This is a genomic window from Bordetella genomosp. 7 (assembly GCF_002261415.1).
Lineage (GTDB): Bacteria > Pseudomonadota > Gammaproteobacteria > Burkholderiales > Burkholderiaceae_B > Bordetella_A.
The window spans coordinates 446,935-500,516 of the sequence record NZ_NEVI01000017.1 but is presented as its reverse complement, the minus strand read 5'-3'; the positions used below and the strand labels follow the sequence as shown (position 1 = coordinate 500,516).

General features: G+C 66.5%; 59 protein-coding genes (2 of these 59 only partly in view). 31 read left to right on the top strand and 28 right to left on the bottom strand.

Annotated elements, in window-relative coordinates:
* The 8 genes from kdgD to CAL18_RS14095 all read left to right on the top strand — a co-directional run.
* Positions 1-720, top strand: the 3' portion of a protein-coding gene (gene kdgD, locus CAL18_RS14130; RefSeq protein WP_026638685.1) for a 5-dehydro-4-deoxyglucarate dehydratase. The gene continues 186 nt to the left of window position 1, outside the view; 720 of the gene's 906 nt are visible here — the last part of the coding sequence; the start codon falls outside the window, past its left edge; its stop codon occupies positions 718-720.
* A 103-nt stretch (positions 721-823) separates the two neighbouring features.
* Positions 824-2,332 carry an ABC transporter substrate-binding protein gene (locus CAL18_RS14125; RefSeq protein ID WP_094818095.1) on the top strand — a complete coding sequence of 503 codons (1,509 nt, stop codon included), beginning with the start codon at positions 824-826 and terminating at the stop codon, positions 2,330-2,332.
* A gap of 68 nt (positions 2,333-2,400) precedes the next feature.
* Positions 2,401-3,315, top strand: coding sequence for an ABC transporter permease (locus CAL18_RS14120; RefSeq protein ID WP_094797123.1), 915 nt, complete (start codon positions 2,401-2,403; stop codon positions 3,313-3,315).
* A 2-nt stretch (positions 3,316-3,317) separates the two neighbouring features.
* Positions 3,318-4,247, top strand: a complete 930-nt coding sequence (locus CAL18_RS14115; RefSeq protein WP_038852039.1) for an ABC transporter permease — start codon at positions 3,318-3,320, stop codon at positions 4,245-4,247.
* Positions 4,244-5,923 (top strand): ABC transporter ATP-binding protein, encoded by a 1,680-nt coding sequence (locus tag CAL18_RS14110; RefSeq protein ID WP_094818094.1) that lies wholly within the window; start codon positions 4,244-4,246, stop codon positions 5,921-5,923. Before CAL18_RS14115 ends, CAL18_RS14110 begins: the two co-directional genes overlap by 4 nt.
* Entirely contained in the window at positions 5,920-6,993 is a 1,074-nt protein-coding gene (locus tag CAL18_RS14105) for an Ldh family oxidoreductase (RefSeq protein ID WP_094797121.1), read from the top strand. The genes CAL18_RS14110 and CAL18_RS14105 overlap by 4 nt, the downstream gene beginning before the upstream one ends.
* A 25-nt stretch (positions 6,994-7,018) precedes the next feature.
* Positions 7,019-7,993 (top strand): 2-hydroxyacid dehydrogenase, encoded by a 975-nt coding sequence (locus tag CAL18_RS14100; RefSeq protein ID WP_094797120.1) that lies wholly within the window; start codon positions 7,019-7,021, stop codon positions 7,991-7,993.
* A gap of 94 nt (positions 7,994-8,087) precedes the next feature.
* Entirely contained in the window at positions 8,088-8,588 is a 501-nt protein-coding gene (locus CAL18_RS14095; protein WP_051423661.1) for a MarR family winged helix-turn-helix transcriptional regulator, read from the top strand.
* A gap of 30 nt (positions 8,589-8,618) precedes the next feature.
* Here CAL18_RS14095 and CAL18_RS14090 read toward each other — a convergent pair whose 3' ends face one another.
* The 3 genes from CAL18_RS14090 to CAL18_RS14080 all read right to left on the bottom strand — a co-directional run bounded on the left by CAL18_RS14090 (position 8,619) and on the right by CAL18_RS14080 (position 12,015).
* The gene (locus tag CAL18_RS14090) at positions 8,619-10,220 is read right to left on the bottom strand and encodes a gamma-glutamyltransferase family protein (protein WP_094818093.1); all 1,602 of its coding nucleotides are present in this window, start codon (positions 10,218-10,220) and stop codon (positions 8,619-8,621) included.
* 24 nt (positions 10,221-10,244) lie between these two features.
* The gene (locus CAL18_RS14085) at positions 10,245-11,186 is read right to left on the bottom strand and encodes a Bug family tripartite tricarboxylate transporter substrate binding protein (protein WP_170940350.1); all 942 of its coding nucleotides are present in this window, start codon (positions 11,184-11,186) and stop codon (positions 10,245-10,247) included.
* Positions 11,187-11,400: 214 nt separating this feature from the next.
* On the bottom strand, positions 11,401-12,015 hold the full coding sequence (locus CAL18_RS14080) for a TetR/AcrR family transcriptional regulator (RefSeq protein WP_094818091.1): 615 nt from the start codon (positions 12,013-12,015) through the stop codon (positions 11,401-11,403).
* Positions 12,016-12,146: 131 nt separating this feature from the next.
* On the opposite strand from CAL18_RS14080, the gene CAL18_RS14075 reads away from it, so the two are divergent.
* The 3 genes from CAL18_RS14075 (at position 12,147) to CAL18_RS14065 (ending at position 14,789) form a co-directional block, all read left to right on the top strand.
* On the top strand, positions 12,147-12,758 hold the full coding sequence (locus tag CAL18_RS14075; RefSeq protein WP_094818090.1) for an NAD(P)H-dependent oxidoreductase: 612 nt from the start codon (positions 12,147-12,149) through the stop codon (positions 12,756-12,758).
* 132 nt (positions 12,759-12,890) lie between these two features.
* Positions 12,891-14,108, top strand: a complete 1,218-nt coding sequence (locus tag CAL18_RS14070; RefSeq protein WP_094818089.1) for a helix-turn-helix domain-containing protein — start codon at positions 12,891-12,893, stop codon at positions 14,106-14,108.
* A gap of 48 nt (positions 14,109-14,156) precedes the next feature.
* A complete protein-coding gene (locus CAL18_RS14065; protein WP_094818088.1) occupies positions 14,157-14,789 on the top strand; it encodes a Vgb family protein in 633 nt (210 codons plus the stop codon).
* A gap of 9 nt (positions 14,790-14,798) precedes the next feature.
* Here CAL18_RS14065 and CAL18_RS14060 read toward each other — a convergent pair whose 3' ends face one another.
* Genes CAL18_RS14060 through CAL18_RS14045 form a run of 4 tightly spaced genes read right to left on the bottom strand, consistent with a single transcriptional unit; the run spans position 14,799 to position 19,185 of the window.
* Complete coding sequence (locus CAL18_RS14060) at positions 14,799-15,479, bottom strand: DUF2894 domain-containing protein (RefSeq protein WP_249278409.1); 681 nt, start codon at positions 15,477-15,479, stop codon at positions 14,799-14,801.
* Complete coding sequence (locus CAL18_RS14055) at positions 15,472-16,119, bottom strand: OmpA family protein (RefSeq protein WP_094818086.1); 648 nt, start codon at positions 16,117-16,119, stop codon at positions 15,472-15,474. The genes CAL18_RS14060 and CAL18_RS14055 overlap by 8 nt, the downstream gene beginning before the upstream one ends.
* Positions 16,116-18,443, bottom strand: coding sequence for a DUF802 domain-containing protein (locus CAL18_RS14050; RefSeq protein ID WP_094818138.1), 2,328 nt, complete (start codon positions 18,441-18,443; stop codon positions 16,116-16,118). Before CAL18_RS14050 ends, CAL18_RS14055 begins: the two co-directional genes overlap by 4 nt.
* Before the next feature lie 10 nt (positions 18,444-18,453).
* On the bottom strand, positions 18,454-19,185 hold the full coding sequence (locus tag CAL18_RS14045) for a DUF3348 domain-containing protein (protein ID WP_026638669.1): 732 nt from the start codon (positions 19,183-19,185) through the stop codon (positions 18,454-18,456).
* A 136-nt stretch (positions 19,186-19,321) separates the two neighbouring features.
* Here CAL18_RS14045 and CAL18_RS14040 point away from each other — a divergent pair, with 136 nt between their 5' ends.
* The gene (locus tag CAL18_RS14040; RefSeq protein ID WP_026638668.1) at positions 19,322-19,810 is read left to right on the top strand and encodes an RrF2 family transcriptional regulator; all 489 of its coding nucleotides are present in this window, start codon (positions 19,322-19,324) and stop codon (positions 19,808-19,810) included.
* A gap of 27 nt (positions 19,811-19,837) precedes the next feature.
* Here CAL18_RS14040 and CAL18_RS14035 read toward each other — a convergent pair whose 3' ends face one another.
* A complete protein-coding gene (locus tag CAL18_RS14035; RefSeq protein WP_026638667.1) occupies positions 19,838-20,317 on the bottom strand; it encodes a carboxymuconolactone decarboxylase family protein in 480 nt (159 codons plus the stop codon).
* Between the two features lie 240 nt (positions 20,318-20,557).
* Here CAL18_RS14035 and CAL18_RS14030 point away from each other — a divergent pair, with 240 nt between their 5' ends.
* Positions 20,558-20,809, top strand: a complete 252-nt coding sequence (locus tag CAL18_RS14030; RefSeq protein ID WP_026638666.1) for a hypothetical protein — start codon at positions 20,558-20,560, stop codon at positions 20,807-20,809.
* A 54-nt stretch (positions 20,810-20,863) separates the two neighbouring features.
* On the opposite strand, the gene CAL18_RS14025 is transcribed toward CAL18_RS14030, so the two are convergent.
* The 3 genes from CAL18_RS14025 to CAL18_RS14015 form a co-directional block, all read right to left on the bottom strand.
* The gene (locus CAL18_RS14025; protein ID WP_094818085.1) at positions 20,864-21,826 is read right to left on the bottom strand and encodes an NAD(P)-dependent oxidoreductase; all 963 of its coding nucleotides are present in this window, start codon (positions 21,824-21,826) and stop codon (positions 20,864-20,866) included.
* Entirely contained in the window at positions 21,823-22,782 is a 960-nt protein-coding gene (locus CAL18_RS14020) for a Bug family tripartite tricarboxylate transporter substrate binding protein (protein ID WP_026638664.1), read from the bottom strand. The genes CAL18_RS14025 and CAL18_RS14020 overlap by 4 nt, the downstream gene beginning before the upstream one ends.
* A 112-nt stretch (positions 22,783-22,894) precedes the next feature.
* Complete coding sequence (locus CAL18_RS14015) at positions 22,895-23,683, bottom strand: class II aldolase/adducin family protein (protein WP_026638663.1); 789 nt, start codon at positions 23,681-23,683, stop codon at positions 22,895-22,897.
* A gap of 218 nt (positions 23,684-23,901) precedes the next feature.
* Between CAL18_RS14015 and CAL18_RS14010 the strand changes: the two genes are divergently transcribed.
* The 3 genes from CAL18_RS14010 (at position 23,902) to lon (ending at position 27,845) form a co-directional block, all read left to right on the top strand.
* Positions 23,902-24,924 (top strand): aldo/keto reductase, encoded by a 1,023-nt coding sequence (locus tag CAL18_RS14010; protein WP_094818084.1) that lies wholly within the window; start codon positions 23,902-23,904, stop codon positions 24,922-24,924.
* 177 nt (positions 24,925-25,101) lie between these two features.
* Complete coding sequence (locus CAL18_RS14005; RefSeq protein ID WP_026638661.1) at positions 25,102-25,509, top strand: Hsp20/alpha crystallin family protein; 408 nt, start codon at positions 25,102-25,104, stop codon at positions 25,507-25,509.
* Positions 25,506-27,845: an endopeptidase La gene (lon, locus tag CAL18_RS14000; protein WP_094818083.1), complete on the top strand. Its 2,340-nt coding sequence runs from the start codon at positions 25,506-25,508 to the stop codon at positions 27,843-27,845. Before CAL18_RS14005 ends, lon begins: the two co-directional genes overlap by 4 nt.
* A gap of 77 nt (positions 27,846-27,922) precedes the next feature.
* Here the strand turns inward: lon and sodC are convergent, their stop codons facing one another.
* Positions 27,923-28,453, bottom strand: coding sequence for a superoxide dismutase family protein (gene sodC, locus CAL18_RS13995; RefSeq protein WP_094818082.1), 531 nt, complete (start codon positions 28,451-28,453; stop codon positions 27,923-27,925).
* 318 nt (positions 28,454-28,771) lie between these two features.
* Between sodC and CAL18_RS13990 the strand changes: the two genes are divergently transcribed.
* Positions 28,772-30,247 carry a SulP family inorganic anion transporter gene (locus tag CAL18_RS13990; RefSeq protein WP_094818081.1) on the top strand — a complete coding sequence of 492 codons (1,476 nt, stop codon included), beginning with the start codon at positions 28,772-28,774 and terminating at the stop codon, positions 30,245-30,247.
* 72 nt (positions 30,248-30,319) lie between these two features.
* On the opposite strand, the gene CAL18_RS19950 is transcribed toward CAL18_RS13990, so the two are convergent.
* Positions 30,320-30,445 carry a hypothetical protein gene (locus CAL18_RS19950; protein ID WP_283163502.1) on the bottom strand — a complete coding sequence of 42 codons (126 nt, stop codon included), beginning with the start codon at positions 30,443-30,445 and terminating at the stop codon, positions 30,320-30,322.
* 170 nt (positions 30,446-30,615) lie between these two features.
* Between CAL18_RS19950 and CAL18_RS13985 the strand changes: the two genes are divergently transcribed.
* From CAL18_RS13985 to CAL18_RS13940, 10 genes are all read left to right on the top strand, one after another.
* The gene (locus CAL18_RS13985) at positions 30,616-30,843 is read left to right on the top strand and encodes a DUF3079 domain-containing protein (protein ID WP_094797192.1); all 228 of its coding nucleotides are present in this window, start codon (positions 30,616-30,618) and stop codon (positions 30,841-30,843) included.
* A gap of 77 nt (positions 30,844-30,920) precedes the next feature.
* Positions 30,921-32,384, top strand: a complete 1,464-nt coding sequence (locus tag CAL18_RS13980) for an amidase (RefSeq protein ID WP_094818137.1) — start codon at positions 30,921-30,923, stop codon at positions 32,382-32,384.
* A 112-nt stretch (positions 32,385-32,496) separates the two neighbouring features.
* Positions 32,497-33,075, top strand: coding sequence for a YceI family protein (locus CAL18_RS13975; RefSeq protein ID WP_094818080.1), 579 nt, complete (start codon positions 32,497-32,499; stop codon positions 33,073-33,075).
* Between the two features lie 61 nt (positions 33,076-33,136).
* Positions 33,137-33,526: a phage holin family protein gene (locus tag CAL18_RS13970; protein ID WP_026638653.1), complete on the top strand. Its 390-nt coding sequence runs from the start codon at positions 33,137-33,139 to the stop codon at positions 33,524-33,526.
* The gene (locus tag CAL18_RS13965; RefSeq protein WP_026638652.1) at positions 33,504-33,980 is read left to right on the top strand and encodes a hypothetical protein; all 477 of its coding nucleotides are present in this window, start codon (positions 33,504-33,506) and stop codon (positions 33,978-33,980) included. Before CAL18_RS13970 ends, CAL18_RS13965 begins: the two co-directional genes overlap by 23 nt.
* Positions 33,981-34,167: 187 nt before the next feature.
* On the top strand, positions 34,168-34,830 hold the full coding sequence (locus CAL18_RS13960; protein ID WP_094797108.1) for a thiopurine S-methyltransferase: 663 nt from the start codon (positions 34,168-34,170) through the stop codon (positions 34,828-34,830).
* A gap of 43 nt (positions 34,831-34,873) precedes the next feature.
* Positions 34,874-35,260, top strand: coding sequence for a DUF488 domain-containing protein (locus tag CAL18_RS13955; protein ID WP_094797107.1), 387 nt, complete (start codon positions 34,874-34,876; stop codon positions 35,258-35,260).
* 89 nt (positions 35,261-35,349) lie between these two features.
* Positions 35,350-35,643, top strand: coding sequence for a hypothetical protein (locus tag CAL18_RS13950; protein WP_094818079.1), 294 nt, complete (start codon positions 35,350-35,352; stop codon positions 35,641-35,643).
* A 107-nt stretch (positions 35,644-35,750) separates the two neighbouring features.
* The gene (locus CAL18_RS13945; RefSeq protein WP_026638648.1) at positions 35,751-36,320 is read left to right on the top strand and encodes a helix-turn-helix domain-containing protein; all 570 of its coding nucleotides are present in this window, start codon (positions 35,751-35,753) and stop codon (positions 36,318-36,320) included.
* A gap of 16 nt (positions 36,321-36,336) precedes the next feature.
* Complete coding sequence (locus CAL18_RS13940) at positions 36,337-36,861, top strand: GNAT family N-acetyltransferase (RefSeq protein ID WP_094818136.1); 525 nt, start codon at positions 36,337-36,339, stop codon at positions 36,859-36,861.
* Between the two features lie 4 nt (positions 36,862-36,865).
* Here the strand turns inward: CAL18_RS13940 and CAL18_RS13935 are convergent, their stop codons facing one another.
* Genes CAL18_RS13935 through CAL18_RS13925 form a run of 3 tightly spaced genes read right to left on the bottom strand, consistent with a single transcriptional unit; the run spans position 36,866 to position 40,255 of the window.
* Complete coding sequence (locus CAL18_RS13935) at positions 36,866-37,744, bottom strand: c-type cytochrome (RefSeq protein WP_094818078.1); 879 nt, start codon at positions 37,742-37,744, stop codon at positions 36,866-36,868.
* On the bottom strand, positions 37,741-39,513 hold the full coding sequence (locus CAL18_RS13930) for a GMC family oxidoreductase (protein WP_094818077.1): 1,773 nt from the start codon (positions 39,511-39,513) through the stop codon (positions 37,741-37,743). Before CAL18_RS13930 ends, CAL18_RS13935 begins: the two co-directional genes overlap by 4 nt.
* A complete protein-coding gene (locus CAL18_RS13925) occupies positions 39,506-40,255 on the bottom strand; it encodes a gluconate 2-dehydrogenase subunit 3 family protein (protein ID WP_094818076.1) in 750 nt (249 codons plus the stop codon). Before CAL18_RS13925 ends, CAL18_RS13930 begins: the two co-directional genes overlap by 8 nt.
* Before the next feature lie 124 nt (positions 40,256-40,379).
* Here CAL18_RS13925 and CAL18_RS13920 point away from each other — a divergent pair, with 124 nt between their 5' ends.
* Positions 40,380-40,766 carry a hypothetical protein gene (locus CAL18_RS13920; protein ID WP_094818075.1) on the top strand — a complete coding sequence of 129 codons (387 nt, stop codon included), beginning with the start codon at positions 40,380-40,382 and terminating at the stop codon, positions 40,764-40,766.
* An 11-nt stretch (positions 40,767-40,777) separates the two neighbouring features.
* Here CAL18_RS13920 and CAL18_RS13915 read toward each other — a convergent pair whose 3' ends face one another.
* The 4 genes from CAL18_RS13915 to CAL18_RS13900 all read right to left on the bottom strand — a co-directional run bounded on the left by CAL18_RS13915 (position 40,778) and on the right by CAL18_RS13900 (position 44,506).
* The gene (locus CAL18_RS13915) at positions 40,778-40,909 is read right to left on the bottom strand and encodes a DUF2474 family protein (RefSeq protein ID WP_081745634.1); all 132 of its coding nucleotides are present in this window, start codon (positions 40,907-40,909) and stop codon (positions 40,778-40,780) included.
* Entirely contained in the window at positions 40,909-41,916 is a 1,008-nt protein-coding gene (cydB, locus tag CAL18_RS13910; RefSeq protein WP_026638647.1) for a cytochrome d ubiquinol oxidase subunit II, read from the bottom strand. The genes CAL18_RS13915 and cydB overlap by 1 nt, the downstream gene beginning before the upstream one ends.
* Entirely contained in the window at positions 41,906-43,312 is a 1,407-nt protein-coding gene (locus CAL18_RS13905; protein ID WP_094818074.1) for a cytochrome ubiquinol oxidase subunit I, read from the bottom strand. Before CAL18_RS13905 ends, cydB begins: the two co-directional genes overlap by 11 nt.
* A 93-nt stretch (positions 43,313-43,405) precedes the next feature.
* Positions 43,406-44,506, bottom strand: coding sequence for an NAD(P)H-dependent flavin oxidoreductase (locus tag CAL18_RS13900; protein ID WP_094818073.1), 1,101 nt, complete (start codon positions 44,504-44,506; stop codon positions 43,406-43,408).
* Positions 44,507-44,691: 185 nt separating this feature from the next.
* On the opposite strand from CAL18_RS13900, the gene CAL18_RS13895 reads away from it, so the two are divergent.
* Positions 44,692-45,933: an MFS transporter gene (locus tag CAL18_RS13895; RefSeq protein ID WP_038852037.1), complete on the top strand. Its 1,242-nt coding sequence runs from the start codon at positions 44,692-44,694 to the stop codon at positions 45,931-45,933.
* Between the two features lie 37 nt (positions 45,934-45,970).
* On the opposite strand, the gene CAL18_RS13890 is transcribed toward CAL18_RS13895, so the two are convergent.
* Together CAL18_RS13890 and CAL18_RS13885 are read right to left on the bottom strand one after the other, a co-directional pair.
* Positions 45,971-47,038: an NADH:flavin oxidoreductase/NADH oxidase gene (locus CAL18_RS13890; RefSeq protein ID WP_094797104.1), complete on the bottom strand. Its 1,068-nt coding sequence runs from the start codon at positions 47,036-47,038 to the stop codon at positions 45,971-45,973.
* 32 nt (positions 47,039-47,070) lie between these two features.
* Complete coding sequence (locus CAL18_RS13885) at positions 47,071-47,727, bottom strand: HD domain-containing protein (protein WP_051423658.1); 657 nt, start codon at positions 47,725-47,727, stop codon at positions 47,071-47,073.
* Between the two features lie 141 nt (positions 47,728-47,868).
* Here CAL18_RS13885 and CAL18_RS13880 point away from each other — a divergent pair, with 141 nt between their 5' ends.
* Complete coding sequence (locus tag CAL18_RS13880) at positions 47,869-48,444, top strand: TetR/AcrR family transcriptional regulator (protein WP_026638642.1); 576 nt, start codon at positions 47,869-47,871, stop codon at positions 48,442-48,444.
* Positions 48,445-48,519: 75 nt separating this feature from the next.
* Here the strand turns inward: CAL18_RS13880 and CAL18_RS13875 are convergent, their stop codons facing one another.
* From CAL18_RS13875 to CAL18_RS13860, 4 genes are all read right to left on the bottom strand, one after another.
* The gene (locus tag CAL18_RS13875) at positions 48,520-49,092 is read right to left on the bottom strand and encodes a TetR/AcrR family transcriptional regulator (RefSeq protein ID WP_094797101.1); all 573 of its coding nucleotides are present in this window, start codon (positions 49,090-49,092) and stop codon (positions 48,520-48,522) included.
* Between the two features lie 117 nt (positions 49,093-49,209).
* Positions 49,210-49,545 (bottom strand): DUF4148 domain-containing protein, encoded by a 336-nt coding sequence (locus tag CAL18_RS13870; protein WP_094818072.1) that lies wholly within the window; start codon positions 49,543-49,545, stop codon positions 49,210-49,212.
* A gap of 79 nt (positions 49,546-49,624) precedes the next feature.
* Positions 49,625-49,939 (bottom strand): DUF4148 domain-containing protein, encoded by a 315-nt coding sequence (locus tag CAL18_RS13865; protein WP_094797100.1) that lies wholly within the window; start codon positions 49,937-49,939, stop codon positions 49,625-49,627.
* Between the two features lie 80 nt (positions 49,940-50,019).
* Positions 50,020-50,334: a DUF4148 domain-containing protein gene (locus CAL18_RS13860; RefSeq protein ID WP_026638639.1), complete on the bottom strand. Its 315-nt coding sequence runs from the start codon at positions 50,332-50,334 to the stop codon at positions 50,020-50,022.
* 228 nt (positions 50,335-50,562) lie between these two features.
* On the opposite strand from CAL18_RS13860, the gene CAL18_RS13855 reads away from it, so the two are divergent.
* A complete protein-coding gene (locus tag CAL18_RS13855; protein ID WP_249278412.1) occupies positions 50,563-51,267 on the top strand; it encodes a TetR/AcrR family transcriptional regulator in 705 nt (234 codons plus the stop codon).
* Positions 51,268-51,294: 27 nt separating this feature from the next.
* Here the strand turns inward: CAL18_RS13855 and CAL18_RS13850 are convergent, their stop codons facing one another.
* Both CAL18_RS13850 and CAL18_RS13845 read right to left on the bottom strand, forming a co-directional pair.
* Positions 51,295-51,984, bottom strand: a complete 690-nt coding sequence (locus CAL18_RS13850; RefSeq protein WP_026638638.1) for a GntR family transcriptional regulator — start codon at positions 51,982-51,984, stop codon at positions 51,295-51,297.
* A 378-nt stretch (positions 51,985-52,362) separates the two neighbouring features.
* Positions 52,363-53,582, bottom strand: partial view of a thiamine pyrophosphate-binding protein gene (locus CAL18_RS13845; RefSeq protein ID WP_026638637.1) — the 3' portion only. It continues 442 nt past the right edge of the window; 1,220 of the gene's 1,662 nt are visible here — the last part of the coding sequence; its start codon lies beyond the right edge, outside the window; it ends in the stop codon at positions 52,363-52,365.

The window sequence follows — 53,582 nt, the reverse complement described above, 5'->3', positions numbered from 1 at the left end:
CAGGAAATCGGCGACCTGACCCGCGCCGCGAAAGAGGCGGCCGGCAATATGCCGATTATTGCGGGCTGCGGCTACGGCACCGAGCTGGCCAAGGATATCGCCCGCCGCGCCGAACAGGCCGGCGCGGATGGCCTGTTGCTGTTGCCGCACTACCTGATGGACGTTCCGCAGGAAGGCATCTTCCAGCACGTAAAAGCGGTGTGCGATTCCACGGGGTTGGGCGTCATCGTCTACAACCGCTCCAATTCTGTGGCAAACGCGGACACCATTGCGCGGCTGGCCGACGCCTGCCCCAACCTGATCGGCTTCAAGGACGGCACCGGCCAGACGGCCCTGGTGCGCCACATCACCGCGCGCCTGGGCGAGCGGCTGAGCTATATCGGCGGCATGCCGACTCACGAACTGTATGCGCAGGGCTTCAACGGCCTGGGCCTGAGCACGTATTCGTCGGCCGTCTTCAACTTCGTGCCGGAACTGGCGCTGCGTTTCTATCGCGCCCTGAACGCCGGCGACGAGGCGACCATGGCGCAGATCCTGGACAGCTTCTTTTTCCCGTTCGCCGAAATCCGCGACCGCCAGAAGGGTTACGCCGTTTCCATCATCAAGGCCGGTGTGCAGCTGGTGGGCCATACCCCCGGCCCCGTGCGCGCGCCGCTGACCAACCTGACGCCGCAAGAAATAGACATGCTGAAGGCGCTGATCGACCGCGCCGGCGGCTGAAGCGGGTCTGCGCCAGGCGAGGGGCGGGCCGCAGGCCCGGCCCTCGCGCCGGCCGGGCCATCACAGCGCAAGACTGTGGCACACAACCCCCAAGGAGGAAGACATGAACCGAGCAGGCATCGCTACACTTGCCTCGGCGGCCATCCTGGCCGCGCTGGCTGGCCCGGCCGCGGCACAGGGCAACCGCGAGGTGCGCATCGTTTTGCCGGAACAACCGGCCAACCTGGAACCCTGCGGCAGCATCATGACCAACGTGGGCCAGGTGCTGAACCAGAACATCACCGAATCCCTTACCGTCATCGATGCAAAGACGGGCAAGGCGATGCCCAGGCTGGCCGAGAGCTGGGAACAGATCGATCCGCATACCTGGCGCTTCAAGGTGCGCCAGGGCGTGAAGTTTCATGACGGCGCCGACCTCGACGCGCAGGCGGTGGTGTATTCCATCGAGCGTATGACGGGCGGCAAGCTCACTTGCAACAACATGGCCAAGTTCGGCAATGCCAAGCTGCAAGTCAAGGCATTGGATAAGCATACCGTCGAGATCAAGTCCGACCAGCCATCGCCCATTCTTCCCACGCTGCTGAGCGTGGTGATGGTCGTGTCGCCCAATACGCCTGTCGACAAGGCGGTGAACGATCCCGTTGGCACTGGGCCCTTCAAATTGGTGACCTTCAATCCGCAGACGGTGGTGGTGGAGGCTTTCGACGGCTATTGGGGCAAGAAGCCGGCGGTAACCAAGGCCACCTACGTGTGGCGGCAGGAGTCATCGATACGCGCGGCCATGGTGGAAACCGGCGAGGCCGACCTGACGCCTTCCATCGCGATCCAGGACGCGACGAATCCGGACTCGGATTTCGCGTACCTGAATTCCGAAACGACCGCCATCCGCATCGACCTGACTCAGCCGCCGCTGGACGACGTGCGCATCCGCAAGGCGCTGAACCTGGCGATCGACTGGGAAGGCCTGGCCCAGTTGTTCGGCGATGACATACAGCGCGCTTCGCAAATGGTGGTGCCCGGCATCATCGGCCACAATGACAAGCTGGCGGCCTGGAAGTACGACGCCGACCAGGCGCGCGAGCTCGTCGAGCAAGCCAAGGCCGACGGCACGAAGGTCGATACCGAAATCAAGCTGATCGGCCGCAACGGCATCTATCCCAATGGCGCCGAGGCGATGGAGGCCATGATGGCGATGTGGCAGGCCGTGGGGCTGAACGTCAAGCTGGTGATGCTGGACGTGGCCGACTGGACACGCTATTTGCAGAAGCCGTTTCCGGCGGAGCGCGGCGCCAACCTGGTGCAGATGATGCACGACAACAACAAGGGCGATGCGGCCTTCACCATACCCATCTTCTATCGGTCGAGCGGGCAGTATTCCGCGCTGAGCGATCCCGCGCTGGACCAGCAGATAGACGCGGCCATGGCGGCCACCGGGCAGGCGCGCGAAGACGGCTTCAAGGCGATCTTCCGCGAGATGCGCACGGAAGTCGTGCCCGACATTCCCATGTTCCACATGCTCGGCTATACCCGCGTAGGCAATCGCCTGGATTGGAAGCCCGACATCACCACCAACAGCGAGATCCCGCTGGCCAATATCCAGTTCAGGCAGTAGTTCGCTGTGCCGGCGCGCTGCCGCGGCGGCGCGCCGATCCGCCTTACCCGCAAGCCAAGGACCCGACCATGCTGCATTACCTGGGACGACGGGCGTCCTATAGCATTGTTTCGCTGCTGGGGCTGCTTACCCTGGTGTTTTTCCTGACGCGCCTGACCGGCGACCCGTCGGCGCTGTACCTGCCGCTGGACTCCACCGCCGAAGCGCGCGCGGCATTCGCACGGCTCAACGGACTGGACCAGCCGCTGTATGTGCAGTTCGGACACTATCTGGCCGATTTGCTGCGGCTCGACTTCGGCGAATCGATGCGCCAGCATCGCTCGGCCATGCAGGTGGCGCTGGAGGCCTTTCCGCAGACGCTGAAACTGGCCGCCGTGGCCATGCTGCTGTCGGTGACGCTGGCCATTGTGGTGGGCGCGCTGGCGGCCGCGCGTCCCCGCGGCGTGTTCGACCGGGTGGCCAGCGTCGTCTCGCTGGCAGGCGCCAGCGCGCCCGACTTCTGGGTGGCCATTGTCGCCATCCTGGTGTTTGCGGTGGGGCTGGGCATACTGCCCACGTCGGGCACGGGCGGCTGGGAATTCTGGGTGATGCCGATTTTCGTGCTGATGCTGCGCCCGTTCGGGCTGCTGGTACAGGTGGTGCGCGGCACCATGCTGGCGTCGCTGGCTTCGCCCTACATCAAGACGGCGCGCGCCAAGGGGCTGGCGCCGCGATCGATCGTGTTCGGCCATGCCCTGCGCAACTCGCTGCTGCCCGTCATCACCGTGGCGGGTGACCTGGCCACCGGGCTGGTCAATGGTGCGGTCATTGTGGAGTCGGTGTTCGGCTGGCCCGGCATCGGCAAGCTGATGATCGACTCGATCATCCAGCGCGATTTCGCCGTGGTGCAGTCCACCATTCTGGTAACAGCCACCGCCATCTTCATCCTGAACATCTTGATCGACCTGCTGTATGCGGTGCTCGATCCCCGAGTCCGGTACTGAGCATGCCTGCCATTTCGTCTGCCGTTTCTGTTGCTTCCGAAAGCGCCGGGGCGCGCGCCCGGATATTGCTGAACTACCTGCGGCGCGACAGGCTGGCGCTGGCTGCCGCCGTGTTTCTTGTGCTGCTGGCCGCGGCCGCCGTGCTGGGGCCCTGGCTGATGGGCGATGCCGCCACCCGGCTGGGGCTGCGCCAACGCAACCTGGCGCCCTTCGACCTGGACGCCGGATGGCTGTATCTGCTGGGCGCCGACACGCTGGGGCGCCCCATACTTGCACGACTGGTCGTGGGGGCGAGCAATACGCTGGCCATCGCGGCGGCCGCCGTTCTTATATCGATGCTGGCAGGGGGCCTGCTGGGGCTGGTGGCCGGGTACTCCGAAAGCTGGTACAGCCACGTCATCCAGCGCGGCGCCGACATCATCATGAGCTTTCCGTCGCTGCTGCTGGCGCTGATCGTTCTGTACACGCTGGGACCCAGCGTAACCAATCTGGTGATCGTGCTGGCCATTACACGCATGCCCGTGTACTTGCGCACCGCGCGCGCCGAAGTGCTGGAGCTGCGCGAGCGCATGTTCGTCAGCGCGGCGCGGTCGATGGGCGCGAGTTCGGCGCGCATTCTGCTGCGCCATATCGCGCCGCTGGTCGTGCCCACACTGATGACGATATCGGCCATTGATTTCGCCACCGTCATCCTGGCGGAATCGGCGCTGAGCTTCCTGGGCCTGGGCATACAGCCGCCGGACTTCACCTGGGGCGCGATGGTGGCCAATGGCCGCGGGTACCTGGGCAGCGCCTGGTGGATTGCGTTCTGGCCGGGCCTGGCCATCATGCTGACCACGCTGGCGCTGAACATTCTGTCGAGCTGGGCCCGCGTCGCGGCCGACCCGCAGCAGCGTTGGCGGCTGCAGAAACTGAAGAGGGCGAGCCGATGAACAACGTTGAGCGCGAACACCCCATCCTGTGCATTGACGGCCTGACGGTGGATTTCCTGTCCGACGACGACCCGGTGCGCGCGGTGGACGATGTGTCGTTTCATGTGCGTGCCGGAGAGACGCTGGTTATTCTTGGGGAAAGCGGTTCCGGCAAGAGCGTCAGCACCAGCACCGTGATGGGACTGGTGGACTGTCCGCCGGGCGACATCGTGACGGGCAGCATCCTGTTCCAGGGGCAGGATCTGGCGCGCCTGTCCGCCGAGGCGCGCCGGCAGATCAATGGCCGCCGCATTGCAATGATCTTCCAGGACCCGCTGGCCTACCTGAATCCGGTATATACCGTGGGCCGGCAGATTGCCGAGGTGTTCCAGTGCCACGGCGTCGCGCACGGCGGGCAGGCGCGCGCCAGGGCGATTGAATTGCTCGGGCGGGTGGGCATACGGGAGCCGGAACTGAGAGTGGACTTTTATCCGCACCAGTTCTCGGGCGGACAGCGTCAGCGCGTGATGATCGCCATGGCGATTGCGCTTTCGCCGCAGGTGCTGATCGCCGACGAGCCGACCACGGCGCTGGATGTCAGCGTGCAGGCGCAGATCCTGGACTTGCTGCGCGACCTGCAACACGAGCAGGGCATGGCCCTGATACTGATTACGCACGACCTGGAAGTCGCGGCGTCGATGGCCGACCGGGTGATCGTCATGAAGGGCGGCAAGGTGGTCGAGGCAGGCGACGCGCGCCAGGTATTCACGCATCCGCAGCACGACTATACGCGTACGCTTACGTCGGCGCTGCCCCACGGCGCGCCGGACGGCGCGGGCCGGCGCCGCCTGCATAGCCTGGCGCAGGAGCCGGTGTTGCGGGTGGAGCACCTGGTGAAGGACTACCCGCTGCCCACGGGCATGTTTGGCGCCAGGCGTTCGCTGCGGGCCGTGGACGATGTCAGCTTCCATGTGTGCCGCGGCGAAACGGTGGGCATCGTCGGCGAGTCGGGGTCCGGAAAATCGAGCGTGGCGCGCATGCTGTTGCGCCTGTTCGACGCGACCTCGGGCGCCGCTTATTTCAATGGCGTGGATATTTTCCGCATGGATGCCCGCCAGATGAAGCAGTTTCGCCGCAAGGTGCAGATGGTGTTCCAGGACCCGTTCGGGTCGATGAACCCGCGCATGGCGGTGCAGGACATCATCGCGGAACCCTGGGCGATACACGGCGACATTCTGCCCAGGCAGCGCTGGCGCGACCGCGTGGTCGAACTGCTGGAACTAGTGGGGTTGCGGCCCGAGCATGCGCTTCGGTATCCGCACCAGTTTTCCGGAGGGCAGCGGCAACGCATCGCGATCGCGCGGGCCCTGGCCAGCGAACCCGACCTGGTGGTGTGCGACGAAGCGGTCTCGGCGCTGGACGTATCGATCCAGGCGCAGATTATCGAGCTGCTTGCCGGCCTGCAAACGCGCCTGGGGTTGTCGTACGTGTTCATTACCCATGATCTGCCGGTGGTGCGCCACTTTGCCGATCGCATCATCGTGATGCAGCAGGGCCGCATCGTCGAGCAGGGGCCCACGTCAGGCATCTTCAACCAGCCGCGCCACGCATACACGCAGAGCCTGCTGGCGGCCACGCCGCAGCCCAAGTGGTTGCGCGCAGCGTCCGCAGAAACTTGCGGCGAGTGCGTGGCATGACCTCTTTCCGAGCCGCCATGCCCGACGCACGCCATGCTTATTCTGAGCTGATCGATTTTGCCCGCGGGTGCCTGCTGGCGCTGGACGTGGACAGCGAGATCGCCGCCGTGGTGGCGCGCCGCGTCGTGGACGCGGACTTGTACGGCCACAGCACGCACGGCCTGGCGCTGCTGCCGCGCTATCTGCAAGAGATCTCGCAGGGTGCGACCGCGCGCCGCGGACAGATCCGGCAATTGTCGGAGAAGGGCGGCTGCCTGCTGTGGGATGCCGGCATGCTGCCCGGCCACTGGGTGATGGACCAGGCCATCCGCGCGGCCCTGCGGCGCGCGCCTCAGCAAGGCATTGTCAGTGTCGCCGTGCGCCACAGCCAGCATATTGGCGCCCTGCAGGTGTACCTGCCCGACCTGACCGAAGCGGGCTATATGGGCGTGTTGTGGGCCACCGATACCAAGGTGCGTTCGGTGGCGCCGTTCGGCGGGCTTGATCCGGTGGTCACCAGCGAGCCGATCGCGGCGGGCATCCCCACGCGCGGCACGCCTATCCTGATCGACACCACCACGTCGCTCACCAGCAATAGCCAGGTAAAGCAAGTGCAGGCCAGGGGCGAGCGCCTGCCGTGGCCCGTCCTGCTGGATGCGCACGGCTGCGCCACGGATGATCCTGGCGCGCTGGCCGGCGACGCGCCGGGCAGCATCCTGCCCCTGGGCGGCGTCACCCATGGCTACAAGGGCTATGCGCTGGCGATGCTGGTGGGCGCCATGTCGCTGGGCCTGCCGGGCCTGGGCCGCCTGTCGGGCGAGAAAGCCCAGGGTTTTCTGCTGCAAGTGATCGACCCGGATGCGTTCGCAGGCAAAGAGGCCTTCCTGGACGAAATGCAGGCGCTGGCCGATGCCACGCGAGCGTCGCGCCCCATCGATCCGTCGCGTCCGGTGCGCGCGCCCGGCGATGCGGCGTGGGCGCGCGCGGCGCGCCAGCGGCGCGAGGGGGTGCTCATCGGCCCGGACATCAAGGCAGGGCTGGCGGGCTGGGCGCGGCAGCTGGGCATGGCGTTTCCGCCCCCGCTGCCGTGATCGCGCCGCAGCACAGGAAACCAAAATGATGGATATCGTTTTTCATGGGCAGACCGCTCGGCAGTATGTACAGGTGTTCGGCGCGGCGTTGCGCAGCCCGGCGCGCATCCGCTGCGTGCCGGACATGCTGGAGGCCGACGACGATGTGCAGGCCTACCGGCACGCCGACGTAATTGTCGGCAACCGGCTGGACGCCGCCATGCCGCGGCCGCTGCGGACGCGGCTGTACCAGGTATGCGCCACGGGCTACGACCGGGTCGACTTTGCGCTGCTGCCGCCGGGTGCGACCGTGTGCAATTGTTATGGGCACGAGCCGGCCATTGCCGAATACGTCATGGCGGCCATGCTGGGGCGGTGCGTGCCGCTGGCCGAGGCCCATGCCCGCCTGGCGCGCGGTGACTGGCATTACCGCGCCGGGCAGCCATCGTCGCTGCGCGGCGAGCTGGGGGGCGCTACGCTGGGGTTGCTGGGCTACGGGCGTATCGCGCAGGTGGTGGCCCGGCGGGCGCGGGCCTTCGGCATGCATATCCTGGCGGCCAACCGCAGCCGGGTTGCCGTGCCGGATCAAGCCGACGCCTGGTTCGACCTGGGCGAGCTCGACGAATTCTATGCGCGGGCGGATTTTGTTGTGGTGTCGCTGCCGCTCTTGCGCGCAACCGAGGGCCTGGTGGATGCGGCCGCCTTTGCCTGCATGCGCTCGCACGCGGTGCTGATCAATGTGGGACGCGGGCCGGTGGTCGACGAGCGGGCGCTATACGATGCCCTGGCCGAACGCCGTATCGGCGGGGCCGTCATCGATACCTGGTACCAGTATCCCGCGCGCGCAGGCCAGGCCTTGCCGCCATCGAACCTGCCGTTCGAACGACTGGACAACGTCGTCATGACCTCGCACATGTCGGCATGGACTCACGGAACCATCGATCGTCGCGCCCGCATGATGGCGGCCAACGTCGACGCTTGCGCCGAGGGCAGGGCGCCGCAACACCAGCTACCCCGGTAACAAGGGCCGGGCCGCCTGCAGGCCATACGGCGACTGGTACGGATGCAGGCGCGAATGCCTGTATTATCGTCGCGTCTTCATTGTTGGAATTGCCATGCCGCCATCTCGCAAAAAGAAGGCCGGGCCAGGTGTCGAGCCGACGGAGCTCCTGGCGTACCGCGTGCTTACGCTGAGCCAACTACTGAATCGCGGTATCGAGGTCATCCTGGATACCCACCTGGGGCTGTCGGTGCGGCAGTGGCGCGTGTTGCTGTGCATTGCCACGCGCGGGGCGCAGTCGGTGCAGGACATCGCGGACTTCTGCCGGTACGACAAAAGCCAGGTCAGCCGGGCGGTATCGGAGATGCTGGAAAAGCAGTTGGTCGTCACCCGGCCCAGCCCCACCGACGGCCGCCGCGTGCTGGTCGACATGACAGCCGCCGGATACGAGAAGTACGAGCAGGGCATGCCCCTGAGCCTGGCGCGCCAGGAACGCCTGGCCAGCTGTCTCAGTCCGCGCGAATTGCAGACCTTCGACAAGGCCATGCAGACTCTTATTCGCCAGGCCGAGACGCTGCTGCAAGAAGCCCACCAGGAGCGGGCGCGTACCCGCTGAGCCTGGTGCAGGCAACCGGGCGAGCCGGCATTACCAGCCGCCGGCGTGCCCGTCCTTGCGGTGATCGGATGCGCCCACGTAGCCGTCGTGCAGCTTCGCGATGGCTTGCGCCCCGCCGAACTCGTCAGAGAATCGCGGCGCCACTTCGATCTTGTGGCCCTTGGCGCGCAGCGCGGCCACGACATCGGCCGGGAAGTTCCATTCCACCAGCACCGTGACGTTGTCTTCCAGGATGCGCCAGCGCGGCGCGTCGACCACGGCCTGCGGGTTCTGTCCGTGGGCGATGCGCGAGGCCACTTGCATGTGGCCCTGCGCCTGCAGCGATCCGCCCATGACGCCGAAGCTCATCAGGGGCTTGCCGCCGCGCATCAGGAACCCCGGAATAATGGTGTGGAAAGGCCGCTTGCGCGGACCGACCTGGTTGGGGTGGCCTGGCAGCAGGTTGAAGCCCCAGCCGCGATTGTGCAGGGCGATGCCGGTGTCGGGCACGACCAGGCCCGAACCGAAGCCCTTGAAGTTCGATTGGATGAACGACACCATCATTCCGCCCGCATCCGCGGTGGTCAGGTATGTGGTGCCGCCCTTGAGCGGCAGGCCGGGGCCTGGATAGCGCGCCTGGGCGGGGTCGATTTCTGTGGCGCGCGCGGCCAGGTAACCGGGGTCGAGCAAGGCCTGGGCGTTGACTTCGTGCATGTAGCGGCTGTCGGCCACGTAGCGATGCATGTCGGCCAGGGCCAGCTTCATGGCCTCGATCTGCGCGTGGAAGTACTCGGTGGAATCTACCGGCAGCCTGGGCGCGCCGAACGCATCCAGCATGCCCAGCGCCATCAGGGCGCCGATGCCCTGACCGTTGGGGCCGATTTCGTGTAGCGCGATGTCCTGGTATTGCTGCGAAATGGGCTCTACCCAGTCGGCCTCGTGCGCTTCCAGGTCGTCGCGGGTGAGCGCGCCGCCCGTGGCCCGGGCATAGGCCGCGATCCGGTCGGCCAGCGCGCCGCGATAGAACGATTCGCCCGCGGTGCGCGCGATTTCTTCCAGCGTCGCGGCCTGGCCCTTGCATATGAAGCGCTGGCCGGGCGCCGGCGCGTGCCCGCCCGGCGCAAATGCTTCAACAAAACCGGGGGTGTGCTTGATATCGGCGATCTGCGTTTCCCATTGACGGCTGACAATGGGCGTGACGATGTAGCCGTCGCGCGCGTAGCGGATGGCAGCCTGGAACAAGTCGGCGAACGGCAGTTTGCCGAATCGCCTGGACAGCGCCACCCAGCCCGACACCGCGCCGGGCACCGTTACCGAATCCCAGCCGCGCGCGGGCATGGCGTCGTACTTGGAAAAGTATTCCGGCGTCCATGCCTCGGGCGAACGTCCGGATGCGTTCAGGCCATGCAGTTGCTTGCCATCCCACACGATGGCGAACACGTCGCCGCCGATGCCGTTCATGCAGGGCGCCACCACCGTCAGTGCGATGCCCGCGGCGATGGCCGCATCCACGGCATTGCCGCCCGCGGCCATGGCCTGCAGCGCGGCCTGGGTGGCCAGGGGCTGCTCGGTGCACGCCACGTTCTCTGCCAGGACGGGCATGCGTTGCGACGTATAAGGGAAGTCCCACTGCGAGCCGTTGAAAGATGCCATTTGTGTTCCTGTGTCGACCAGTGCTTAGTTCGTTTCCGCCAGTTTCTTGGCCAACGCCGGCCACAACGCGAATTCCTTGGCGAGCACGGGACGCAGATCATCGGGTGCCGTGTAGCGGGCAACGATGCCGCTGTTTTCCAGTGTGGCGATGACTTCCGCATCGCCAACGGCCTTGCGCACCGCTTCGGAAAGTACCTGCAGGTTCGCGGGCGGCGTGCCGGCCGGCGCGAGCAGTACGAAGGCGTTGTCGGCCTTCAAGTCGTAGCCGAGTTCTGCCATGGTGGGCACGTCGGGCAGTTGCGGCACGCGGTTGCTGGCCGCGGTGGCCAGCGGCACCAGCTTGTTTGCGCGCACATGCGGCAGCACCGACGAAACACTGTCGAACATCATGCTGGTTGCGCCCGTGATCAGGCCGGGAACGGCCTCTGAGCTGCCCTTGTACGGCACGTGAGTGGCCGACGCGCCCGCGCCTGCCAGGAACACCGCGGACTCGATGTGCGACAGTGAGCCGGAGCCTTGCGAGGCATAGTTGTAGTGGCCGGGGCGGCTTTTCAGCAGCGCGACCAGCTCGTCCACGTTCGTTACCCCAAGTGACGCGGGCACCACCAGCATATGGGGCGCGTCCGCGATGCCGGCGACGGCGGCGAAATCGCGTTCGATGTCGGGCAGGTCTTTATAGGTGACGCTGGCAATGGCGATCCCCGCCAGGGGCACCAACCCTATGGTGTATCCGTCCGGCGCGGCGTTGGCCAGGCTTTTGTAGCCGATAGTGGTGGCCGCGCCCGGCTTGTTTTCGACCACGACTTGCTGGTCGAGCGTTTGCGACATGTGGCGGGCGATGGCGCGCGCCGAGGTGTCGCCCGCGCCGCCCGGCGGCGCCGGCACGACCAGTTTTACCGGCTTGGCCGGAAAGGCCGGTTGCGCCAGCGACGGCGCGGCGCCGGCGGCCAGACCGAGCCCCAGCATGCATTGAAGGATTTTCCGCAAAACATGAGTACTGCCGGTCAGCTTGTACATCGATTCGCTCCTGGGCGACATGAAAAAAAGACGGCTGCGCGCCGCTTCCGCAGGCGGGGCGCCGTTCATCATATCGGGCATATAGTTGCTACGTCAACCAGATGCGTAACGCAGGCAGTCCGCATGCGGCGGCATGCCTGCGCGAGTGGCGGACGGGGGATGTTCAGGCGTTGCGAGCCACCATCGCGGCGATGGTTTCGTAGAGTTCCTGCTGTGCCTGCGCCGCAGTGATCGCGCCCGTGGCCGCGGCATAGGACAGCGACTCGGCCGCCCCCAGCAGCGCCCACAGGCCGGCCGCCTCGATTCTGCCCGAAGGGGCATAAGGCGCCAGCGCTTCGCGGCAGGTCTGCATGAAGGCGGCTTCGTAATCGCGCTTGATTTTTTCCAGTTCGGGCGAGCCGGCCAGAGCCGCGCTGACACCCGGTATTTCCGTGCCCTGGCTCAGTACGCACTGTACATAGGACGACGCAATAACCGCTGCGCGACTGGCGAGGGTGTTTTCGCTCGCGCGCAACGCGGCCGCCATCAGCGAGGTCTGGTTGGCGTCGTACTCGCGATACAGCGCCGCCAGCAGGCCTGCCCGGCTGCCGAAATGGTCATACGTCACGGGCTTGGTCACACCCGCCTCGTCCGCCAGCCGGCCAAGAGTCAGCGCCTCGGTGCCTCCTTCGCGCACCAGGCGCCAGGCGGTGTCGAGCAGTTGTCGGTGGCGCTCGGACCTGGACAGGCGCCGGCGCGGCGCGGGGGTGGCAGAAAGGGGAGCGGCGCTGGTTGACATGACTATGTACTATCGGTAACTTACCAATCGTAAGTTACTAGTGGTAGATTACTGGCTGTAAGTTACCTAGCGTAGGTCGGTCGACTATATCAGGCGGTGACTGGTCTGCGACATTTCTCCGAGGTTTATCCATGCACACCCTTATCGTTGTTTCGCATCCCGACCCCGCTTCCTTGAGCCATGCCGCCGCGCACTGCATTGGATCGGGCATTGTCCAGGCCAGCCCCAGTCACTCATATGAAGTGGCCGACCTGTACGCAGAGGGTTTCGATCCGCGTTTCAATGCGGCCGACCACGCGGCGCACCGCCGGACGCAGGCCGCGCCGGCCGATGTGGCCGCCGAACAGGCGCGCATCGACCGCGCCGATGCGCTGGCGCTGGTGTTTCCGGTGTACTGGTGGTCGATGCCGGCCCTGATGAAGGGGTGGATAGACCGCGTGTTTTCCAACGGCTGGGCGTATGACGATACGGGCGGCCGGCCGGAGAAGAAGCTCGGGCATCTGCCCATCTACCTGGCGGGCGTGGGCGGCGCGGACGCCCGCACCTATGCGCGGCATGGCTACGCCAGCGCCATGCGCACGCAGATCGACCACGGGATATTCGATTACTGCGGGGCTCGCGTCATGGCTTCGGAATTGTTGCTGCAGTCCCACGATGAGCCCGATGCGGTGCTGTCGGCCGCCCGGCGGCTGGGCCGCCGGATGGCCGAGGCCCCGGAGGTGCATGTACCGGCGGCGGCGTGAATCGGGTCGGTCAGGTGGCCAAAGGCGCATGCCACAGGGCCATCGAACAGTTCCGCAGCGTGGCCGTGCTCTGAGCGATAGGTTAGGATCGCAGCTCCCTCAGCCAAGAGTGACAGATCTGGCGTGATTTCCATGGACGCTTCGATTGCCGCCGCCGCCCGGGCGCTTGCCGCGGGTGATGCGCTGGGGGCGCTGAACCGCGTGGCCCTGCGCGACGATGCGCCGGCGCTGGCGGTGCGCGGCTGCGCCATGGCGCAGTTGGGCGACCTGGAACGCGCGCGCCGGCTGATGCGCGACGCCGCCCGTGGCTTCGGGCCGCAAGCCGCGCTGGCGCGCGCCCGGTGCATGGTGGCCGAAGCCGAGATCGCCCTGGCCATGCGTGACCTGGCATGGCCCGCGCGATCGCTGGATGCGGCGCGCGCTGTGCTGCAGCGCGAAGGCGACGCCATCAACGTCGTTCATGCGCGCTATATCGATGCAAGGCGGCTGCTGCTGCTGGGTCGGCTCGAACAGGCCGAAAGCGCATTGGGCGGGCCGCCTGGCCCGTCGCTGCCGGCGGCGCTGCGAGCCGTGCATGCGCTGGTGACGGCGGGCATTGCGATGCGACGCATGCAGGCGCACGCCGCGCGGGCTGCCCTGGCGCAGGCGCGCCACATCGCGCAGCAGGCGCGCATCGGCGCGTTGCTGGCAGAGGTCGGCAATGCCGAACGCACGCTGGACGCGCCCATGGCCCGGCTGAGCCTGTCTGGCGCGCGTCGCGCGGCAGGGCTCGACGAGATCGAGACCTTGCTGGCTTCCGAAACGCTGGTGGTCGACGCGTGCCGGCATGCGGTGCGCCAGGGTGGATCTGTGGTGGGCCTGGCGCGCCGCCCCGTTTTGTTCATGCTGGCGCGCATGCTGGCCGACGCATGGCCCGCCGACGCGCCGCGCGATGCCCTGATCGCCGGCGTGTTCCGCATGCGGCACGGCGACGAGTCGCACCGTGCGCGGCTGCGCGTAGAAATGGGCCGCCTGCGCAGCGCGTTGCGCGGGCTGGCCGGCATACAGGCCACGGCGCGGGGCTATGTGCTGTCGCCCCGCGGCGCAACGGTGGTGGTGCTGGCCTGGCCTGACGAAACGCCGCACGCGCCGGTACTGGCCCTGCTGTCCGATGGCGAGTCGTGGTCCAGTTCGGCACTGGCCCTGGCGCTGGCAACCAGCCAGCGTACGGTACAGCGTTCGCTGGAGGCTTTGGTGCGCTTGGGCCGCGTGCGTCCGGTGGGGCAGGGGCGAGCGCGGCGCTGGATGGCCGTGGCCATCCCGGAATTCGCGACAAGCTTGTTACTTCCCGGGCCGTGGTACGGCGACTAGCATGCAGGCGTGGTGAGTATTTTTTTCAATCTACCAACCAGGTGCCGCATGAGCAAGACAGCCGAAGTCATTCACGAACATGGCCCTTTCCCGCAGGTGAAGGAGATTAATGGAGTCACTTACGACGGCCGGCATGTCTGGCTGGCCACCGGTGACCGCTTGCAGGCCATTGATCCGGACACGGGCGCGCCGGGACGCGCCGTTGCAGCAGCATGCCCCGCGGGCACGGCGTTCGACGGCAAGGCGTTCTACCAGATCGATGGCAACGAGATACGCAAGATCGACCCGCAGACGGGCAAGGTGCTGGCCACGCTGCCCACGCCCGACGGCGATGGCCATTCCGGCCTGGCGTGGGCCGAAGGCATGCTGTGGGTGGCACATTTCAGGCACCGCAAGATCTACCAGGTAGACCCGGGAACGGGCAAGGTGCTCAACACGCTGGAGTCGAACCGGTATGTGACCGGTGTGACGTGGGTCGGCGGCGAGTTGTGGCATGCCACCTGGGAAGATGACACGAGTGAGTTGCGCCGCGTCGATCCGCGCACCGGCAAGGTGCTGGCCAGTGCCGCGATGCCGCAAGGAATGTATGTGTCGGGCTTGGAGTCCGACGGGGCCGACCGCCTGTTCTGCGGCGGGGCCGAAAGCGGCATGCTCAGGGTGGTGCGGCGGCCCGGTTCGTGACGCCGCCCGCTAGCGCGCGGCGCGGCCGGGCTTTTTGCCCCGCGCGGCGGGCCTGGCCGCCAGCCCGCCATTGTTGACGAGCTGGTCCACCCAGCCCAGGCCATCCAGGTATGCCAGGAACTGATGCAGATAGCCCGGCGATTGCGCGCGCATGAGCGACAGCGCGCGGTGCACCAGGTGGTTGGAATTCAACGGGCCCGCGTTTTCGTGAACCTGTTCTTCGGATTGGAGCAGCTGCCGGTCGGTGCTCAGGCGGGCCCAGGTGGCCTGGAAATAATCCAGCAAGTCCAGCTCGGGGTAGCGCTGGCGCAACCGCGCCCGGTCTTGCGCGGCCTCGCCGTCGTGCGCGGCGGCGGGGTGATCCTGCATGTAGCCCAGGAGCTCGCAAAGACTCTGCGGCGCGCCCGGGGGGGCAGGTTCTGCGCCCTGGGGCGCTGTTGACACGGCCGCCGCGGCGGCGTCGTCGGCTTGCGCCTCGGGCGGCGTATTCGCGCCGAGCGCCTGCCGGAACTCGCCCACCAGGACGTCAAGCCGCGCCTGCAGTACCTGGCGCGCCTGGCCGTCGACGCGTTGCGCGCGGGCGGCCAGCGCCTCGATCAGGCAAAAGCGCGCGGGATGCGTGCGATGCACGCCTTGGTCGCGCCAGGCAGCCAGCGTGGCCTGAATGGTGGCGTCGCGCGGGTCAGTCACCGTCCTGCGCCTTGTGGTTCGGCACGCGGGCAATCGGCGCGATTTCCACGCGGCGATTGTGGGCGCGCCCGGCCGGGTCGTCATTCGACGCCACCGGCTGTTGTTCGCCGAATGCGGCGGCGAATATGGCGTCCTGCGCGATGCCCTGTTCGATCAGGGCGCGGGTGACGGTAAGCGCGCGCTGGGCCGATAGTTCCCAGTTGTCGTCAAAGCGGCGGTTGTTGCCGTGCACCGGCTGGTTGTCGGTAAAGCCGCTGACCATCAGGATTTCGTCGCGTGACCGCAGGTATTCCGACAACGGGCCCACCAGGCTCTTGAGTACTTCCAGGCCTTCGGGCTGCAACTGGTCGGAGTTCAGCGCAAACAGCACGCTGCCGCTGATGCCGATGCGGCCGTCGACCAGCGTGACGCTGCCCGCGGCCAGGGGGCCGGCCAGCGCCTGTTCGAGTTCCATGCGCCGCTGGGTTTCCTGCTGGCGTTGCCTGACTTCATCCTCCAGGCGGGCAGACAGCTCTGCCTGCACGCCCACGACGCCCACCAGCACCAGGACGAAGGCGCCCATCAACACGGACATCAGGTCGCCGAAGACCGCCCAGGCGGGCGCGGTGGGCTCGACGCCGGCTTCGATGTCGTCGCTCATGCCGTTTCGCCGCTTTCGGACGGTTGCTGCCGGCTGGCCAGTTGCTGCAGGTCCTGCAGGATCTGCTTCTGCGACAGTACGCTGAGATCGACCACTTCGCGGGCCTGGGCGACGTAGTACGCCAGCTGCTCATCGCTGCGCGCCATGGATTTGTCGAGCGCGGCCTCAATGCGCTGCAGATGTTCGGCCAACTTGTCGCCGGATTCGCCGAAGGCCTGCACCGCTGCGCCGAACGCTTCGCCCAGGCTGGCGACTTCCGCGGCGCTGCCGGTCACCTGCGCGGCGATGCCGCCGAGTTTATCGGTCTCGGCCTCGACCTTGGCGGTGAACTGGCTGCCCACCCTTTCGAGCAGCCCCGCCGATGTGGTGATGAGCTCGTCGACTGCCGTGCGCTGCTGGGTCGATGCGTGGTTGACGGCGTCCAGCAGCGTGCCCAGCGTTTGCATCAGGCGGCTGCGTTCTTCGAGCATGGCGTTGTCGCGCGCCATGCTGTCGGTCAGTTTCTGGCGCAGCTCGGCGATGACATCGGCGGCGGCCCTGGGCGCTTCGGCGGCCGTCTGCACCAGCTGCGTGACCTGGGCGATCGTCTGCTGCGCATGCGCCTGCGTCTGGGCGGCAAGGTCTTGCGCGGTGCGTTCGAGTGTGTCGCAGATCTGCTGCTGGCGCTCGGCAGCCAGTGTGCTGGCGTAGTCCCATTGTTCGCGCAGGGCGGCCGACATGTCGTCCAGCGTGCTGTTCCAGCCTGCGATGGCCTGGGCTGCGGCGTGCGGCGCCTGCGCGGCCGCATCCACCAGCCGCGCCACTTCGGCGATGGTCTCGCGCGCCTGGGTGTGGGTTTGTGTAGACAGTTCCCGCGCGGTTTGCGCCAGCGCATCACATGCCTGCTGTTGCTGCGCGGCCGCCTGGGTGGCGGCCTGTTCCCACTGCAGCCGAAGCGTGTCGGCCACCTCGCCCAGCGAGGCTTGCCAGGCGGCCAGGCGCTGCTCGTCGCGGGCGGCCAGTTCGGCCTGCAGGCCGGCATGCGATTGGTTCAGGCTCTGCACCAGCGCCGCCGATTGTTCCTGCAGGCTGGCGGTGGCGGCCGCCAGTGCGCGCTGGTGCTGTTCGGCCAGTTCGCTGCCGGTGGCGGATTGCCGGGCCAAGGCGCCGTCCCAGGCGGCCTGCAGGGCGGCGGCCGTCGTATCCAGGCGCACGCCTACGTTATCCAGCAGGCCGGCCGAGCGCTGTTCGAAGGTGTCGGTGAAACGCTGCAGCGTGACGCCCAGATCCTGCGCCAGGCTCGCGCCGGCGTGCCGATGCTGCGCCAGCGCATCGGTCCAGAGTTCGGCCACCTTGCCGGTGGTGGCTTCGAAGCGGCCGGTCACGTCGTCCAGTTGCTGGCGCACCGCGTGCGCCAGGGTGTCCTGCCAGGCGGAAGTCTCGCGGGCCAGGCCGGCCAGCGTCGCTTCCACCGCCGGCCGGATGGCGGCGCCGGCAGCCTCGGCGTTGTCGGCCACGCTTTGCTTGAGCGCCTGCTCCATGGCGGCGGCCAGGCGTGTATAGGCGGCATCCGCCTTGCCGTGAAACGCGTCCTGGCTGGCCGCCAGCCGTTCGTGCAGCGCCAGGTTCTGCCGTTCCAGCGTCGCCATCATTTCCTGCAGGCGGTCGACCACCAAAGGCATGGCGTCGGCCTGTTTCTGCAGCAATTGCAAAGTCTGTTCGCGCTGGTGGCTTTGCGAGTATTCGCGCAACGTGGTGGCGCTGGCGGCGTCCAGTTGCTGTACGGCGCGCAGGCGCTCGCGCCGCGTCAATGCGGCCAGCAGACCCAGCGCGGCCGAGGATGCCACGCCCGCCACCGAGGTGCCGAAAGCGAAGCCCAGGCCGTGCACCGGAGCGGCCAGCGACGAGCGGATCGCGTGCAGGTCGACCGCGCCTTCCAGCGCGGCGCCCGTGCCGCGCAAGGTGGCCACCATGCCCAGGAAGGTGCCCAGCATGCCCAGCAGCACCAGCATGCCGGCAAGGTAGGGCGCCAGCGCGGGGCCGGGAAAGGCCGTGCGCTGGCCCTCGACGCGCAGTTGCGCAATATGGCGCAGCCCGGCCGGCACCTGCGCCAGCCAGTCATCCAGACGGGCTGGCGGTGTGTTCAGTGATGCCGTGGCGCGCGCCAGCCCGGCGGTGCCCAGTTGGTAGCGCCGCAGCTCGAGGGCGCCGGCCAGGTAGACGACACCGATCAGGCCCGTGACGGCCAGCGCCAGGGTGTTCGAGCCGACATAGCCGGCGCCGACCCAGCCCACAACGGCCAGGCCCGCCAGGAAAATAACAAGGGCAACGAGATTTCGTGTCATGGTGTCCGGGTCAATGGGCGCGCAGGGCGGCAAGCAGGCCCTCGATGGGTTGTAGGCGGATGTCCAGTTCGGCGCGCAGCACGCTGCGCATGTCGGCGCGGAACGCGGCCACCCAGGAGTGCGGCGCTGAGGCGGCGCCGGCGGCGTCTGCCGCGTCTTCGGCCGCTTGGCGCATCCGGTTGAAATGGCCTTCGAGCATGCCCGGAATGGTGGCGAGCAGGCGCCGTTCGTGCGCGCTCAGCGAGCGCTCCATGATGGCGTCGACCACCGCCAGGCGCGCCATGGCAGGTGTTTGCGTGGCCAACAGCGACCGCAGGCGCGCCCGCAACTTGGCAATGCTGGTTTCCATGGTCTGCTGTATGGCCTGGTAACGCTGGCGGTAGATGATGTAGGCCGGTTCCGCGGCGGCCGGCGCCGGCGCGGGCGTGGCCGCGGCTCGTGACACACGTATCGGCGGCGCGGTAAACGGCGTGTCGTCGTCGATAGCCCGGGCGATAGACTCCCTGACGCGCTGCACCTCGCGAGCCTCTGCTGCGTCGAACGCGCGCGGAGGGGCTGCCGGAGCGGGCGCCGCGCCGTCGAGCACTGCCGACAGCGCGATGGCATCGGTCCAGCTCAGCCACTGGCTGAGCCGTTCGGCCAGCGGTTGCCGCGACGCGGGAATGTCGGCGTCTATCAGGCGAGCAAGCAGGCGTACCAGCGTAGGGCCGCTGACACCTGCGCGCCGGGGTACTTGCACCATGTGCCAGAGTCAAAAATCCGGCAGTTTACAGGCTGTCGCGCCCCGCTACACGCGAGGGGCGCCATTCGAGGATATCTAGTATCCTTAATCCATCGCGCGGCGCCGGGCGCGCCGGCTTTCTGACAACGGGTAAACGATGAATCTGAAAAGCCAGGTCGAATGGGCGTTGCATTGCTGTGTCGCCTTGGCGGGCCTGCCGCCTGGCCGGTATCTGTCTACCAAGGCCCTGGCCGAATTGCACGGCGTGCCCAAAGAATACCTGTCCAAGGCGCTGCAGGCCGTGTCGCAGGCGGGGCTGGTGGAAACGACGCTGGGCCCGTCGGGCGGCTACCGGCTGGCCCGCGCGCCGGCCGACATCAGCTTCCTGGATATTGTCGAGGCCGTCGAGGGCCCGGCCAGTACCTTTGCATGCAAGGAAATACGGACCAACAACCCGTGCTGGCCCGAGGGGTACAAGGCTGAGGCGCCCTGCATCATTGCCCGCCTGATGTGGCGCGCCGACGAAGCGTGGCGCAATTCGCTGCGCGAGACGCGGATTTCCGACGTACTGGACACGCTGACGGCCGAGGTGTCTCCTGCACTGCTGCAGCGCACGCAAGAATGGGTGCTGCGGCGCGCCGGGTAACCGGCGCAATCGACACACCGCCTGCCGTCAGCCCAGGCCTGCCTTGTCCAGGCCGAATGCCTTGTCCGCCGAGCCCGGCTCATTGCGGAACGCTACGTTGATGCGGTTCCAGGCGTTGATGGCCATCACCAGGTACGTCAGGTCGGTGATTTCTTTTTCCGAAAACTCGCTGCGCGCGAGTTCGTAAATATCGTCGGGCACGCCGCCTTCGGGCAGGCGGGTGAGCGCCTCGGCCCAGGCCAGCGCGGCGCGCTCGCGCGGCGAATACAGGGGGGACTCGTGCCAGATGGCCACGTGGTGCAGGCGCAATTCGCTCTCGCCATGGATCTTGGCCTGCTTGATATGCATATCCAGGCAGAACGCGCAGCCATTGATCTGCGAGGCGCGGATCTGCACCAGGTCATGCGTCTTTTCTTCGATGCTGCCCCCGCTCAGGGCATTGCTGAACTGCACGAATTTCTTGAAAAACTCAGGGGACTGCTCGACGTAGTTCAGGCGCGCGCTCATGGCTTTCTCCTATTGCGGATATAACTTGTCCTTAAGGATAAATAATATCCGTATTTGGGAGGGGGCGCCACGCACAATCGAAACAATTCGTAAAAAATACCGGCATGCGACCGGGCAGGCAGTCGGGCACACCATTTGCTGACATCCCGTTACGTGGCGTTCCCGCTTGAAGCGCATAGAACCGGGATACAGGCGCCACGCGTGAATTGGGCTGGTTCAGCATTTAGAGGAACAACGCATATGAACATCGCTACAGGTGTCTCGCTGAATGGCTATCGGGTGTTCTGCGACGTGGTGGTCGCAAATGAAGGCGGCTTTGCCATACGGGTGGCAACGCGTCCGGAAGGCGACGGGGTGCCGCTAGCCGAACGGGTCTGGGAGCCTCCCCAGTCGTCGCCGTACTTCGAGCAGGACGAGGCCGAGCGCGCGGCGTATCGCATCCTGCGCCGGGTGAAGGGGGTGGGCAAGGACGGGGAGCCGCTATACGCGTAAGCGGCCGCGTCGGCGCATGGCCGGGCGTGCGGGGGCCCGGCCGCACGCCCGCGGTTACAGGCTGCCGTCCAGCCAGCGCCGCAGATTGTCCAGGAAAATGCGGCGCACCCGCTCGGCATTGCCGTCCGAAAAGCCGGCGCTGTGGGGGGACACGATCACATTTTCCATGTCCCACAGCGGCGAGTCGGCCGGCAGGGGCTCGTGCTGGAACACGTCCAGAAATGCGCCGCGCAGGGCTTGCGCCCGCAGCGCCTGAATCAACGCGGCTTCGTCGATGACGTGGCCGCGCGCGACGTTGACCACCTGCGCATGCGGCGGCAGCGCGGCCAGCGTGCGCGCATCTACCAGGTTGCGGGTCGCGTCGCTGAGCGGGCAGGCCAGCACCAGCCACGCGGCGTCGGGCAGCAACTCTGCCAGGCCGCTGTACGGCACCGTGCGGATGCCCGGCGCGGCGGGCCGGCCGCTGTGGCGCGCCACCGAAATGCGCAGACCCAGGGCCTGCAGCAGCTGGCCGATGCGTTGGCCGATGCCGCCCCACCCCACAATGACGGCGTGCTGCCCGTCGAGATCGCGGGGCATCCACTCGTCGAACAAGGGCGCCCATAGTCGGCGCTGCTGGGCGCGCAACAGGTGGGGCAGATGGCGCGCCAGCGCCAGCAACCCGGCCACTGCCGCCTGCGCCACCACCGCGTCCGAGGCGCCATGCGATGCGGTGACGCGCGCGCCGCGTGCGCGCACTTCCTGGTAAATGTCGCGATCCAGGCCGATGGAATGCACATGCAGCCACTGCAGACGGCGGGCCGCCCGCAGGGCCGAATAAAAGCGCTCGGTGTCGGGATGGATCTCGAACTTGGTGGAACGCCCCGTGATGTCACGCGAAACAAAGGCGACATCGGCCAGCTCGGCCTGGGGGTCGCCCGGATGGCACAGCGTGATGTCGCGGGCCAGCGTTCGCAGCGGCTCGGCCAGCCGGGGCGCTTCCTGTGCGGAGCAAAGAATGCGGACGGGAGCCGTCATTGCGCCTTCACGTCCGCCTGTTGCAGGATTTTCTTCCACTTTTCGTATTCCGCGCGGGTGAAGCGGCCGAAGTCCTCGGGCGAGCCGCCGACCGGGTTGGCGCCTTCGGCCAGCAGCTGTTCGTGCAGGTCGGGTAGCGCCGTGTTCACGCCTTTGTTGATGGTGGCGATCACTTCGGCCGGGGTATTCTTCGGGGCGAAAAAGCCGAACCACGACCCGGCGTCAAAGCCGGCGAAGCCGGATTCCGCCACGGTGGGCAGTTCTGGCAGCGAAGGCGAGCGCGCGCTCGTGCTGACGGCCAGCGCGCGCAACTTGCCGGAACGGATCTGCCCCATGACGGACGGCGCCGTGGCGAACATGAAGTCCAGCCGGCCCGCCATCAAGTCGTTGATCGCGTCGGCGCCTTTATAAGGAATGTGCGTGGCGTCCGGCACGCCCACCTCTTGCATCAGCAGGAAGCTGGACAAATGCGACGACGTGCCTACCCCGGTCGAGCCATAGTTGAGGCTTTTCTTGGACTTGGCATATTCCAGAAAGCCGGCAAAATCCTTGACGGGCAGAGTGGGCGGCACGACCAGCACGTTGGGCACCGTGGCGATCTGCACAATGGGCACCAGATCGGTCAGCGGGTCGTAGCTGAGCTTGCCCAGCGACGGGTTCACCGCGATAGGGCCCACCGAGTCGACGATCAGCGTGTAGCCGTCGGGATCGGACCGCACGACATATTCGGTGCCGATATTGCCGCCGGCGCCGGGCCGGTTTTCGACGATGAACGATTCCGACAGCTGTTGGCCAAGCTTGTCGCTGACGCTGCGCGTGAGCTTGTCGGTCGTGCCGCCCGCCGTAAACGCGACGACGACTTTCACGGGCCGCTCGGGGTAGGCGGCCTGTGCGGGCAGCGCCGCGGCCAGCCCCAGGATGCCGCACGCCAATAGGGAACTGCAGGTCGGGTTCATGATGGTGTCTCTCCGTTGGTTATGCTTATGTTGCGCACGGGCACGCGCGGCGCTGCCGGCGCCGGCGTCACGTGCTGTTGCGGTAATGCGGGCCGTTGCAGCGCCCGCGGCGTCAATCGCGGTAGCTGCTGTCGATACGGTCGAGCTTGCGCAGCAGGGCGGGCCACTCCATTACGCCGTAGGGTCGCCGCGTGCCCGGCTGATAGTTGTTCCAGGTTTCTTCCAGCACGTCGGGCGGCACCTGCTGCAGCGGTTGCTGAGTCGCCTGCGCCGCTAGCTGGGCGCGGCATGCCAGCTCGAGCCGGTGCATCCAGTTGAATGCTTCACCCACTGTGCGGCCCACGGTCAGGGCGCCGTGGTTGCGCAGGATGAGCGCTTCGCCCTGGCCCAGGTCGGCGATCAGCGACGCCTGTTCTTTGGTATCCAGCACCACGCCCTGATAGTCGTGGTAGCCGATCTTCAGGAAGCGCATGGCGGTTTGCGTGGCGGGCACCAGGCCGCAGGCCAGCGACGACACCGCCATCGATGCCCAGCTATGCGTATGGATTACGCAGTTGGCATCGTGGCGGGCGCCGTGGATGGCGCTGTGGATGACATAGCCGGCCTTGTTGATGCCGTAGCCCAGCTCGCCGAAATCCGGCCGGGACAGGATGTTGCCGTCGAGGTCGACCTTGATCAGGCTGGACGCCGTGATTTCTTCGTACATCATGCCGTAGGCATTGATAAGGAACGCGTTGTCCTCGTCGGGCACCCGCAGCGATATGTGGTTGGCCATCATGTCGGCCATGCCGTACAGCTCTACCAGCCGATAACAGGCTGCGAGATCTACGCGCGCCTTCCATTCCGCGTCCGAGCACTTGTCTCGCATGGACGGGATCTGCAGTACGCCGCTCTTGGTCATTGCTTTCCCTTGTTGGATGAATGATATGGCCGGTCCGGCGCCATCGGGATGCAGTGACTGTAAAAGTGATGGGCGCGCCGCGGTAGTCCGCAATCGTAAAGGGCACTTCACGGATCGTGAAGGTGGACGGGACGGCGGCCCAGCAGTGCTGCGTGCCCGCGTCAATCGCGGTACGCTTGGCGCTACCTTCAACTGCATCCGTACAGGAAGTTCACGCCATGAAATACCGCCGTCTTGGTACCAGCAACCTGCGTGTGTCGCCGTTGTGCCTGGGCACGATGATGTTCGGCGAGCAGACGCCCTTTGAGGAAGCGCAGCGTATTGTTGCCTCGGCGCGCGAGGCGGGCGTGAACTTCATCGACACGGCCGATGTGTACAACCAGGGCCGCTCGGAAGAAGTGGTGGGCAAGCTGCTGGGCGGACAGCGCTACGACTGGGTGCTGGCCACCAAAATCGGCAACAGGGTTTCGTCGGCGCCCAACCATTCGCATTATTCGCGTCAGTGGCTCATGCAGGGCGTGCATGCCAGCCTGGCCCGCATGGGCACCGATTACATCGACATCCTGTATTTGCACCGCGACTTTCACGAAGAAAACCTGGAAGAGGCGGTGTACGCGCTGGGCGACCTGATCCGCGCAGGCAAGCTGCGCAGTTTCGGATTGTCGAACTTCCGGGGCTGGCGCATTGCCGAGGTGATACGACTGTGCCGGGAGCTGGGCGTACCCCAGCCAGTGGTGTGCCAGCCGTACTACAACATGCTGAACCGCGGGCCCGAGGTCGAGATCCTGCCCGCTTGCGGCCACTACGGCCTGGGCGTGGTGCCCTACAGTCCCATTGCGCGAGGCGTGCTTACGGGCAAGTACGCGCCGGGCCAGCCGCCTGCTTCGGACACGCGCGCCGGGCGCGGCGACAAGCGCATTCTCGACACCGAATTCCGTCCCGAATCGTTGCAGATCGCGGCGCAGCTTACCGAGTACTGCAAGCAGCGCGGGGTTCTGCCGGGGCATTTCGCCACCGCATGGGTGCTGGCCAACCCGCTGATTTCCGCGGTGATCGCCGGGCCGCGCACACTGGCGCAGATGCAGGACTACTACGGGGCGCTGGAACTCGGCATCACGCCCGAAGAAGAAGCCATGGTCAATGGCTGGGTCGTGCCCGGGCATGCGTCCAGCCCCGGCTACAACGACCCGAGCTACCCGTTTTACGGCCGGCCCACGGCCGTGGCCGAGTCGGCCTCGTAGCTCCTGCCGCCCGGTTGCGTTCGGCGCGCCCGGCGCGCATCATGACATGAGACGGCGCGGGCCCGGCCGCTCAGGCCCCGCGCGCCGGCGCGGCGCTGTGCGCGTGCGCCAGGTGTGCATGGCTTGAAATTTGCTGGCCCGCCGCCAGATACGAACTATGGCCACGAGGGCAAGTTCATGAGATCGCGAGATTTTTCATCCTGGATCTGGGGCGATGCGCTGGCGCTGCTCGAACACGCCGAGCGCCTCAAGCGCCAGGTGCTGCGCGCCGGGTCCGGCGATGCGCCGCACTGGGAACCCCCGGTCGATGTCATCGAGACCGCCACGTCGGTCCTGGTGTATGTGGCGCTGCCGGGGGTGCCCGCCGACACGCTGGTGGTGGCGTTCGACCCGGGCGGCATCACGGTGGCGGGGGTGCGTCCCATGCCCTGCGCGGCCAACGCCCGCATCCACCGCTTCGAGATCCCCTACGGCCGCTTCCGCCGCCGCATCGCGCTGCCGCTGCACGCCCTGGAACCCGCATCGTCCGAATTCGTGGACGGCTGCCTGGTCTTGACCCTGCATAAACTAAGGGAGGCTCCATGAGCGATACCCGCACTTTGCCCGACGACGCGCGCATCATCATTCCGCTGCGCGACGCGGTATTGTTCCCCGGCGTGCTGTCACCGGTGACGGTGCGGCGCGAGTCGTCCGTGGCGGCGGCGCAAGAGGCTGTCAAAACCGAACGTCCGGTGGGCTTCCTGTTGCAGCGCGACCCGGGCAAGGCCGACGTCGGCCCCGACGACCTGCGCTGGGTGGGCACCGAAGGCCCCATCGCCCGCTATATCACCGGGCAGGAAGGCGCGCATCATCTGCTGGTTCAGGGGCAGTCGCGGTTCCGTGTGCTTGAATTCCTGGAAGGCTGGCCCTTCATGGTGGCGCGCGTGGCCGAAATACCCGAAGCACAGGAGCAAGACAGCCAGACCGAGGCGCGCTTCCTGCAACTGAAAGAACAGGCCATCAGCGCCATTGCGTTGCTGCCCAATGTGCCCGATGAACTCATCGGCGTGGTGCGCGGCATTGATTCGCCCGGTTTGCTTGCCGACATGGTCACGCACATGATCGACATCAAGCCGGAACAGAAGCAAGACATCCTGGAAACGTTCGGCCTGACGCGGCGCCTGGATCTCGTCATCGAGCTCTTGGCCGGGCGCGTCGAAGTGCTGCGCCTGTCCAAAGAAATCGGCGAGCGCACGCGCGCCCAATTTGATGAGCGCCAGCGCGAGACCGTGCTGCGCGAGCAATTGCGGCAAATCCAGAAAGAACTGGGCGAAATCGACGACAACGCCGCCGAGGTCGCGCGCCTGAAAGACGCCATCGACGCGGCCGGCATGCCCGAAGAAGTGCTGAGCCACGCGCTCAAAGAACTCGGGCGGCTGCAGCGCATGGGCGAATCCAGCGGCGAATCGGCGATGCTGCGCACGTATCTCGAATGGCTGACCGAACTGCCCTGGAAGCACGAGCCCCCGCCGCCCATCGACCTGGCCGAAGCGCGCAAGGTGCTGGACGAAGACCACTTCGGCCTGGACAAGATCAAGCGGCGCATCCTGGAATACCTGGCGGTGCGCAAGCTCAACCCGCAAGGCCGCAGCCCCATTCTGTGCTTCTCCGGCCCGCCCGGGGTGGGCAAGACTTCGCTGGGGCAATCCATTGCGCGCGCCACGGGGCGTGCCTTCCAGCGCGTGGCGCTGGGCGGCGTGCACGACGAGGCCGAAATTCGCGGCCACCGTCGCACTTATCTGGGCGCATTGCCGGGCAACATCATCCAGGCCATGCGCCGCGCGGGCACCAGTAACGCGGTGATCATGCTGGACGAGATCGACAAACTCGGCGCCGGCGGTTTTCATGGCGACCCGGGCAGCGCGCTGCTCGAAGTGCTGGATCCGGAGCAGAACAGCAAATTCCGCGACAACTACCTGGGCGTGGATTTCGACTTGTCGCGCGTGATGTTCATCTGCACGGCCAATGTGCTCGACACCATACCCGGCCCGCTGCGCGACCGCATGGAGATCATCCAGTTGCCCGGCTATACCCAGGATGAAAAGCTGCAGATCGCCCGGCGTTACCTGGTTCCGCGCCAGCTTGAAGCCAACGGGCTGGCCGCGGGGCAGGCCGAGCTGACTGACGCCGCGCTGGCGTCGATCGTGGGCGATTACACGCGCGAGGCCGGCGTGCGCCAGCTCGAGCGCGAGATCGGGGCGGCCTTGCGCCACGCCGCCATGCAGGTGGCCGAAGGCAAGACTGCGCAGGTGCGCATCGATGCCGCCGACCTGCCGCCCATTCTGGGCGCACAGCGCTTCGAAAACGAAGTGGCATTGCGCACCGGGCTGCCCGGGGTGGCCACCGGCCTGGCATGGACGCCCGTGGGCGGCGACATTCTCTTTATCGAGGCTTCAAAGACGCCGGGCTCCGGCAAACTGATACTGACCGGGCAGCTGGGCGATGTAATGAAGGAATCCGCCCAGACCGCGCTGACGTTGGCCAAGATATGGACGGGCGAATCACTCGAAAAAACCGATGTGCACATCCACGTGCCGGCTGGCGCAACGCCCAAGGATGGCCCCAGCGCCGGCGTTGCGATGTTCCTGGCGCTGGCGTCGTTGCTGTCGGGGCGGCCGGTGCGTTCTGACGTGGCCATGACCGGCGAGGTCAGCCTGCGCGGGCTGGTGCTGCCGATAGGCGGGGTCAAGGAAAAAACGCTGGCGGCTTTGCGCGCGGGGATATCCACCGTGATGTTGCCGCGCCGCAATGCCAAAGACCTGGACGACGTGCCAACTGAAGCGCGCGGCAAGCTGAAGTTCGTCTTGCTGGATCGGATCGAGGATGCGATCCGGTATGCGATCGATGGCCAGGAAGCGCCGCAGGAGGCCGAGACGGTCTGACCATGCGTGCCCGCCCGCGCAGGGGCCGGGCAGGGCGGTGCAGGCGCAACCCGGGGCGGCCGCGCCGCCCCGGCCGATTATTTCGGGATGACGCCGCAGGCGATGCGCCCCCCGCCCCCGCCCAGGGGTTGCGGGTGGTCGCTGTGGTTGTCGCCGCCCGCGTGCACCATCAGGGCGCGGCCCTGCACGTCGGCCAGCTTCAGGCGCGGCGCGAGTACGGGCGTGGTGGCGGTGCCGTCGGCGGATACGTATAGCGCCGGCAAGTCTCCCCGGTGGCCGTCGTCCGACCACGGCGTGCCGTGCTTTTTCGTGCCGTCGGGATCGTAGTGGCCGCCTGCCGCCCCGGCGGGCACGGGCTTGCCGGCCTGTTCCTTGGCGTCGCAGCTGCCGTTCTCGTGTACGTGGAAACCGTGAACGCCGGGAGGCAGGTCTTTCAGGTCGGGCGTGAGCACCAGACCGTATTTGCTGTCGGCCAGCGACACCGTGCCGACTTCGGCGCCCGGGCCCTGGGGGGTGGCTTGGTGTACCGGCACAGTGACCTCGGCGCGCGCAACGGCCGTCATGCCGATAGCGCCGGCCAGCAGCGCGAACTTCAGATAAGACTGCATTGTTGTCTCCCTGGTCGATTGGACAGAAGCAATAGCAAGCAATAGCGTCGCCCCGGGGGGTTGGTATCCAGGGCGACGCATTTCGTAAATGGTAGCGGCAATCCTTCACCGACATCGCTACTGAACGGAGCGATTTGTGACAACGGTACAATGCCGGGCGTCCTGCCGCCTTTGGTACCCCTCCGATGTGACCCCCTACGTCAGTTTTGCCTGATGTCCGCCCGGTAACGGCGCGGGCGATGCGCCTGTTGCGGCAATCCCGCAGTCTTTCCCCTGATGCCCCCGCGTGCTGGCACGCGGCTTCCTGTTTTTGATTTCATGACAATATCGACATTGCGCCGAGACTGGCTCGGTAATGTCCGCGGCGACCTGCTGGCCGGCGTGGTTGTGGCCCTGGCGTTGATCCCCGAAGCGCTGGCTTTTTCGATCATCGCGGGTGTGGACCCCCAGGTGGGCCTGTACGCCGCTTTCAGCATTGCGGTGGTATGCGCCATCGCGGGCGGCCGGCCGGGCATGATTTCGGCGGCCACGGGCGCGGTTGCCCTGGTGATCGCGTCGCTGGTGCGGGACCATGGCGTGCAGTATGTATTTGCCACGGCGGTGCTGGCCGGCCTGTTGCAGATAGGCGCAGGCTGGCTGAAGCTGGGCGCCCTGATGCGGTTCGTGTCGCGCTCGGTGATCACCGGCTTCGTCAATGCGCTGGCCATTCTGATCTTCCTGGCGCAGCTTCCCGAGCTTACCGACATGCCCTGGACGGTGTACGCCATGACGGCCGGCGGGCTGGCGATCATTTATCTGTTTCCGCTCATCAACAAGACCATCCCTTCGCCCCTGGTCTGCATTGTGGTGCTGACAGGGCTGGCGATGTGGCTGGACTTGCCCATACGCACCGTGGGCGACATGGGCGCGTTCCCCGACCAGCTGCCTGCCTTTGCGCTGCCCGCGGTGCCGCTGACGTTGCAGACGCTGAACATCATTTTTCCCTATGCCGTCGCGGTGGCCGCCGTGGGCCTGCTGGAATCGTTGATGACGGCCTCCATCATCGATGACTACACGGACACGCCCAGCTACAAGAACCGCGAATGCAAGGGCCAGGGGCTGGCCAACATCGTGGCCGGCCTGCTGGGGGGCATGCCGGGCTGCGCGATGATCGGCCAGTCGGTCATCAACGTAAAGTCGGGGGGGCGTGGCCGCCTGTCCACCTTTACGGCTGGCGCCGTGTTGCTGGTGCTGGTGGTCTTTCTTGGGCCGTGGGCCAAGCAGATCCCCATGGCGGCGCTGGTCGCGGTGATGATCATGGTATCCATCAGTACGTTCAGCTGGGCATCGCTGCGCAATCTGGCCTCGCATCCCAAATCGTCTTCCGCCGTGATGCTGTCGACGGTGATCGTGGTGGTGGCCACGCACAACCTGGCGCTGGGCGTGCTGGTGGGCGTGCTCCTGAGCGCGGTGTTCTTTGCGTCCAAGGTGCGTGGCGTTCTTACGGTGGAATCGCGGCTGGACGCAGACACCGGCTGCCGCGTGTATGCGGTGCAGGGTCAGGTGTTCTTCGCTTCATCCGAGGCGCTGGTATCGGAGTTTGATTTCAAAGAGGCGTTGCAAAAGGTGCGCATCGACCTGACGCGGGCGCACTTCTGGGATATCACCGCCGTGGATGCGCTGGACCGCGTGGTGCACAAGTTCCGGCGCAACGGTATTGATGTGCAGGTGACGGGACTCAATCGCGCCAGCAGCACCATGGTCGAGCGGTACGGCACGCATCACAAGCCCGGGGCGGCGGCACCGGCGCATTGAGCGGCTCCCCGGAAGGCGCCCCCCGGGAGGCCGGGCCCCCGGAAGGCCGGCCCCCGGATAGGCCGGCCCATTCTAATTGTCTGGAATCAGGCGCTTGCCCAGGCTGATGACTTCGTCCTGGCGGAACGCCAGGGCACTGTAGAAATCCACGCTTGGCTCCAGGCCGGGGCGGGCCGATAACGAGGGCGGCGTTGCCATGCGCGCATGGCAAGACAACAAGTCAGCATACTGCAACGCCGCGGTTCGCCATGGGCAGCGTGGCGCCGCCCGGCATGCCGGAAACGGCCATCAAGTTTGTGCAAGATCAAAGGCAGGGCCGCGCGCGCGGCAGTACCTTGATATCTGTCCTTGCCACTGCCGAGCCGTCCATGGCTAAGAAATTTCCGCTGCACCCCAAGCATCCCGAGCGCGTCTGCTGGGGTTGCGACAAATACTGCGCCGCCGATTCCATGATGTGCGGTAACGGGTCCAGCCGCACCATGCATCCGGCCGAGCTCCTGGGCGACGACTGGTACACCGTGGGCGACTGGGATCTCGGCGAGCCCGCCGCACCGTGTTCCGCCGGCGCGGCGGCAAGCCCCGGCGGGCCTGGCTGATCCGGCGCGGCGCGGCGATCCACGCGCTGGGGTGGGTCGATATACTGGGGGCTTTGCAACTCAGGGGCACGGGCACCATGAATGCTTCGTCCGCCGCCGCGCCGCGCGGCATTGTCGAACTGGATGCAGTCGAGCTGTCTTCGGCCATACGCGAGCGCCAGGTGTCGTGCGCAGAAGTGCTGCAGGCGTTCCTGGAACAGATCGATCGATTCAACCCCCACGTCAATGCCATTGTGGCGGCGCTCGACCGCGCGACGCTGGCGCAACAGGCCGCCGCGCTGGATGCCGAACTCGCGCGCGGCAACTGGCGGGGCCCGCTGCATGGCTTTCCACAAGCGCCCAAAGACATCGTGCCGGCGCGCGGCATGGTCACCACAAAAGGTTCGCCCATCTATGCGGGCCAGGTAACGCAGGCCGATGCGTTTGTGCTCGAGCGCATGCGGGCCGGCGGCGCGTTGTTCATCGGCCGCACCAATAGCCCGGAATTCGGGTTGGGAGGCCATACCTACAACTCCGTGTACGGCATTACGCGCAATGCCTTCGATCCCACGCGCAGCGCGGGCGGCAGCAGCGGCGGCGCCGGCGTGGCCGTCGCGCTGCGCATGCTGCCCGTGGCCGACGGGTCCGACATGATGGGGTCGCTGCGCACGCCGGCGGCCTTCAACAATGTCTATGGCTTTCGCACGACACCGGGCTGCGTGCCATATGGGCCCGCCGACGAGGTGTTCTTCCAGCAGTTCAGCGTCTGCGGGCCCATGGCGCGCAACGTGCCGGACCTTGCCCTGCTGCTGTCGGCGCAAGCGGGTTTCGATGCCCGGCACCCGCTGACGCGGCGCGGCGATGACCCGCGGCGGTTCGCCGACGCGCTCGAGCGCGATTGCCGGGGCCTGCGCGTGGGCTGGCTGGGCGACCTGGGCGGGCATCTGCCTACGGAACCCGGGCTGCTGCAGGTGTGCGAGCAGTCGCTGAGTCATTTTCGTGCCATCGGCTGCCAGGTCGATGCCGCGTCGCCCGCATTCGATATGGAACGGCTGTGGCGCGCCTGGCTGGATTTGCGCAGCTTTACTTTCGCGGGCGCCAATGCCGGTCTGTACCACGACTCGCGCACCCGCGCGCTGCTGAAGCCCGAGGCGGCATGGGAGATAGAACGCGGCTTGAAGCTGTCGGGCGCCGATGTGTATCGCGCCGCCGTGGCGCGGTCGGAGTGGTACGGCGCAGTCCGGCAACTGTTCGGGCAGTTCGATTATCTGGTGCTGCCGGCCGCCCAGGTTTTTCCCTTCGATGCCGAAATGTACTGGCCGGCCTCGGTGGGCGGGCGCGAGATGGACACCTACCATCGCTGGATGCAAGCCGTGGTGCCCGCGACCATGGGCGGCCTGCCCGCGCTGGCCGCGCCAGCGGGTTTCGGCGCCGGCGGCCTGCCAGCCGGCATCCAGATCATCGGGCCTGCGCAGCACGACCTGGAAGTCCTGCAGCTGGGCCTGGCCTACGACCGCGCCAGTGGCTACAGTCGCATGCGCAGCCCATTGCTGCAGGCGTGATGCAAGGGCGGCACATGCCCGCCCGCATTGAACTGAAGCACGAATTCGCGGTCTCTTATCGGCATCCCGGCGCGTCATCCCGGTCATGCGTCGCGACCTTGGAGCCAGAACTATGAAGTTGATTTTTCCCATCATGCTGTCGGCCGCCGCCCTGGCCACGCCCGCCGCCGCCGAGCCGGTTACCTACGACATCGATCCTTCGCATACCTATCCCAGCTTCGAGGCCGACCACCTGGGCGGGCTGTCGACCTGGCGCGGCAAGTTCAACAAGACGTCCGGCGTCATTGTGCTGGACCGCGCGGCCCGCACCGGCACCATAGACATCACCGTGCAGATCGACTCGGTCGACTTCGGACACGACGAAATGAACCGCCATGCCGTGGCGCCGGATATCTTCGACGCTGCCCGCTACCCCACGGCAACTTTCAAGGGCCGGTTCACCGAGTTCGACGGCGACCGTCCCGAAACGGCGGTGGGCGAGTTCACGCTGCGGGGCGTTACCCGTACGCTGGAACTCGACATCGACGATTTCAAGTGCATGCACCATCCCCTCGAAAAGCGCGAGGCCTGCGGCGCCGATGTGTCGGCGTCGTTCAACCGGGGCGACTACGGGCTGGATTTCGGCCGGGACATGGGTTTCAAGCCCGAGGTCGAACTCGAGATCCAGGTCGAGGCGCTGCGCCGCCCCTAGCGCGGGGCCGTGAAGCAGGAATGGCATTTGCTGCGTGGGCTGGCCTCACGAAGGAGATGCCATGATTTCAGAACGACTGCGGCGTCTGCGCCAGATTGCGGAGTTCGTGGCCGAGCGCAGCGGCGACTACCTTGAACTTACCGGTATCGAACTGTCGCTGTACCGATCGGCGCTGGTGACGACGCTGGTCAGCAGCGTGGCGCTGTTGTTCTGCGCGCTGGGTACGCTGGCGTTTCTGTCCGTTGCGTCGATCGTCAGTTTCTGGGACACCGAACACCGTACGCTGGCGGCGTGGCTGGTGGCCGGCGCCTGGCTGCTCGTGACGCTGATCGCGTTGTTCATGGCCAAGCGCAACGTGCCCAGAACGTCGCCCTTTGCCGAACTCACACGCCAGGTACGCCTGGACACCGCCGCCGCCCGGAGCCACTATGACCAAGACCACCCAGGCTGACAAGCAGGCGCTGCTTGCCAAGATGGAACAAGACAGACGCGAACTGGCCGATGCGTTCGGGCGCGCGACCGGGCCCGACCCCTCGGCGCGTGGCTGGGCGTCTACCACGGCGCTTGCCGCCGGCGCAGTCGTGGGCTGGCCGCCGTTTCTGAAAAAGCCGTTGCGCGCGATGGCGGTGGTGGCACTGCGCGAACGGCTCGCCGGCGTACTCAGGCGTCGCCGCCAACGGCGTGTAAGCGCTCCATTGCCCGATGCCGAAATTGCGCAGCTGGCAAAGCTGATGGCCGATTTGCGGCTGGCCGCCGAGCGCGCGGCCAATCCACAAGAAGTAGAGCGCCTGCGCGCCGAGCTCGACGCCCAGGTGCTGCGCCTGCGCGAACTGCGCGAAGCGCGCGGCGCGCAGCTACCTGAAGTAACGCCGGCGCCCGGCGTTGCGCCCGCGCGCCAGCCCTGATTCCCCGGCCCGCCGGCGCCTGCCCGGATCACCGCGCATACGTGCGCGCGCCCGCTCCCAAGCCCGTGCCCTGGCGCGGGTTTTCTGCTTTTATTGCAAAATAGTGTGTTCCTTCGCGCACGGCTTCGGCATGTATGTCGCAAGCCGTGCGCGCGGGCCGGGCATACAAACATAAGGCAACTGACGCATGGACGCGGCATTCTGGCACGAGCGCTGGCGCGAAGGGCGCACGCATTTCCATCAATCGCGGGTGACGCCGCTGCTGGCCAAATACTGGCCGACGCTGCGCGTGCCCGCCGGCAGTCGCGTGCTGGTGCCGCTGTGCGGCAAATCCATCGATATGGTGTGGCTGGCCGAGCAGGGCTATCGCGTACTGGGCGTAGAGCTTTCGCCGCTGGCGGTCGAGCAGTTTTTTGCCGAGCAGGCCTTGCAGCCGGACATCCGCCAGGCGGGCCACGGGCAGTATTACCGCGCGGGCGACATCGAGATCTACTGCGGCGATATTTTCGACCTGGGTGCAGATGTGCTGTCGGAATGCGCGGGCGCCTACGACCGTGCCGCACTGGTGGCATTGCCCGCGGACATGCGCGCGCGTTACGCCAGGCATGTGTATGGCCAGTTGTCCGAGTCGTACCGTGGGTTGCTCATTACGCTCGACTACGAACAATCGCAGATGGACGGGCCGCCGTTTTCGGTGCGCGACGACGAAGTGCAGGCGCTGTACGCCGCGCACTCTCATGCCGAGCTGATCGATCGCCGCGATATCCTGGATAAAGAACCCAAATTTGCCGAGCGTGGCCTTACCCAACTGGACACACTGGTGTATCGGCTAAGCCGGCGCGCAGGCTGAAATTCGTGAACGCCACGCCGCGCTTTTTGTAAAAGGGGGCATCGTGAGCATATACATTGTGCAATTGGGGTCCGCGCGGCTGCGCGACGAGGGCTTGCGCATCGGCACGGTGCGGCGGCCGCCGCGCGGGGTGCCCAAGGCAGAGTTTGCGCGGCGCAATTTCTACGATGTATGGCTGCCCATCCTGTCCCCGAGCCCCGAGCTGGTAAAGGCCGCCCTGGCCGCCAGCACGGATGCGGAATGGCGCAAAGTGGCAAGCAAGATCCGCAAGGAACTACAGGGCGGCGAAGCCGGCAAGGTGCTCGACCTGCTGGCCGCCTTGTCGGCCACGACCAATTTCTCGGTGGGCTGCTATTGCGAGGATGAAAGCCGCTGCCACCGCAGCGTGCTGCGCGAACTGCTGCGCGAGCGCAAGGCGCATCTGGCATAGGTGCGGGGGCGCAGTGGGCGGGTATACGACTTGCGCCGCACCGGTGGCGGCGGCAGGCGCCGCCCGCATCACCCACCAGGAGACCCGCCATGTCCGACGCCGACAAGCCTGCGAACGCGCAGGGGCTGCCCCAACCTGATCCGAATCGCGGTGCGCCGAGGCCGCGACGCGTGTCCGACGACGATCCGCCTCGCCCCGATATGGATCACCCGCCGCGCGCGCAGCGCAGCGACCAGCCGGTGTTCGACCGCGGCACTGCCGCTGCCGACCAGAGCGCGCGTACGAGGGGCATCACCGAAGAAGGCAATTTCACGCCGCCCGACACCGGCCGCGACGATCCGGGCCGCAAGGGCGGGCGTACCCCGCCGGGCGACGACAGCTGACTTGCAAGAGAGCGCCGCATGGGGGCGCGCTATGCCCCTGGCGGCGCCAGGCAAACCCGCCGAACCAGCTATTGTGGATATTCCATATTTGAGAAATAATCTCTTTTATGGAATCTGCGCCCGACATATTGAACATTGACCGCCAGCTGGCCCAGCGGCTGCGCAGTCTTCGCGCCGAGCGGGGCTGGTCGCTGGATCAACTCGCGCAGCAGTCGGGCGTCAGCCGGGCCACGCTGTCACGGTTGGAGAACGGCGCCGTCAGCCCCACCGCCAGCGTGCTGGGCCGGCTTTGCGCGGCCTACGGGCTGACGCTGTCGCGCCTGATGCGCATGGTCGAAGACGATTTCGAGCCGCTGGTCACGCATGCGCAGCAGCCCGTCTGGACCGACGATACCGTGGGGTTCGAGCGCCGCTCGGTGTCGCCGCCCGCGCAGCGCCTGGCCGGTGAAGTGCTGCAGTGCCGCCTGGCGCCGGGCGTGCGCATCGACTATCGCGATCCGCCGCGCCATGGCCTGGAGCACCACCTGCTGCTGCTCGAAGGCCAACTGCAACTTTCCATAGACCAGCGCACTTACGTGCTGCACCCCGGCGATTGCCTGCGCTACCAGCTGGCAGGCGCCAGCGCGTTCGTTACGCCGCCGGATCGCGGCGCACATTACCTGCTCTTCATCGTGTGAGGCCGTGGTGGACACCATGATCGCAGTCGAGCGCTGGACACCCGGGCAAGTCCGGCAACAGCAGAATGGCCTGGATGCCTTGCTGCATGCCTGCGTGCAGGACGAAGCCTGCATTGGCTTTGTGTGGCCGTTTACCGCTGCCGATGCGCGGGCATTCTGGGAACGGCAGGTGGCGCCGGCCATGCAGGCGGGCGGCCGCGCGCTCTGGGTGGCGCGCGTCGCGGATGCGGTGGCCGGCACCGTGCAGCTCGACTGGGACACGCCCGCAAATCAGCCGCACCGCGCCGAAGTGCGCAAGCTGCTGGTACACCCGGATTTTCGGAGACGGGGCATTGCCCGCCGGCTGATGCTGGCGCTGGAAGACGGCGCCAGCATCCTGGGCCGCCGCCTGTTGACCCTGGACACGCGCACGGGCGACAACGCCGAGCCCTTGTACGTGTCGCTGGGATACCAGCCCGCGGGCGTGATTCCGGGGTTTGCGCTGGACGTGCGGCGCCAGCGTTATGACGCTGTGACGCTGATGTACAAGTGGTTGCGGTAATGAGTCAGCGCGGTGCGGCGCCAGATGCGTAGTATTGGGCCAGCGCCTCGATTTCCTGGGGCGTGAGCCTTTGCGCGAACGCCTGCATGACGCCCGCATCGTCGTTGCGGCGTTGGCCGCCGCGAAAGGCGTTCATCTGTGCAATAAAGTACTGCGGCGGCTGGCCCGCCAGCCGGGGCAGCAGCACGCCTTCGCCCCGGCCGCCCAACCCATGGCAGTTGGCGCAGGCGGGCAGGGCCCGCGCGTTGTCGCCGCGCATGTCCAGCTCCCGGGCTGCTTCGGGGCGGTCTGGCGGCATGGCCGGCGCGGGCGTGGGCAGGCCTGCGTAGTAGACGGCGAGATGGCCGATCTGGTCTGGCGACAACGCCCGCGCGATCGTGGTCATCAGCGCTTGCGTGCGGCTGCCTTCCCGATAGTCCATCAGCTGCTTCGCAATGTATTCGGCCGACAACCCCGCCAGCGACGGGAACGCGCCTTCGGGCTGGGCTACGCCTTGCTCGCCATGGCACGCGACGCAGGCTTGCACGCCCCCATCCGCCAGGCCTTGCTGCGCCAGCTGCTGCCCGGTTTGCACCTGCGCGTCTGTCAGCGCCGCCTCCCATTCGGGGCGCCATGCGCTGAAATCCTGCGCGCTGCGTCCCGGCGCCGGACCTGGCTTCTGCGAGGCTGGCGAGCCCGCGTCCGGCGGTGCAGCCGGGGCCGTATCTGTCGGGCCGGCGGGCGAGGCCGGCGCCGGCGTTGCCGCGGGTGGAGAGGCGGCGACCCCTTTCCACGAGGTTTCGCGGGTCTCCCACATCTGGTAACCCACGGCCGCCAACGTCACCAGCGACGGAACGATCATCAGCCCCAGCACCACGCCGGTGTTCTTCGATGGAGGACTCATGCCGTCACCAGCGGTCCGGGCGAACGCAGGTAGTCCGCCTTGATTTTCTCCACGATCCAGTAGGCCGTGGCGCCGACCGTACCGGTGGGATTGAAGCCGGAATTCTGTGGAAACAGCGATGCCCCCGTGACGAACACATTGGGCACGTCCCATACTTGGCCATAGCGGTTGACGACGCTGGTTGCAGGGTCGTCGCCCATGGCGGCTCCGCCGGTCAGGTGGGTGGACTGATAAGCGGTGGCCGTGAACGGGCGCTTGCGCGGGCCGGGCTCGGTCTGCTGTACCCCCTTCATGGCCTTGCCGATCTCGTCGCCCCTGGCGGTCAGGAAAGCAGACATGCGTATGTCGTTGTCGGGCAGGTCGTATGTGATGCGCAGCAGAGGCTGACCCCACGCGTCCTTGTACGTGGGGTCCAGGCTGAGGTAGCTGCCGCGCGTGGGCTGCGCGGCGCCCGTGATGGTGATGGACGCCGAATGGTTGTAGTAACGCTTGACGGCCCGCTTCCACCCGGACCCCCAGGACGGCGTGCCTTTGGGGGTGGGGTGGTAGCCAATGGGCGCGCCGCTCACCACCTGGATCTGGATATAGCCGCCCCCCACGAATCCGTGCGGGCCGTGATCGAAATTGTCGGCATTGAAGTCGTCCATGGTGACGGCCACCGCCCCGGCGCCCATGAACGGATTGATGTGCACCGACTCGTCGAAGAACAGGTTCACGCCCGATGTGGTCTGGTGCGTGTAGTTGCGTCCCACGACACCGGTATTGGTTTGCGGATCGTACGGTTTGCCTATGCCCGACAGCAACAGCAGACGCACGTTATTGATACTGAACGCGCAGAGCACCACCATTTCCGCGGGCTGGAAACGTTCGTTGCCCGCCGCGTCCACGTAGGTCACGCCGGTGGCGCGCTTCTTGTCGGGGCTGAGTTCCACGCGCAGCACGTGGGCGCCGGTGCGGATCTCGAAGTTCTCCATCTTCAGCGCCACGGGCAGTATGCATACTTGTGGCGAGGCCTTGGCAAAATGCTCGCAGCCGAAGTTGGAACAGAAGCCGCAGTAAACGCACGCGCTCATATGCAGGCCTTCGCTGTTCACGTACGGACGCGTGACCAATGCCGAAGGCTGTACGTACGGGTGATAGCCAAGGCTGCGCGCCGCTTCGCCGAACAATGCTGCCGAGTAGGGCACCTTCATGGGCGGATTCGGGTAGGGGCGCGATCGCCAGGGTTCGAAAGGATTGGCGCCTTCCTGCTTCTGGCCTTTAAGATTGCCGGCCTGGCCGGACGCGCCGATCAGATAATCGAAGCGGTCGAAATACGGCTCCAGTTCATCATAGGTAATGGGCCAGTCCTGGCAGGTCAGGTCATCGTCGAAGATGCCTGCGCCATACCGCTCGGTGTAGTGGCTGCGGAAATTGAAGTCGGTGGGGTCGAACCGGTAATAGGCGCCCGACCAATGATTGCCCGCGCCGCCCAGGTGCGTGCCGGGATAGGCGAATTGCCAGCGGCGCATGGGTAGCGCGGTCTGGCCGGTGTGGTTGCGGAAGGTGTAGGTTTCCTGTGCCGCATTCTGGTGCAATGCGTGGCGCCGCGTGTACTTCAGTTCGTCGTGGACATTGGGGCCCTGGAAATCCGGCGATGGCCAGCGCGGTTCGCCCCGTTCCAGTATCACTACGCGCCGGCCTGCGGCGGCCAGCTCTTTGCCGATGATAGATCCGGTCCAGCCGCCGCCGATGATGGCCACGTCTACGGGGGGCAGCTTTTCAGCCATGCTCGTCTCCATGCTGTGCGTGGTGGGGCTTGGCCATGGCGATGGACACGGGTTGGCCGCGCCATGGGACGCCATGGCGCTCGATGTCGTTGGAAAAACTCGCGTACGCGCCCGGAAAGCCCACCAATTTCCAGCCCGCCATGTCGCGGTTGCCGCCATACATGGGGTCAGAGAAGAATCCTTCGATGGCGGCTTCCAGCAAGGCCTGGAAAAACACCGGCGCGGGCAGCGGGGAAAAATCCACAGTGCCCTCTTGCATGGCCTGCAGCCAATGGTCCTGCCGTTCTGGCGGGAGTTCGGCAAACGGCTTGCCATCCTGTCGGCGCGTGGCTTCATCCAGCGCCGACAGGCCGTGGCGGAACATCTCGGCCGGCGTGAACGACAACTGGTAGCCTTGTTCTGGCGTGCCTGGCATGAAAGGACCTTGCCGGTACAGCTGGTCGCCCGCACCCCACGCACCGGCCAGCTGTCCGTCCAGGAAATACGTTGCGCCCGCCTCCTTGGCGCCAGGGCCCAGTTCGTCGGCTGGAATCAGGCGCGCGGCAATCGCGTCCATGGCGCGCGCCTGCTGCGCGTTGAAGAACTTCAGCGTGCGGGCCGTGCTGGCCGCGGCCTCGCGGTGCGGCCCGGCGTCGGCGTTCGCATCTGCGGCAGTCGTGCGCGCCGCCCATGCGGCGCCCGGCACGCCCATGGTCAGGGCCTTCAGCACCCTGCGCCGGCCGGCAAGAGGCTCGTCTTCCATCGTGATGTCCCCGGTCGATGGGCGCGCGGCGCCCGGGTTGCGGTACCAACGCGTCAGCAAGTTCTCTGCCCGGCATGCAGCTTGCCGATGCCCTTGTGCCTATGACCAGCAACCGGAGCCTGATATGAACCTGCGTATTCTTTCCCTGCTGCACAGCGGCCTGCTGCACAGCGGCCTGCTGTGCGGCGGGCTGGCGATTTCCGCCTGGGCGGCCGTCGGCGGTGCGGATGGGCAGGGCGCGGACGCCGCGGCCCCGCACGATCGCCACCGTGAGAACGCGCCAGCATTACAAACCCAGCATCAAAAAGTTCAAGAGGATCCCGCGCGCCGCGAGGAGCCCGATGGGCAGCCCGGCGAGGCTGCGCCCGACAGGCCCGACGGGGCGGCGGGCACCGACAGCCGGGATTCAAAGGGCCAACCCGACAGCACCACGGGGGCGCCGGGCCATGGCGGACTGCAGGGCGCCGGCGCCTCGGCCGGCTCGGGCGGAACGCCAGACCTGCGCGATTGATTTGCGCCGGCTCAGCCCATGCCGCTGAACCGCATGACGCCCTTGAGCACCTGCGCCAGCAGGAACACCGCCGCCACGCCGGCGGCCCACAGCAACAGCAGCCAGCCCATCCGCCGCGCCCAGCGATGGCGGGGGCCGGCCATCAGTGGTAGCCCTCGCCGTGGCGCACTTTGCCGCGAAACACCCAGTACGACCAGCCGGTGTAGGTAAGGATGATGGGAATGATGAACAGCGCTCCCACCAGCGTGAAGCCCAGGCTTTGCGGCGGACCCGCCGCGTCCCAGATGGTGATCGAAGGCGGGATGACATAAGGCCACAGGCTGATGCCCAGGCCGCTATAGCCCAGGAAGACCAGCGCAAGCGTCAGCAGGAAGGGCGCGGTGTGGCCGGGGCCGCGCAGGCGGGCCAGCAGCAGCCACGTCGTGCCCAGCACCAGCAGCGGCACGGGCGCAAACCAGAACAGGTTGGGCAGGCTGAACCAGCGGTCGGCGATGGCAGGGTGGGCTAGCGGCGTCCACAGGCTGATGGCGACGATCACGGCAAGCAGCGCGATAGTCAGGCGCCGGGCGATGGCGCGCAGCCTCTGCTGCAGCGGCCCTTCGGTTTTCATGACGAGCCAGGTGGCGCCCAGCAGGGCATAGGCCACGATCAGGCCCAGGCCGGTAAAGATCGGAAAGGGAGCCAACCAGCTGATCGAGCTGCCGGCATAGCGGCCGTCGGCTACGGGCAGGCCGTTCAGGAACGCGCCCAGCGTTACGCCCTGGAAGAACGTGGCGGTGAGCGAGCCGCCCGCAAAAGCCTTGTCCCAGAGTCGCAGGCGGCCCGCGCGGGCCTTGAAGCGGAATTCGAAAGCCACGCCGCGGAAGATCAGCCCGGTCAGCATCAGGATCAGCGGCAGGTGCAGCGCGCTGAGCACCACGGCATAGGCCAGCGGAAAGGCCGCCAGCAGCCCCGCGCCGCCCAGCACCAGCCAGGTCTCGTTGCCGTCCCATACCGGCGCGACGGTGTTCATCATCACGTCGCGGTCGGCCGTGTCCTGGAAGAAGGGAAACAGGATGCCGATACCCAGGTCGAAGCCGTCCATCACGACATACATCATGACGCCGAACAGAATGATGACGGCCCAGATCAATGGCAGGTCAACGCCCATTTCGAGGCTCCTCTGTTGCGGCGGAAAGCGGTCGCATCGGCTGGCGCGGCTGGCCCGCACCGCCGGGCCCCGGGTCGTCGCCGGCCTGTTGCGGGCCGGCTGCCAGCAGGCGCATGCCGTAGGCGGTGCCGGCGCCGAACACGGCAAGATAGACAACCACAAAAAGGGCCAGCGTAAAACCCACCTCGCCGGCGGGGTGCGGCGATACGGCGTCGGCGGTGCGCTGCAGCCCGTACACGATCCATGGCTGGCGGCCGATTTCCGTGGTGTACCAGCCCGCCAGCAAGGCAACCAGCCCCGCCGGCGAAATGGCCAGCGCAAACCGCAGGAACGGTCGTGACAGGTACATGCGCGCCGAGCGGCGCAGCGCGTTGCCCCACACCGCCAAGGCGATCATCAGCAGCCCCAGGCCGACCATGATGCGAAACGTCCAGAACACGATGGTGGAATTCGGCCGGTCTTCGGGAGGAAAAGATTTCAATGCCGGGATCTGTCCGTCCCAGCTGTGCGTGAGGATCAGGCTGCCCAGCCGGGGAATCTCCACTTTGTACCGCGTGGTTTCCGCTTGCATGTCAGGCCAGCCGAACAGGATCAGCGGCACGCCCGTGCCGGGCGGCGTGGGCGACCAGTGGCCTTCCATCGCGGCCAGTTTGGCGGGCTGGTGCCGCAGCGTATTCAGCCCGTGCAGGTCGCCCACCACGGCTTGCAGCGGCGCGCACGCCAGGATCATCCACATCGCCATCGACAGCATGGTGCGTATCTGTGGATGGTCGCGACCGCGCAGCAGGTGCCACGCGGCCGTGCCGCCCACCACCAGGGCCGTGGCCAGGTAGGCCGCGATGACCATATGGACAAGCCGATACGGAAATGACGGATTGAAGATAACCGCCAGCCAGTCCACGGGCACCGCCCGCCCGTCGATGATCTCGTGCCCCTGCGGCGTATGCATCCAGCTGTTGGAAGCCAGGATCCAGGTGGCCGACACCAGTGTGCCCAGCGCCACCACGCAGGTCGACAGAAAATGCAGGCCGGGACCGACGCGCTTCAGGCCGAACAGCATTACCCCCAGGAAACCCGCTTCCAGGAAGAAGGCGGTCAACACTTCGTAAGTCAGGAGCGGCCCGGTAATGGCCCCGGCAAAGCGCGAGAACTCCGACCAGTTGGTGCCAAATTGGTAGGCCATCACGATGCCCGACACCACCCCCATGGCAAACGCCACCGCGAACGGCTTGAGCCAGAACTGGTAAAGCTCCAGGTACCGCGATTGGCCGGTGCGCAGCCACAGGGCTTCCAGCACCACCAGATAGCTGGCCAGCCCGATGGTCAGGGCCGGAAACAGAATGTGGAACGAGATGGTGAAGCCGAATTGAATACGGGCCAGCAGTAGCGCGTCCATTTGCCTCCGTAGTCTGCGGGTGGTGTGACGGCGAGCGATCGCGCAGCAAATCGCATGCCGTCAGTACCCGTACCCTCGCGGCGCCGCGGCCTGCTATCGCCAGGCGGCCAGCCGGCTTGCCGTGTCGGCGAGTTCCTGGCGCAGCTGGCGCACCAGCGCCTCGGCGGGCAGCCCCCGCGACAGCGCGGCGGCCTGGCCGGCCCATTGCGCCGCGAAGTCGGCCGACCTCTGCGCCTTGGCGGCGGCATGCAGCGCCTTGCCCGCGTCGTACGTGTGGGGATAGCCTGGCGTGGGCGGGCACTCTGGCGCCGAACCCAGCGCCGTCAGTCGGTTGACAATGCCGCGCGCCGGCCGTCCAGAAATGGCGCGGGTGGACACCGTGGTTACCGTGCCATTGAGCAAGGCCTGACGGTACGCGGAATCGGCGGCCGACTCGGGACACGACACGAAGGCGGTGCCCAACTGCGCCGCCTGAGCGCCCAGCGCCAGCACGGCCGCGATGCCCGCGCCGTCCATGATGCCGCCCGCCGCCACGACAGGCAGCCTGAAGCGCGTGGCGAGCAACCGCACCAGCGCGAGCGTGCCCAATTGTTCATCGGGCCCTTCCGGCTCGAAGATGCCGCGATGGCCGCCTGCTTCCACGCCTTGCGCCACGATGGCATCGAGGCCGGCGTGCGCGATGCGCGCCGCTTCGTCCGGGCTGGTGGCGGTGGCCATCAGATAGATGCCCGCGTCACGCAAGGCTGCGATGCGCCGTTCGTCGGGCAGCCCGAAATGGAAACTCACGACTGCGGGCCTTTCGGCCAGCAACATCTCGAACATGGCATCGTCGGCCAGGAAACTGGTGTAGATCTCGCGCAGGGCGGCGGGCGGTCGCGCGCCGAACTCGCCGAAGGCGGGCGCAAGGTATTCCAGCCAGCGGGCCTGGCGCGCCGCATCGGGCGCGTCGGGCCGGTGGCAGAACACATTCACGCCGAAGGGCCGGTCGGTCAGCGCGCGCGTCTGCGCGATCATGTCGCGCGCCGCCTCTGCCGAACTGGACCCGAGCCCCAGCGAGCCCAGGCCGCCGGCATTGGACACGGCGGCGGCCAGCGCGGGGGTGCTGGTGCCGGCCATGGGCGCCTGGATGACGGGAACGGCAAGCCCCAGGCGCGCCGGCAGGCAAGACGTGGTATCGCTGTGTGGTGCGGACATGGCAGCCCCGAAGTAGTTGACCCTGGCAGCTAAAGTACTCGAACGCGATCGCGGGGCAAAGCTTGTCCATCCCGCCTTCCTGGGTAAGCCCGGCGGCGTTGACGGTCTGCGTAATTACGCGGTACGGTTGGTGCCACTGCAGTTCCTTGCCATCCGGGCCACGCACGCATACATCGGAGAACGCAATGAACAACCACCCCAGGGCGTACGCGGTGCTGTACAGCAGTACCTTCGCTTTCATGGTGTGTTTTGTGGTGTGGATGATGTTCGGCGTGCTGGGAATACGCATCCGCGAAGAACTGGGCCTGAATGCGCTGCAATTCGGCCTGCTCACCTCGACCCCCGTGCTTACCGGCGCAGTGTTCCGGCTGCCGCTGGGCCTATGGACCGACCGCTATGGCGGCCGCGTGGTCATGACGATTCTGCTGGTGGTGTGCGCCGTGCCGGTGTACCTGGTCAGCTACGCGCAGGCGCTGTGGCAATTCTTGCTGATCGGGCTGTTCCTGGGGTTGGTGGGCGCATCCTTCGCGGTGGGCACTCCGTACGTGGCTCGCTTCTTTTCGGCCGAGCGCAAGGGCTTTGCCATGGGGTTTTTCGGCGCGGGCACGGTGGGCGCCGCAGTCAACCTGTTCATCACGCCGGTGCTGCTCGAAACCTTCGGTTGGCGCGCGGTGCCCAAGATCTATGCAGTTGCCCTGCTGGCAACCGCGCTGATGTTCTGGCTGGTGGCCGCGCCCGACCCAGGCGCCGGCAAATCGGGCGGGCGGCTGGCGGACCAGTTCAAGGTCCTGAAGAACCCCCGCGTGTGGCGCTACTGCCAATACTATTCGATCACCTTCGGCGGCTTCACCGCGTTGTCGCTGTGGATTCCGCAGTATTTCCAGGCCGAATACGGACTGAGCCTGGTGGCTGCGTCGGCGCTGGCGGCGGGGTTTTCACTTCCCGGCGCCGTGCTGCGCGCCGTCGGCGGCAGCCTGGCCGACCGGTTCGGCGCACACAAAATGACATGGTGGTGTCTGTGGGTGGCCTGGGTGTGCCTGTTCATCCTGTCGTATCCCGACACTACGCTCACGGTACAGACGCTTGGCGGCTCGGCGGACTTCCACATCTATCTGCCGGTCTGGCTGTTCACCTTGCTGCTGTTCCTGCTCGGCGCCGTGTTCGCGTTCGGCATGGCGTCCACCTTCAAGTACGTGGCAGATGATTTCCCCGAGAACATGGGTGTGGTCACGGGCATCGTGGGCCTGGCGGGCGGGCTGGGCGGATTCTTGCTGCCGCTGATGTTCGGCGCCATTGCCGACCTGCTGCAGATCCGGTCCAGCTGCTTCATGCTGCTATACGGCGTGGTGTGGGTGTCGCTGATCGTGATGTATTTTTCCGAGGTGAAGCGCGTGCAGCTCTCGGGCGAAGTGACACCCTCGCGATAGCACGCGCCCGGCGCTATCGCGAGGCCGGCCCCGGCGGCTAGCTGACGGCTCGCAGATACTGCACCGGCCACTGCGGCGGCTCTTCGAGTTCGGCCGCGGCGCGCAACGGCCAATAAGGGTCGCGCAACAACTCGCGGGCCAGCAGCACCATGTCGGCCTGGCCGCGCTGCAGAATGTCCTCGGCCTGGCGCGCCCGGGTGATCAAGCCCACGGCAGCGGTGGCAACCTGCGCCTCGCGGCGTATCTGCTCGGCCAATGGCACCTGGTAGCCGGGCGCGGGCTGGCCTTGCGAGCCGGGCACAATATGCCCGCTGGAGCAATCCACAAGGTCCACGCCCAGCGCCTTCATGCGCCGTGCGAGTTCGACAGACTGCGCCACGTCCCATCCGCCCTCGACCCAATCGGTGGCCGAAATACGCACAAACAGCGGCAGGTCGCCGGGCCAGGCTTCACGCACGGCGGCCGCCACTTCCAGCGGCGCGCGCACACGGCCTTCGAACGATCCGCCGTAGGCGTCGTTGCGCTGGTTGCTCAGCGGCGACAGGAACTGGTGCAACAGGTAGCCATGGCCCATGTGCAGCTCGACCACCTGCATGCCGATTTCGCGGCTGCGGCGCGCGGCCGCCGCAAAGTCGTCCACCAGCTGCCTGATGTCGGCCTCGGTCATCTCGGCCGGGGTGGGGTATTCATCGTTGAAGGGCTGCGCGCTGGGCGCGCCCACTTGCCAGCCGCCTTCTTCGGGCGGCACCATGGCGCGGCCCTCCCAAGGGATCTGGGTAGAGCCCTTGCGGCCGGCATGCGCAAGCTGTATGGCGGGCACGGCGCCCTGTTCGGCGATGAACTGCGCAATCGGCGCGAGCGCGGCGGCGTGCGCATCGCTCCAGATGCCCAGGTCTGCCGGGCTGATACGGCCGGCGGCCGAAACCGCCGATGCCTCGACCATGACCATGCCGGCGCCGCCCACGGCGCGGCTGCCCAGGTGCACCAGATGCCAATGGCTGGCCAGGCCGTCCTGACAGGAATACTGGCACATCGGAGCCACACCGATCCGGTTCTTGAACGTCACGCTGCGCAATTGCAGGGGTGTAAACAAAAGACTGGGCATACTCGATTCCGTAGACATGAAGGGGCAAAAAACTAGCGGCCGGGGGCGCCCGCGCTCCATTCATCGATGAACGTGTCGCGAAACGCCCGCAGCCAGTTCAGGCGTTCATCTGCCAGCTGCCGGGCGGCCCCGGTATGCATGGTTGCCGGCAGCGTGGCGAGCTTGGCTTCGATGTGGTCCAGCGCATAGGCGCGGTCATCCAGGGGCCGGGATACTGCGCGTGGATCCGAGGGATGCGCAAACGCCGAGCCCATGCGCCCGGCCGTATAGAACAGCCGCGCCAGCCCGACCGCGCCCAGGGCATCCAGCCGGTCGGCGTCCTGCACGATCCGGGCTTCCACCGTCTGGGGCGCGATGCCCGCCGAAAAGCTGTGGGCCTCGATGGCATGGGCCACGGCGGGCAGTTTGTCGGCGGGAAAACCGGCCTGCGCGAGCAGGGCTTGCGCCTGGCGTGCGGCCATGCGCGATGCCTGTGCGCGTTCGGGGTGGTTCTTGGGCAGATTGACCAGGTCGTGCAAATAGCAGGCGGCCTGCACGACCAGTGCGTCGGCGTCGGTGTGGCTGGCCAGCAGTTGCCGGGCAAGGTGCCACACGCGGTGCAGGTGGTTCAGGTCGTGCGCCCCGTCGTCCTGGGCTTGCGCGGCGGCGATGGCAATCAGGCGGGAAGTCCAGACATCGGGCAGGGGCATGGCGGCGAATGTTCGCAAATCGGGGCCGGGTTAGATGGCACAAGCTTAGCGCAGTGCAGCAGGATACGACGCTATACGCGCCCTCGCTCTCGGGGACTTTCCGGGTTGACCCCCGATCTACTAGTAGGTAACAATACGCGCATGAATGCCGCTACCACCCGTGAACAACTTGTATGCCACGCCCAGGCCCTGATTCGCCAGCGTGGCTACAACGGCTTTAGCTATCGCGATCTGGCCGAGCACGTGGGTGTGAAGACGGCCAGCATTCACTATTACTTTCCCTGTAAAGACGACCTGCTGATCGAAGCGATCGACAGCTACACGTCCCATGTGTCCGGCCTGGTCCATGGCATCGACACCAGCCTGCCCGCCGCCGAACGGCTCGAGCGTTACGCAGCGCTGTTCGAAGGCGGCCCCACCGACCAGGTTTGCCTGTGCGGCATGCTGGCCGCCGATTTCGCGTCGCTGTCCGAACGCGCGCGCCGGTCCCTGCAAGGCTTTTTCTGCCTGAACGAAAGCTGGCTGGCGCGCGTCGTGGCCGATGGGCAGCGCGATGGCACCATCAAGTGGGCCGGCGATGCCGAAGCCGCGGGCCGTTGCCTGTTTGCCGCCTTCCAGGGGGCGTTGATGGGGTCGCGCCTGTTCCAGAACCCGGCGCGGTTGCGCGATGTGCTGACATCCGTGCAAGGGCGCTGCGGCGTGGCCAGCCCGGCCTGACGCCGGGCCGCCGCTCGCTGTGCCGGCGGGTTGTGCACCTCTGGTCATCGCAACGGCCGCCGGCCACCCTTTCATTTACGCTGACTCGCGCAGGCTGAGCGTCGTGGGCAACGACTCTTCAATGCGTTCGCTGCTCTGGAACAGCCGCGCCGTGACCAGGCTGCCCTGCAGGGCAGCATAGGTGGCGCGCGCGGCCGTGCGCAGGTCGCCCGGCACGCGCAGGCTGCCTTCGCGCGAACCCTGTTCCAGCACGCCGGCCAGCCAATCTTCATTGGCCCGGTAAAAATCCTGCACGGCCTGCCTGACGGCGGCAGGCAATGACGCGAGTTCGGCCGCCAGGGCCGCGCCCAGGCAGATGCGTTCGGTGCCGCAGAAGGCGCGTCGGTGCGTATCGACATAGGCGCGCAACTTCGCCTCGGCGCTCAACGCCGGGTCGATGGCCGCCATCGCAGCCTGCCAGCGCGCGCGATACTGCTGCACGACAGCCAACAACAAGTCTTCTTTCTGCGGAAAGTAATAATGGATGCTGGACGTCTTGATGCCGACTATCGCGGCCAGGTCGCGGTAGCTGAAGCCGTTACAGCCGCGCTCCTGAATCAGGCGCTCGGCAAGTTGCAAGATCTGTGTGCGGGTCGTTTCGGTCTTCATGATCGGGACACCAAGTAAGTAGACGAGTAGAAGGGCCCGGAGTGTGCGTGGTCCAGGGGCGGGCCGCCGTGCCGGGGGAGGCAGGGCGGCGCCGCGTCGCACCACATGGTGCGGTCCTTAACCGTTCGACACGGCGGTCGGGTTGTAGCTGGCCTGGTAATCGAGTTCACCGAACGCATCGCCACGGTCTTGGGCGGCCTGCGCTTCGGCGCGCACTTCGGCGCGGCTGGGAACGGCATCCGAGCCTTGCACGGCGACGGGTTGCTCGATTTCACCGAAAACAACCTGACCGGCAGCCTTGGCGGCGGCCAGTTCAGCCAGCACCTGGGCGCGCGTCACATCGCCAATGTTCTGTTGCACGGGCGGATAGTCGAGCTCTCCCGAAGGTTCGGCGGCGTAGGCGGCGCCCATCATGGTCATCGACAGCATTACGGCGGATACGAGGGTCTTCATGGTCATGCTCCAGTAGGTGTGTAGTGTGGTCTTGACGGCTATCTATATGTAGATAGATGTGCAGGGAAATAAAAAGCGATCAGGCGCCGGTGAAGGTGATGAACTGGCTGTTCGAGGCCGAACGATGGGCGCGTGCGGCGGCGGCTTCGGCCTGCACTTGCTCGCGGGTCAGCGTGCTGGCGGCGGCTTGCTTCGCGGGTTCCTCGATATCGCCGAAAGTCACCAGGCCGGCGGCTTTAGCGGCTTGCAGTTCGGCAACGACTTCGGCGCGGGTCAGCGAGCTGGTTTGAACGACTTCGGGCGGATAATCCAGTTCACCCGAGGGCTCTTGCGCGTAGGCGGCGGTGCCGGCCAGGGAAGCGGAGATCAGCAGCAGGGTGGCGAGGTTTTTCATGGTCATGCTCCAGTAGGTGTGTAGGGTGGTCTTTGACGGCTATCTATATGTAGATAGATGTACAGGGAAATAAAAAGCGATCAGGCGCCGGTGAAGGTGATGAACTGGCTGTTCGAGGCCGAACGATGGGCGCGTGCGGCGGCGGCTTCGGCCTGCACTTGCTCGCGGGTCAGCGTGCTGGCGGCGGCTTGCTTAGCGGGTTCCTCGATATCGCCGAAAGTCACCAGGCCGGCGGCTTTAGCGGCTTGCAGTTCGGCAACGACTTCGGCGCGGGTCAGCGAGCTGGTTTGAACGACTTCGGGCGGATAATCCAGTTCACCCGAGGGCTCTTGCGCGTAGGCGGCGGTGCCGGCCAGGGAAGCGGAGATCAGCAGGAGGGAAGCAAAGTTTTTCATGACGGTTCCTAAAGAGAGTGAGGAGTAAAAACTATCTATGTGTAGGTAGACTGCAGGTTTCGAAAAAACGCCCGGCTTCAGGGCGCTTGGTTGGGATGACTACTTGCTTCCCGACCATGGAACGAATCTTACCTACTCATAGGTAGACAGGTCAAAACTTAAATTGTATTAATTTGTATCTATGCAGGCAGCCCTGCCCATGCGGGGCGCAACCTGGCCGTGGTCGACATGTACCATTGTTGGCCCATTTGCGCACTAGACGATATGTCAGTCACTTATCAGTCCGCAGAAGCGTTCCGCGCGGGAAAGGGCGCACGTACCCGCCAGCGCCTGCTCGACATTGCCTGCGAAGAATTCGCGCGGCTCGGCTATGAGCGTGTCCGCGTGTCTGAAATCGCGTCGAAGGCGGGCATCACGCAGTCCGTGTTCTACCAGTATTTCGGCGGCAAGAGATCTATCTACGACGAACTGATCGATATGTTTGCGATGCGACTGCGCCAAGCGGTCGAACAGGCAAAAATTCCTGAAGATACGCCGATAGAGCTGCTTGAAGGCCGGGCGCGCAACAGCGTGCGGAGATTGCTGGGCGTGCTGCACGAAAACCACAGTCTTGCAAAGCTGGGCTTCCAGCATTCCGAACATGCCGAAGCGCTAAAGAGCGAACTGGTGGATCTGCTGGCGCAGAAGGTCAAAGAAGAACAGCAGATGGGCCTGCTGCGCCGCGACGTGTCGCCTTACTGGTTGTCGCAGGCCTTTGTGGGCATTATGGAGCGATTCGCCATGCTTGAGCAGGATGCTGCCAGCCTGGGCGAGCTGTCGGCCTTCATCAGCGATTTGCTGATGAACGGCGTTCGTCCGCGCGATAGCGGCCAGGCGGATCGTGTGCCCGCAGCGCCGCATCCGCAACACGCGCAGCCTGGCGACCGCGGCTAGCCGTGCGCCACTGGCCGCGCGCCACGCTCAGGCTGCGGCCTGCACCTGCGTACCCATATAGATCTGGGCGTAGCCCTCGCGAATGGCCGAAGTAATCTGGTCAAGCCGCCGGTCGATGTGCTTTTCCAGCAACGCCGTGCAACTGCCTTCGTCGCGCGCCAGCAGGGCCTGCAAGATCAGGCGGTGTTCGCGCTGAGTATTGGCGCGGTCGCCCAGGCGCATGTCGATCCAGCGCACAAAACGGATGCGCGCATTGATGTTCTGCAGCACCCGCAGCATTTCGTTGTTGCCCGACATCTCCAGCAGCCGTTCGTGGAATGTCTCGTCCAGATCAACGAGCTCGGCCACGCTGCGGTCGCCGGGCTCGGGGCCGGTGTCGTCCAGGAACTGCATCAATGCGTGTATGTCTTCGTCGCGGGCCCGCGCCATCGACAGACGGGCGCCCGCGACTTCGACCACTTTGCGCAGTTCGTACAGGTGGAAGATTTCATGCACGTCCAGGTCACGGCAGTAAAACCCCTTGCCGGGCTGGAAGCGCAGCAGGCCTTCAATGCCCAACCGGTTCAGCGCCTCGCGCAGTGGCGTGCGGCTGACTTCCAGTTGCCTGGCCAACGCCACTTCATTGAGTTTTTCGCCCGGCTTGAACTCGTAGCCGATGGCCATGGATCGAAGCTGGATATAGACACGGTCGACGGTACTGTCGGATACGGCGCTCACGAGATCTCCGGCTGGTGCAGCCGCCCGGGTAGGGCGTGGGGAATTGCGCGGTGCCCCCCGGTGGGGAAGCGTGCGCCTGGGCATCAAGGCGGATATTAGATCATCCGGAGACGTCGGCGCCGGGTTTCCCTTGAAAGGCAGGGGAAATGGCCGCAGGTGCTGCCAACCGGTCGGTGTCTGACACCCTTCGGGAGTCAGACACCAAATACCGTAATGCAACGAACAGGTGTCTGACTCCCGTAGGGTGTCAGACACCATAGGCAGTGCTGCGACATGAACAGGGTGTCTGACTCCCGTAGGGTGTCAGACACCGCAGGCAGCGCTGCGACATGAGTGGGTGTCTGACTCCCGTAGGGTGTCAGACACCGTGGCGGGCGGTCAGGCGGCTGTGGGGGTGAAGTCGCGCGCGTGGGATTGGGCGCGGGGGTCGAGTTTGCAGTGCAGGATGGCCGGTTTGCCCGACGCGATCGCGCGTTCGAAGGCTGGCGCGAAATCTTCAGTGCGCTCGACGCGCTCGCCGTGTCCGCCGAAGGCAATGGCCATGGCGGCGAAATCCGGATTGCGCAGCTGTGTGCCTACCACCCGGCCGGGGTAATCGCGTTCCTGGTGCATGCGGATGGTGCCGTACTGGCTGTTGTCGAGCACGATCACGATGATGGCCGCGTTGTACTGCACGGCGGTCGCGAATTCCTGCCCGTTCATCAAGAAGCAGCCGTCGCCGGCAAATGCCAGCACGGTACGTTGCGGGAACTGCAGCTTGGCCAGCACGGCGGCCGGCACGCCGTATCCCATCGACCCGCTGGTGGGGGCGAGCTGCGTGCCAAACGTATGGAAGCGATGATGGCGATGCAGCCAGCCCGCGTAATTACCCGCGCCGTTGCACACCATGGCGTCGCGCGGCAGCCGCTCGCGCAGCCACGCCAGGGCCTGGCCGTACTGGAATTCGCCGGGCAGGTGGCGCGGGGTTTCGGTCCAGTCCAGGTAGTCTGCATGGGCCTGCGCGGCGCTGCCTTGCCAGGCCGGCGCCGCGGGCACATCCACCTGCGCCAGCGCGGCGCTGAAAGCGCGCGGGCCGGCCTGGATGCCCAGGGCGGGCTGGTACACCCGGCCCAGTTCTTCGGCGCCGGGATGCACGTGCACCAGTTTCTGGCGCGGCACGGGAATGTCGAGCAGCGTGTACGACGACGAAGGCATTTCGGACAGCCGGCCGCCCACCAGCAACAGCAGGTCCGCGTCGGCTACCCGGGCTTTCAGGCGTGCGTCCGGGCCGATGCCCAGATCGCCCGCATAGCAGGGATGGTCGGCCGGGAACAGCGCCGCGCGACGGAATGACGTCGCCACGGGCAGGCCCGCGCGCTGCGCGAAGTCGGCGAACTGCCGGCAGGCGGTCTCGTCCCAGCCAGAACCGCCCAGCACCGCGATGGGCTGCCGGGCCTGCGCCAGCATGTCCTGCAGGGTGTGCAGGTCGGCCGGCGCGGGCCACGCCTGCACGGGCTCGACGCGGGGGGCGTCCGCCACATCGCAGGTATCGACCAGCATGTCCTCAGGCAGCGAGATCACCACGGGCCCCGGCCGGCCCTGCATGGCAACCCGGTAGG

What these genes read in the sequence shown, in the direction of transcription:
- CAL18_RS14110 (WP_094818094.1), top strand. Translation starts at nt 4,244, where the DNA reads ATGAACAACGTTGAGCGCGAACACCCCATCCTGTGCATTGACGGCCTG.
- CAL18_RS19950 (WP_283163502.1), bottom strand. Translation starts at nt 30,445, where the DNA reads ATGGCAACGCCGCCCTCGTTATCGGCCCGCCCCGGCCTGGAGCCAAGC.
- CAL18_RS13890 (WP_094797104.1), bottom strand. Translation starts at nt 47,038, where the DNA reads ATGCCCAGTCTTTTGTTTACACCCCTGCAATTGCGCAGCGTGACGTTC.
- CAL18_RS14080 (WP_094818091.1), bottom strand. Translation starts at nt 12,015, where the DNA reads ATGTCAACCAGCGCCGCTCCCCTTTCTGCCACCCCCGCGCCGCGCCGG.
- CAL18_RS14015 (WP_026638663.1), bottom strand. Translation starts at nt 23,683, where the DNA reads ATGACCAAGAGCGGCGTACTGCAGATCCCGTCCATGCGAGACAAGTGC.
- CAL18_RS14105 (WP_094797121.1), top strand. Translation starts at nt 5,920, where the DNA reads ATGACCTCTTTCCGAGCCGCCATGCCCGACGCACGCCATGCTTATTCT.
- CAL18_RS13915 (WP_081745634.1), bottom strand. Translation starts at nt 40,909, where the DNA reads ATGGCCGGCCCCCGCCATCGCTGGGCGCGGCGGATGGGCTGGCTGCTG.
- CAL18_RS13870 (WP_094818072.1), bottom strand. Translation starts at nt 49,545, where the DNA reads ATGAAGACCCTCGTATCCGCCGTAATGCTGTCGATGACCATGATGGGC.
- CAL18_RS14065 (WP_094818088.1), top strand. Translation starts at nt 14,157, where the DNA reads ATGAGCAAGACAGCCGAAGTCATTCACGAACATGGCCCTTTCCCGCAG.
- CAL18_RS14040 (WP_026638668.1), top strand. Translation starts at nt 19,322, where the DNA reads ATGAATCTGAAAAGCCAGGTCGAATGGGCGTTGCATTGCTGTGTCGCC.
- CAL18_RS13975 (WP_094818080.1), top strand. Translation starts at nt 32,497, where the DNA reads ATGAAGTTGATTTTTCCCATCATGCTGTCGGCCGCCGCCCTGGCCACG.
- CAL18_RS13930 (WP_094818077.1), bottom strand. Translation starts at nt 39,513, where the DNA reads ATGGCTGAAAAGCTGCCCCCCGTAGACGTGGCCATCATCGGCGGCGGC.
- CAL18_RS13960 (WP_094797108.1), top strand. Translation starts at nt 34,168, where the DNA reads ATGGACGCGGCATTCTGGCACGAGCGCTGGCGCGAAGGGCGCACGCAT.
- CAL18_RS14030 (WP_026638666.1), top strand. Translation starts at nt 20,558, where the DNA reads ATGAACATCGCTACAGGTGTCTCGCTGAATGGCTATCGGGTGTTCTGC.
- CAL18_RS14125 (WP_094818095.1), top strand. Translation starts at nt 824, where the DNA reads ATGAACCGAGCAGGCATCGCTACACTTGCCTCGGCGGCCATCCTGGCC.
- CAL18_RS14035 (WP_026638667.1), bottom strand. Translation starts at nt 20,317, where the DNA reads ATGAGCGCGCGCCTGAACTACGTCGAGCAGTCCCCTGAGTTTTTCAAG.
- CAL18_RS14120 (WP_094797123.1), top strand. Translation starts at nt 2,401, where the DNA reads ATGCTGCATTACCTGGGACGACGGGCGTCCTATAGCATTGTTTCGCTG.
- CAL18_RS13925 (WP_094818076.1), bottom strand. Translation starts at nt 40,255, where the DNA reads ATGGAAGACGAGCCTCTTGCCGGCCGGCGCAGGGTGCTGAAGGCCCTG.
- CAL18_RS14100 (WP_094797120.1), top strand. Translation starts at nt 7,019, where the DNA reads ATGATGGATATCGTTTTTCATGGGCAGACCGCTCGGCAGTATGTACAG.
- CAL18_RS13980 (WP_094818137.1), top strand. Translation starts at nt 30,921, where the DNA reads ATGAATGCTTCGTCCGCCGCCGCGCCGCGCGGCATTGTCGAACTGGAT.
- CAL18_RS13950 (WP_094818079.1), top strand. Translation starts at nt 35,350, where the DNA reads ATGTCCGACGCCGACAAGCCTGCGAACGCGCAGGGGCTGCCCCAACCT.
- CAL18_RS14115 (WP_038852039.1), top strand. Translation starts at nt 3,318, where the DNA reads ATGCCTGCCATTTCGTCTGCCGTTTCTGTTGCTTCCGAAAGCGCCGGG.
- lon (WP_094818083.1), top strand. Translation starts at nt 25,506, where the DNA reads ATGAGCGATACCCGCACTTTGCCCGACGACGCGCGCATCATCATTCCG.
- CAL18_RS13940 (WP_094818136.1), top strand. Translation starts at nt 36,337, where the DNA reads ATGATCGCAGTCGAGCGCTGGACACCCGGGCAAGTCCGGCAACAGCAG.
- CAL18_RS13920 (WP_094818075.1), top strand. Translation starts at nt 40,380, where the DNA reads ATGAACCTGCGTATTCTTTCCCTGCTGCACAGCGGCCTGCTGCACAGC.
- CAL18_RS14045 (WP_026638669.1), bottom strand. Translation starts at nt 19,185, where the DNA reads ATGGTGCAAGTACCCCGGCGCGCAGGTGTCAGCGGCCCTACGCTGGTA.
- CAL18_RS13885 (WP_051423658.1), bottom strand. Translation starts at nt 47,727, where the DNA reads ATGCCCCTGCCCGATGTCTGGACTTCCCGCCTGATTGCCATCGCCGCC.
- sodC (WP_094818082.1), bottom strand. Translation starts at nt 28,453, where the DNA reads ATGCAGTCTTATCTGAAGTTCGCGCTGCTGGCCGGCGCTATCGGCATG.
- CAL18_RS14095 (WP_051423661.1), top strand. Translation starts at nt 8,088, where the DNA reads ATGCCGCCATCTCGCAAAAAGAAGGCCGGGCCAGGTGTCGAGCCGACG.
- CAL18_RS14010 (WP_094818084.1), top strand. Translation starts at nt 23,902, where the DNA reads ATGAAATACCGCCGTCTTGGTACCAGCAACCTGCGTGTGTCGCCGTTG.
- CAL18_RS13985 (WP_094797192.1), top strand. Translation starts at nt 30,616, where the DNA reads ATGGCTAAGAAATTTCCGCTGCACCCCAAGCATCCCGAGCGCGTCTGC.
- CAL18_RS14070 (WP_094818089.1), top strand. Translation starts at nt 12,891, where the DNA reads ATGGACGCTTCGATTGCCGCCGCCGCCCGGGCGCTTGCCGCGGGTGAT.
- CAL18_RS14075 (WP_094818090.1), top strand. Translation starts at nt 12,147, where the DNA reads ATGCACACCCTTATCGTTGTTTCGCATCCCGACCCCGCTTCCTTGAGC.
- CAL18_RS13970 (WP_026638653.1), top strand. Translation starts at nt 33,137, where the DNA reads ATGATTTCAGAACGACTGCGGCGTCTGCGCCAGATTGCGGAGTTCGTG.
- CAL18_RS14055 (WP_094818086.1), bottom strand. Translation starts at nt 16,119, where the DNA reads ATGAGCGACGACATCGAAGCCGGCGTCGAGCCCACCGCGCCCGCCTGG.
- CAL18_RS13895 (WP_038852037.1), top strand. Translation starts at nt 44,692, where the DNA reads ATGAACAACCACCCCAGGGCGTACGCGGTGCTGTACAGCAGTACCTTC.
- CAL18_RS13945 (WP_026638648.1), top strand. Translation starts at nt 35,751, where the DNA reads ATGGAATCTGCGCCCGACATATTGAACATTGACCGCCAGCTGGCCCAG.
- cydB (WP_026638647.1), bottom strand. Translation starts at nt 41,916, where the DNA reads ATGGGCGTTGACCTGCCATTGATCTGGGCCGTCATCATTCTGTTCGGC.
- CAL18_RS13860 (WP_026638639.1), bottom strand. Translation starts at nt 50,334, where the DNA reads ATGAAAAACTTTGCTTCCCTCCTGCTGATCTCCGCTTCCCTGGCCGGC.
- CAL18_RS13880 (WP_026638642.1), top strand. Translation starts at nt 47,869, where the DNA reads ATGAATGCCGCTACCACCCGTGAACAACTTGTATGCCACGCCCAGGCC.
- CAL18_RS13905 (WP_094818074.1), bottom strand. Translation starts at nt 43,312, where the DNA reads ATGGACGCGCTACTGCTGGCCCGTATTCAATTCGGCTTCACCATCTCG.
- CAL18_RS14050 (WP_094818138.1), bottom strand. Translation starts at nt 18,443, where the DNA reads ATGACACGAAATCTCGTTGCCCTTGTTATTTTCCTGGCGGGCCTGGCC.
- CAL18_RS14090 (WP_094818093.1), bottom strand. Translation starts at nt 10,220, where the DNA reads ATGGCATCTTTCAACGGCTCGCAGTGGGACTTCCCTTATACGTCGCAA.
- CAL18_RS14020 (WP_026638664.1), bottom strand. Translation starts at nt 22,782, where the DNA reads ATGAACCCGACCTGCAGTTCCCTATTGGCGTGCGGCATCCTGGGGCTG.
- CAL18_RS13855 (WP_249278412.1), top strand. Translation starts at nt 50,563, where the DNA reads ATGTACCATTGTTGGCCCATTTGCGCACTAGACGATATGTCAGTCACT.
- CAL18_RS14005 (WP_026638661.1), top strand. Translation starts at nt 25,102, where the DNA reads ATGAGATCGCGAGATTTTTCATCCTGGATCTGGGGCGATGCGCTGGCG.
- CAL18_RS14025 (WP_094818085.1), bottom strand. Translation starts at nt 21,826, where the DNA reads ATGACGGCTCCCGTCCGCATTCTTTGCTCCGCACAGGAAGCGCCCCGG.
- CAL18_RS13935 (WP_094818078.1), bottom strand. Translation starts at nt 37,744, where the DNA reads ATGAGTCCTCCATCGAAGAACACCGGCGTGGTGCTGGGGCTGATGATC.
- CAL18_RS14085 (WP_170940350.1), bottom strand. Translation starts at nt 11,186, where the DNA reads ATGCTGGGGCTCGGTCTGGCCGCCGGCGCCGCGCCGTCGCTGGCGCAA.
- CAL18_RS13900 (WP_094818073.1), bottom strand. Translation starts at nt 44,506, where the DNA reads ATGTCCGCACCACACAGCGATACCACGTCTTGCCTGCCGGCGCGCCTG.
- CAL18_RS13990 (WP_094818081.1), top strand. Translation starts at nt 28,772, where the DNA reads ATGACAATATCGACATTGCGCCGAGACTGGCTCGGTAATGTCCGCGGC.
- CAL18_RS13965 (WP_026638652.1), top strand. Translation starts at nt 33,504, where the DNA reads ATGACCAAGACCACCCAGGCTGACAAGCAGGCGCTGCTTGCCAAGATG.
- CAL18_RS13875 (WP_094797101.1), bottom strand. Translation starts at nt 49,092, where the DNA reads ATGAAGACCGAAACGACCCGCACACAGATCTTGCAACTTGCCGAGCGC.
- CAL18_RS13865 (WP_094797100.1), bottom strand. Translation starts at nt 49,939, where the DNA reads ATGAAAAACCTCGCCACCCTGCTGCTGATCTCCGCTTCCCTGGCCGGC.